Source organism: Proteus sp. G2674 (assembly GCF_009915195.1).
Classification (GTDB): Bacteria; Pseudomonadota; Gammaproteobacteria; order Enterobacterales; family Enterobacteriaceae; genus Proteus; species Proteus mirabilis.
Map to the genome: position 1 here is coordinate 1 of NZ_JAABLS010000018.1, position 57,671 is coordinate 57,671.

General features: G+C 39.1%; 45 protein-coding genes, 1 other RNA gene and 1 pseudogene (1 of these 47 running past the window's edge). 30 read left to right on the plus strand and 17 right to left on the minus strand.

Going from position 1 to position 57,671, the window contains the following annotated elements:
* Positions 1–113 precede the first annotated feature (113 nt).
* The 11 genes from murF to lpxC all read left to right on the plus strand — a co-directional run bounded on the left by murF (position 114) and on the right by lpxC (position 12,368).
* Complete coding sequence (gene murF, locus GWI58_RS08460) at positions 114–1,496, plus strand: UDP-N-acetylmuramoyl-tripeptide--D-alanyl-D-alanine ligase (RefSeq protein ID WP_094959671.1); 1,383 nt, start codon at positions 114–116, stop codon at positions 1,494–1,496.
* Positions 1,490–2,572, plus strand: a complete 1,083-nt coding sequence (gene mraY / locus GWI58_RS08465) for a phospho-N-acetylmuramoyl-pentapeptide-transferase (protein WP_004248563.1) — start codon at positions 1,490–1,492, stop codon at positions 2,570–2,572. Before murF ends, mraY begins: the two co-directional genes overlap by 7 nt.
* A gap of 1 nt (position 2,573) precedes the next feature.
* Complete coding sequence (murD, locus tag GWI58_RS08470) at positions 2,574–3,884, plus strand: UDP-N-acetylmuramoyl-L-alanine--D-glutamate ligase (RefSeq protein WP_020946024.1); 1,311 nt, start codon at positions 2,574–2,576, stop codon at positions 3,882–3,884.
* Positions 3,884–5,077: a cell division protein FtsW gene (gene ftsW, locus GWI58_RS08475; protein WP_004244117.1), complete on the plus strand. Its 1,194-nt coding sequence runs from the start codon at positions 3,884–3,886 to the stop codon at positions 5,075–5,077. Before murD ends, ftsW begins: the two co-directional genes overlap by 1 nt.
* Positions 5,074–6,156, plus strand: a complete 1,083-nt coding sequence (murG, locus tag GWI58_RS08480) for an undecaprenyldiphospho-muramoylpentapeptide beta-N-acetylglucosaminyltransferase (RefSeq protein ID WP_004244116.1) — start codon at positions 5,074–5,076, stop codon at positions 6,154–6,156. The genes ftsW and murG overlap by 4 nt, the downstream gene beginning before the upstream one ends.
* Positions 6,157–6,197: 41 nt before the next feature.
* Positions 6,198–7,661, plus strand: coding sequence for a UDP-N-acetylmuramate--L-alanine ligase (gene murC, locus GWI58_RS08485; protein WP_036905118.1), 1,464 nt, complete (start codon positions 6,198–6,200; stop codon positions 7,659–7,661).
* A gap of 5 nt (positions 7,662–7,666) precedes the next feature.
* A complete protein-coding gene (locus GWI58_RS08490; RefSeq protein ID WP_049208557.1) occupies positions 7,667–8,014 on the plus strand; it encodes a hypothetical protein in 348 nt (115 codons plus the stop codon).
* A gap of 11 nt (positions 8,015–8,025) precedes the next feature.
* A complete protein-coding gene (ftsQ, locus tag GWI58_RS08495; protein ID WP_012368234.1) occupies positions 8,026–8,814 on the plus strand; it encodes a cell division protein FtsQ in 789 nt (262 codons plus the stop codon).
* A gap of 45 nt (positions 8,815–8,859) precedes the next feature.
* Complete coding sequence (ftsA, locus tag GWI58_RS08500; protein ID WP_004244110.1) at positions 8,860–10,116, plus strand: cell division protein FtsA; 1,257 nt, start codon at positions 8,860–8,862, stop codon at positions 10,114–10,116.
* A gap of 69 nt (positions 10,117–10,185) precedes the next feature.
* Positions 10,186–11,352: a cell division protein FtsZ gene (gene ftsZ / locus GWI58_RS08505; RefSeq protein ID WP_004244108.1), complete on the plus strand. Its 1,167-nt coding sequence runs from the start codon at positions 10,186–10,188 to the stop codon at positions 11,350–11,352.
* 98 nt (positions 11,353–11,450) lie between these two features.
* The gene (lpxC, locus tag GWI58_RS08510) at positions 11,451–12,368 is read left to right on the plus strand and encodes a UDP-3-O-acyl-N-acetylglucosamine deacetylase (protein ID WP_012368233.1); all 918 of its coding nucleotides are present in this window, start codon (positions 11,451–11,453) and stop codon (positions 12,366–12,368) included.
* 30 nt (positions 12,369–12,398) lie between these two features.
* Here lpxC and GWI58_RS08515 read toward each other — a convergent pair whose 3' ends face one another.
* Positions 12,399–12,917: a DUF721 domain-containing protein gene (locus GWI58_RS08515; protein ID WP_004244106.1), complete on the minus strand. Its 519-nt coding sequence runs from the start codon at positions 12,915–12,917 to the stop codon at positions 12,399–12,401.
* Positions 12,918–12,960: 43 nt separating this feature from the next.
* Here GWI58_RS08515 and secM point away from each other — a divergent pair, with 43 nt between their 5' ends.
* On the plus strand, positions 12,961–13,488 hold the full coding sequence (gene secM / locus GWI58_RS08520; protein ID WP_094959672.1) for a secA translation cis-regulator SecM: 528 nt from the start codon (positions 12,961–12,963) through the stop codon (positions 13,486–13,488).
* Positions 13,489–13,595: 107 nt separating this feature from the next.
* Entirely contained in the window at positions 13,596–16,304 is a 2,709-nt protein-coding gene (gene secA, locus GWI58_RS08525) for a preprotein translocase subunit SecA (protein ID WP_161769082.1), read from the plus strand.
* Between the two features lie 142 nt (positions 16,305–16,446).
* Here the strand turns inward: secA and hpmA are convergent, their stop codons facing one another.
* Entirely contained in the window at positions 16,447–21,183 is a 4,737-nt protein-coding gene (gene hpmA, locus GWI58_RS08530) for a calcium-independent hemolysin HpmA (RefSeq protein ID WP_161769083.1), read from the minus strand.
* Positions 21,184–21,216: 33 nt separating this feature from the next.
* Positions 21,217–22,902: a hemolysin secretion/activation protein HpmB gene (hpmB, locus tag GWI58_RS08535; protein WP_161769084.1), complete on the minus strand. Its 1,686-nt coding sequence runs from the start codon at positions 22,900–22,902 to the stop codon at positions 21,217–21,219.
* A gap of 695 nt (positions 22,903–23,597) precedes the next feature.
* Between hpmB and mutT the strand changes: the two genes are divergently transcribed.
* Positions 23,598–23,993 (plus strand): 8-oxo-dGTP diphosphatase MutT, encoded by a 396-nt coding sequence (gene mutT / locus GWI58_RS08540; RefSeq protein WP_012368230.1) that lies wholly within the window; start codon positions 23,598–23,600, stop codon positions 23,991–23,993.
* A 52-nt stretch (positions 23,994–24,045) separates the two neighbouring features.
* Here the strand turns inward: mutT and yacG are convergent, their stop codons facing one another.
* The 7 genes and pseudogenes from yacG to ppdD all read right to left on the minus strand — a co-directional run bounded on the left by yacG (position 24,046) and on the right by ppdD (position 28,801).
* Positions 24,046–24,261 carry a DNA gyrase inhibitor YacG gene (yacG, locus tag GWI58_RS08545; RefSeq protein WP_004244091.1) on the minus strand — a complete coding sequence of 72 codons (216 nt, stop codon included), beginning with the start codon at positions 24,259–24,261 and terminating at the stop codon, positions 24,046–24,048.
* Between the two features lie 52 nt (positions 24,262–24,313).
* On the minus strand, positions 24,314–25,066 hold the full coding sequence (gene zapD, locus GWI58_RS08550) for a cell division protein ZapD (RefSeq protein WP_161769085.1): 753 nt from the start codon (positions 25,064–25,066) through the stop codon (positions 24,314–24,316).
* A gap of 2 nt (positions 25,067–25,068) precedes the next feature.
* Complete coding sequence (gene coaE, locus GWI58_RS08555) at positions 25,069–25,683, minus strand: dephospho-CoA kinase (RefSeq protein ID WP_110229419.1); 615 nt, start codon at positions 25,681–25,683, stop codon at positions 25,069–25,071.
* A 277-nt stretch (positions 25,684–25,960) separates the two neighbouring features.
* Entirely contained in the window at positions 25,961–26,620 is a 660-nt protein-coding gene (locus tag GWI58_RS17840; protein WP_237611677.1) for a type II secretion system F family protein, read from the minus strand.
* A gap of 39 nt (positions 26,621–26,659) precedes the next feature.
* Positions 26,660–27,159: pseudogene (locus GWI58_RS17850) on the minus strand (type II secretion system F family protein); the annotation flags it as partial.
* Positions 27,156–28,259: an ATPase, T2SS/T4P/T4SS family gene (locus GWI58_RS08565; RefSeq protein WP_094959678.1), complete on the minus strand. Its 1,104-nt coding sequence runs from the start codon at positions 28,257–28,259 to the stop codon at positions 27,156–27,158. The pseudogene GWI58_RS17850 and the gene GWI58_RS08565, both read right to left, overlap by 4 nt.
* A 98-nt stretch (positions 28,260–28,357) precedes the next feature.
* Positions 28,358–28,801, minus strand: coding sequence for a prepilin peptidase-dependent pilin (gene ppdD / locus GWI58_RS08570; protein ID WP_094959679.1), 444 nt, complete (start codon positions 28,799–28,801; stop codon positions 28,358–28,360).
* 210 nt (positions 28,802–29,011) lie between these two features.
* On the opposite strand from ppdD, the gene ampD reads away from it, so the two are divergent.
* From ampD to GWI58_RS08630, 12 genes are all read left to right on the plus strand, one after another.
* Positions 29,012–29,554 carry a 1,6-anhydro-N-acetylmuramyl-L-alanine amidase AmpD gene (gene ampD / locus GWI58_RS08575; RefSeq protein ID WP_004250361.1) on the plus strand — a complete coding sequence of 181 codons (543 nt, stop codon included), beginning with the start codon at positions 29,012–29,014 and terminating at the stop codon, positions 29,552–29,554.
* A gap of 326 nt (positions 29,555–29,880) precedes the next feature.
* Complete coding sequence (pdhR, locus tag GWI58_RS08580; RefSeq protein ID WP_012368227.1) at positions 29,881–30,651, plus strand: pyruvate dehydrogenase complex transcriptional repressor PdhR; 771 nt, start codon at positions 29,881–29,883, stop codon at positions 30,649–30,651.
* A 163-nt stretch (positions 30,652–30,814) separates the two neighbouring features.
* Entirely contained in the window at positions 30,815–33,481 is a 2,667-nt protein-coding gene (gene aceE / locus GWI58_RS08585; protein WP_004244080.1) for a pyruvate dehydrogenase (acetyl-transferring), homodimeric type, read from the plus strand.
* A gap of 12 nt (positions 33,482–33,493) precedes the next feature.
* Positions 33,494–35,365: a pyruvate dehydrogenase complex dihydrolipoyllysine-residue acetyltransferase gene (gene aceF / locus GWI58_RS08590; RefSeq protein WP_017827184.1), complete on the plus strand. Its 1,872-nt coding sequence runs from the start codon at positions 33,494–33,496 to the stop codon at positions 35,363–35,365.
* A gap of 201 nt (positions 35,366–35,566) precedes the next feature.
* Entirely contained in the window at positions 35,567–36,994 is a 1,428-nt protein-coding gene (lpdA, locus tag GWI58_RS08595) for a dihydrolipoyl dehydrogenase (protein ID WP_004244077.1), read from the plus strand.
* 474 nt (positions 36,995–37,468) lie between these two features.
* On the plus strand, positions 37,469–40,066 hold the full coding sequence (acnB, locus tag GWI58_RS08600) for a bifunctional aconitate hydratase 2/2-methylisocitrate dehydratase (protein ID WP_004244067.1): 2,598 nt from the start codon (positions 37,469–37,471) through the stop codon (positions 40,064–40,066).
* Positions 40,067–40,236: 170 nt separating this feature from the next.
* Positions 40,237–40,608 carry a YacL family protein gene (locus GWI58_RS08605; RefSeq protein ID WP_004244066.1) on the plus strand — a complete coding sequence of 124 codons (372 nt, stop codon included), beginning with the start codon at positions 40,237–40,239 and terminating at the stop codon, positions 40,606–40,608.
* Between the two features lie 91 nt (positions 40,609–40,699).
* Positions 40,700–41,560, plus strand: coding sequence for a small-conductance mechanosensitive channel MscS (gene mscS, locus GWI58_RS08610; RefSeq protein ID WP_004248539.1), 861 nt, complete (start codon positions 40,700–40,702; stop codon positions 41,558–41,560).
* Positions 41,561–41,728: 168 nt separating this feature from the next.
* Positions 41,729–42,352: an arginine exporter ArgO gene (gene argO, locus GWI58_RS08615; protein ID WP_161769086.1), complete on the plus strand. Its 624-nt coding sequence runs from the start codon at positions 41,729–41,731 to the stop codon at positions 42,350–42,352.
* 90 nt (positions 42,353–42,442) lie between these two features.
* Positions 42,443–43,177, plus strand: coding sequence for an oxidative stress defense protein (locus GWI58_RS08620; protein WP_004248538.1), 735 nt, complete (start codon positions 42,443–42,445; stop codon positions 43,175–43,177).
* 223 nt (positions 43,178–43,400) lie between these two features.
* Positions 43,401–44,120 (plus strand): DUF6088 family protein, encoded by a 720-nt coding sequence (locus GWI58_RS08625; RefSeq protein ID WP_124725105.1) that lies wholly within the window; start codon positions 43,401–43,403, stop codon positions 44,118–44,120.
* Positions 44,117–45,091 (plus strand): nucleotidyl transferase AbiEii/AbiGii toxin family protein, encoded by a 975-nt coding sequence (locus tag GWI58_RS08630; protein WP_094959682.1) that lies wholly within the window; start codon positions 44,117–44,119, stop codon positions 45,089–45,091. The genes GWI58_RS08625 and GWI58_RS08630 overlap by 4 nt, the downstream gene beginning before the upstream one ends.
* A 202-nt stretch (positions 45,092–45,293) precedes the next feature.
* Here GWI58_RS08630 and GWI58_RS08635 read toward each other — a convergent pair whose 3' ends face one another.
* The gene (locus GWI58_RS08635) at positions 45,294–46,193 is read right to left on the minus strand and encodes a LysR family transcriptional regulator ArgP (protein ID WP_004244059.1); all 900 of its coding nucleotides are present in this window, start codon (positions 46,191–46,193) and stop codon (positions 45,294–45,296) included.
* A 160-nt stretch (positions 46,194–46,353) separates the two neighbouring features.
* Here GWI58_RS08635 and rpiA point away from each other — a divergent pair, with 160 nt between their 5' ends.
* Together rpiA and serA are read left to right on the plus strand one after the other, a co-directional pair.
* Positions 46,354–47,010: a ribose-5-phosphate isomerase RpiA gene (rpiA, locus tag GWI58_RS08640; protein WP_004244058.1), complete on the plus strand. Its 657-nt coding sequence runs from the start codon at positions 46,354–46,356 to the stop codon at positions 47,008–47,010.
* Between the two features lie 357 nt (positions 47,011–47,367).
* Entirely contained in the window at positions 47,368–48,618 is a 1,251-nt protein-coding gene (gene serA / locus GWI58_RS08645; RefSeq protein ID WP_004248535.1) for a phosphoglycerate dehydrogenase, read from the plus strand.
* A gap of 77 nt (positions 48,619–48,695) precedes the next feature.
* Here serA and GWI58_RS08650 read toward each other — a convergent pair whose 3' ends face one another.
* From GWI58_RS08650 to zapA, 6 genes are all read right to left on the minus strand, one after another.
* On the minus strand, positions 48,696–50,819 hold the full coding sequence (locus GWI58_RS08650) for a type I secretion system permease/ATPase (protein ID WP_161769087.1): 2,124 nt from the start codon (positions 50,817–50,819) through the stop codon (positions 48,696–48,698).
* A 13-nt stretch (positions 50,820–50,832) separates the two neighbouring features.
* Positions 50,833–52,194, minus strand: coding sequence for an HlyD family type I secretion periplasmic adaptor subunit (locus GWI58_RS08655; RefSeq protein WP_237611679.1), 1,362 nt, complete (start codon positions 52,192–52,194; stop codon positions 50,833–50,835).
* Between the two features lie 5 nt (positions 52,195–52,199).
* On the minus strand, positions 52,200–54,272 hold the full coding sequence (locus tag GWI58_RS08660; RefSeq protein WP_094959685.1) for a peptidase domain-containing ABC transporter: 2,073 nt from the start codon (positions 54,270–54,272) through the stop codon (positions 52,200–52,202).
* Between the two features lie 89 nt (positions 54,273–54,361).
* Positions 54,362–54,979: a 5-formyltetrahydrofolate cyclo-ligase gene (locus GWI58_RS08665; protein WP_094959686.1), complete on the minus strand. Its 618-nt coding sequence runs from the start codon at positions 54,977–54,979 to the stop codon at positions 54,362–54,364.
* Between the two features lie 169 nt (positions 54,980–55,148).
* Positions 55,149–55,333, minus strand: a non-coding RNA gene (gene ssrS, locus GWI58_RS08670) — 6S RNA.
* A 110-nt stretch (positions 55,334–55,443) separates the two neighbouring features.
* Entirely contained in the window at positions 55,444–55,773 is a 330-nt protein-coding gene (gene zapA, locus GWI58_RS08675; RefSeq protein ID WP_004244048.1) for a cell division protein ZapA, read from the minus strand.
* A 176-nt stretch (positions 55,774–55,949) separates the two neighbouring features.
* Between zapA and GWI58_RS08680 the strand changes: the two genes are divergently transcribed.
* Complete coding sequence (locus GWI58_RS08680; RefSeq protein ID WP_004244047.1) at positions 55,950–56,534, plus strand: YecA/YgfB family protein; 585 nt, start codon at positions 55,950–55,952, stop codon at positions 56,532–56,534.
* Between the two features lie 53 nt (positions 56,535–56,587).
* A protein-coding gene (gene pepP, locus GWI58_RS08685) for a Xaa-Pro aminopeptidase (protein ID WP_004244046.1) crosses the window boundary here: on the plus strand, positions 56,588–57,671 show its 5' portion. The gene runs 227 nt beyond the window's last position; the window shows 1,084 of its 1,311 coding nt (coding positions 1–1,084); the start codon lies at positions 56,588–56,590; its stop codon lies off the right edge, out of view.

Sequence of the window (57,671 nt, forward strand, 5' to 3'; positions counted from 1 at the left end):
GCTGATATGATCTTAGTGGCAGGAAAAGGGCACGAAGATTATCAAATCGTTGGTACTCGCCGTCTTGATTACTCTGACCGATTAACTGTTGCACGGTTATTGGGGGTGATCGCATGATAGCGCTTTCTCTCGAAACTATTGCACAAGTCACTCAAGGCACGTTGAGTACTATTACTCAAAGCCAAGCCAATCAATTAATGATCAAATCAATTTCTACCGATAGCCGTAAAATTGATGATGCTTGTCTGTTTATTGCTTTAGCTGGTGAACGTTTTGATGCTCATGACTTTATTGCTGATGTCAAACAAAAGGGTGCCGTTGCGGTTTTAGTTAATCGGAAAATCGATGTTGAATGTCCACAAATCATCGTAAAAGATACCCGCTTAGCAATGGGGCATATTGCCGCTTATATCCGTTCGCTTAGCAATGCTAAAATTGTCGCATTAACGGGCTCTTCGGGTAAAACGTCCGTTAAAGAGATGACGGCTTCGATACTGCGTCACTGTGGTGAAACCTTATATACACATGGCAATTTAAATAATGATATTGGTGTTCCCCTGACACTCTTTCGTCTAACCCCTGAACATCGTTTTGCCGTGATTGAACTTGGTGCTAACCATATTGGTGAAATAGCCTATACCGTGGATATGGTTAAACCAGATAGTGCATTGGTCAATAATCTCTTTTCTGCACATATTGAAGGTTTTGGTTCCTTACAAGGGATTGCTCAAGCTAAAGGTGAAATATTCACTGGCTTAAAAGAGCAAGGCACAGCCATTATTAATCAGCAAAGTAATGATGTTGCGCTATGGCAACAGCATTTTAACTCACGTCAAACTCAGTGGTCTTTCTCTTTATCTGCAGACACTCAGGCCGATTTCTACCCAACGGATATTGTTGTTAATCAACTCACCACCGATTTTACATTGCATACGCCAGAAGGGGGTGTAGCAATCACCCTACCTTTACCTGGTCGCCATAATATTGCCAATGCGTTAGCCGCAAGTGCGTTAGCCTTGTCGGTAGGGGCGACATTAACGGATATTCAGCAAGGTTTAGCGGTACTGAAAGCCGTACCTGGCAGACTCTATCCTGTTGAATTAACAACAGGAAAAATAGTGTTAGATGATACCTATAATGCTAATGATGGGTCGATGATAGCAGGGCTGCAAGTTTTATCTCAATTACCAGGATATAAAATCTTTGTCGCTGGAGATATGGCTGAATTAGGCGAAGATTCAGAAAAATGTCACCGTGATGTGGGACGTTTTGCCCATCAAGTCGGTATCGATCGGGTATTAACCGTGGGTCATTACAGCCAGTTTATTAGTCAAGAAAATGAAGGCGGTGAGCATTTTTCATTTAAAGCTGATTTGCTTACCCAATTAATTCCATTATTACAGCAGCATGATGTTGTTTCAGTTTTAGTAAAAGGTTCACGAAGCTCAGCAATGGAGGATATCGTGAACGCATTAAAGGAGTGCTTTGAATGTTAGTTTGGCTAGCCGAATATTTGGTTAAATATCATACATTTTTTAATGTGTTTTCTTATCTGACATTCAGAGCGATTGTTGGTTTATTGACGGCATTAATTATTGCGTTATGGATGGGACCCCATTTAATTGCATGGTTACAAAAAATGCAAATCGGGCAAGTGGTGCGTAACGAAGGCCCTGAGTCACACTTTAGCAAACGTGGTACGCCGACCATGGGTGGGATCATGATCCTATTTTCTATCGCTGTATCAACCTTATTGTGGGCGCGATTAGATAATCCTTATGTATGGTGTGTACTCTTGGTGCTAATTGGTTATGGCATCATCGGTTTTATCGATGATTATCGCAAAGTAGTGCGTAAAGATACTCGAGGCTTAATAGCGCGTTGGAAATATTTCTGGCAATCGGTATTAGCTTTAGCGGTTGCATTTAGTATGTACGCGATTGGTAAAGATACCCCAGCAACGCAACTTGTCGTGCCTTTCTTTAAAGATGTCATGCCACAACTTGGCATGTTGTATATCTTACTGGCTTATTTTGTCATTGTTGGCACCAGTAACGCGGTAAATTTAACCGATGGTTTAGATGGCTTAGCCATTATGCCTACGGTGTTTGTAGCGGCTGGGTTTGCATTAGTTGCATGGGCTACAGGTAATGTCAATTTTGCCAGCTACCTAAAAATTCCTTATTTAATGCATGCAGGCGAATTGGTGATTGTTTGTACCGCCATTGTCGGTGCGGGATTAGGCTTCCTTTGGTTTAATACTTATCCTGCCCAAGTCTTTATGGGTGATGTTGGCTCTTTAGCATTAGGTGGCGCATTAGGTACTATCGCCGTGTTATTACGCCAAGAATTTTTATTAGTGATTATGGGGGGCGTGTTCGTTGTTGAAACGCTCTCGGTTATTTTACAAGTAGGTTCATTTAAACTGCGCGGCCAACGTATTTTCCGTATGGCGCCAATCCATCATCACTATGAATTAAAAGGTTGGCCAGAGCCTCGTGTGATTGTCCGCTTTTGGATCATCTCTCTTATGTTAGTCCTTATTGGTTTAGCGACATTAAAGGTACGTTAACATGGCAAATTATCAGGGGAAAAAAGTTGTTATCGTGGGACTAGGCATTACCGGTCTATCCTGCGTTGACTTTTTTATCCGCCAAGGTGTAACACCTAAAGTGATAGATACTCGCCAGCATCCCGCGGGTTTAGATAAGCTACCTGCTGATGTTGAGTATCATACGGGGAGTTTTCATCAAGTATGGCTTAATGACGCTGATTTAATTGTCTCAAGTCCGGGTATTGCGTTATCAACGCCTGAGTTAGTTGAAGCGCGAGATCATGGAGTGGAAATTGTCGGTGATATTGAGCTATTTTGCCGTGAGGCAAAAGCACCTATTGTTGCGATAACAGGCTCTAATGGCAAAAGTACCGTAACGACGTTGGTGGGGGAAATGGCTAAAGCTGACGGGATCCCTGTCGGTGTCGGTGGCAATATTGGTGTACCTGCTTTAACGTTATTAACACAGCCTTATGACTTATATGTCTTAGAGCTATCGAGCTTTCAATTAGAGACAACCTATAGCTTAACAGCGGCGGCTGCCACGGTATTAAATATTAGCGAAGATCATATGAATCGCTATCCGTTAGGATTAGAACAATACCGTGAAGCTAAATTACGTATTTATGATAATGCTAAAACCTGTGTCTATAACGCAGATGATGTTCTGACATTGCCTTTAGCTGGCAAAGATACACGTTGTGTGAGTTTTGGTATCGGACAAGGGGATTATCAGCTTGATAATACCAATCGTTACTTGAACGTAAATGGTGAAAATATTCTTGCCACTTCACAGATGTTCCTTTCTGGTCAACACAATTACACCAATGCATTAGCCGCATTAGCGTTAGCTGATGCAGTGGGAATTTCTCGTAAAGCATCACTAGCTGTTTTAAACACCTATCATGGCCTTGCTCATCGTTTCCAATTAGTTTACTCCCATAATGGGGTACGTTGGATCAATGATTCTAAAGCGACTAATGTAGGTAGCACAGAAGCAGCTTTAAGAGGGCTTGAAGTAGAAGGGACTTTGCACCTGTTGTTAGGTGGGGACGGTAAGTCTGCTGATTTTAGCGCGCTATTACCTTATCTCAGTGGCGATAATATTCGCTTATATTGCTTCGGACAAGATGGTCAAGCATTGGCAAATTTACGACCACAAGTCTCACAATTAACCGCGACTATGGAAGAGGCGATGCGATTACTTGCACCAACAGTGCAAACTGGCGATATGGTGCTACTTTCACCCGCTTGTGCAAGTCTAGATCAGTTTAAAAGTTTCGAACAACGTGGTGATGAGTTTGCCCGTTTAGCGCAGGAGCTTGGCTGATGAGTGTATACGCAATGCGAAGATTAAAACAGTGGCTGGTGGGAAGTTATCAAACAGATAACAGCGCGTTCGTGCCTTATGATCGCACTTTGCTCTGGTTTACATTCGGATTAGCGGTTGTCGGGTTTGTGATGGTAACCTCGGCGTCAATGCCTGTTGGACAACGTTTAGCAGAAGATCCTTTTCTATTTGCTAAACGTGACGGCATTTATATGATTGTTGCCCTTTGCCTTGCATTAGTGACAATGCGGGTGCCAATGGCGGTATGGCAACGCTACAGTAGCTTAATGCTGTTTGGTTCTATCTTGCTATTACTCGTGGTATTGGCAGTGGGCAGTTCAGTAAATGGCGCATCACGTTGGATTGCATTTGGGCCTTTACGTATTCAGCCGGCAGAACTTTCTAAATTGGCACTGTTTTGTTATCTCTCCAGTTATTTGGTGAGAAAAGTAGAAGAAGTGAGAAACAACTTTTGGGGATTCTGTAAACCTATGGGGGTGATGTTAATATTAGCCGTATTACTGCTATTACAACCCGACTTAGGTACGGTGGTCGTGCTGTTTGTGACCACATTAGCGTTGCTTTTTTTAGCCGGTGCAAAAATTTGGCAATTCCTCGCCATTATTGGTACAGGTATTGCCGCTGTTGTGATGTTAATTATTGTTGAGCCTTACCGTGTACGACGTATCACTTCGTTCTTAGAACCTTGGGAAGATCCTTTTGGTAGTGGTTATCAGTTAACACAATCCTTGATGGCTTTTGGACGCGGTGATCTACTGGGGCAAGGGTTAGGAAATTCAGTACAAAAGTTAGAGTATCTACCTGAAGCTCATACTGACTTTATTTTCTCTATTTTAGCAGAAGAACTTGGTTATATCGGTGTGGTTTTAGTGCTTTTAATGGTATTCTTCATCGCTTTTCGTGCGATGCAAATTGGACGCCGTGCTTTGTTACTCGATCAACGTTTTTCAGGTTTTTTAGCTTGTTCGATTGGGATCTGGTTTACCTTCCAGACGTTAGTCAACGTTGGTGCGGCAGCAGGTATGTTGCCAACAAAAGGGTTAACGTTACCTCTTATTAGTTACGGTGGTTCGAGTTTGATTATTATGTCAACGGCTATCGTGATGTTGTTACGAATTGATTATGAATCACGCCTAGCACAGGCTCAGGCGTTTGTAAGGAGTCCTAAATGAGCGAACGTAAACGCCGATTAATGGTGATGGCCGGCGGAACAGGAGGGCACGTCTTTCCTGGATTAGCAGTTGCTCATTATCTGCAATCCCAAGGCTGGGATATTCGTTGGTTAGGAACCGCGGATAGAATGGAAGCACAATTAGTGCCTAAGCATGGCATTGAAATCGAGTATATCCGTATTTCGGGTCTACGAGGTAAAGGGGTAAAAGCGTTAATTGCTGCACCTATTCGTATTATAAAAGCGATTTTTCAAGCCCGTCGGATTATGAAGCGCTATCAGCCTGATGCCGTATTAGGCATGGGAGGCTATGTTTCTGGACCAGGCGGTGTTGCAGCATGGAGCTGTGGTATTCCCGTTGTTTTACATGAACAAAATGGTATTGCAGGCTTAACTAACCGTTGGTTGTCAAAAATAGCCAAACGTGTGTTACAAGCATTCCCCGGTGCGTTTGCTAATGCGCCTGTTGTTGGTAATCCGGTTCGTGACGATGTCTTAGCACTTGAAGCCCCAGCAGAGAGATTAAAAGGCAGAGAAGGTGCTGTCCGAGTGCTGGTTATTGGTGGTAGCCAAGGTGCGCGTATCTTAAATCATACAATGCCAGTGGTGGCTGGATTATTAGGAGAGCGAGTTACAATTTGGCATCAGGCCGGCAAAGGGAGCGAAAGTGATACCAAATTACGCTATCAAAATGAACTTTCTAAAAATTCAGTTAAATCTGAGTATAAAGTTACTGAATTTATTGATGATATAGCGCAAGCTTATCAATGGGCTGATGTTGTTGTATGTCGTTCAGGTGCATTAACAGTTAGCGAGATTGCCGCTGCGGGGTTACCCGCTATTTTTGTTCCTTTTCAACATAAAGATAGACAGCAATATTGGAATGCATTGCCATTAGAAAATGCCGGTGCGGCGCGTATTATTGAACAGAATGATTTAACGCCAGAAGCGATAGCTGACACCCTAGAAAATTGGGATAGACATCAGCTAATGCTAATGGCAGAAAAAGCACAAAGTGTTGCGATTACGGATGCTACTGAGCGAGTCGCTAATGTAATTATCGAAGTGGCTAAAAAATAAACGTAACTTGTAACCATTAACTTAGAGTGAAGAAGTAAATAGTGAATACACAACAGCTGGCGAAATTAAGATCTTTTGTGCCTGAGATGAGAAAAGTTAGGCATATCCACTTTGTTGGCATTGGTGGTGCCGGCATGGGCGGGATCGCCGAAGTGTTGGCTAATGAAGGTTATGCAATCAGTGGTTCTGATTTAGCGCCTAATGTAGTCACACAACAACTCGTTGCATTAGGGGCGACAATCTATTTTAATCATCGCCCTGAAAATATTCGTGATGCTAGTGTTGTGGTGGTTTCTACCGCAATTAGTGCAGATAATCCAGAAATTATTGCAGCAAGAGAAGCGCGTATTCCTGTGATACGTCGTGCAGAAATGTTAGCGGAGTTAATGCGTTATCGTCACGGGGTTGCGATTGCAGGAACCCACGGTAAAACAACAACAACGGCGATGATTTCGAACATTTATGCACAAGCAGGATTAGATCCAACCTTTGTTAATGGCGGTTTAGTGAAATCAGCAGGTACCCATGCTCGTTTAGGTTGTAGCCGCTATTTAATTGCAGAAGCGGATGAGAGTGATGCTTCTTTCTTACATCTTCAACCTATGGTTGCGGTGGTAACGAATATTGAAGCTGACCATATGGACACTTATCACGGTAATTTTGATAATTTAAAAGAGACTTTTGTTACTTTTTTACACAATTTACCGTTTTATGGTCGCGCAGTGATGTGTATTGATGACGATGTTATTCGGTCAATTATTCCTAAAGTAGGGCGTTATATTACTACCTATGGTTTTAGTGAAGATGCTGATGTACGCATTACTCATTACGAACAAAAAGGTGCGCAAGGATTTTTCACTATTTCTCGTGAAGATATGCCTGATTTAGATGTGGTATTAAATGCGCCGGGACGCCATAACGCATTAAATGCAACCGCAGCCGTGGCTGTTGCCACAGAAGAAGGGATTGCGGATGAGCATATTTTAGCCGCACTACTTAATTTCCAAGGTACTGGGCGTCGTTTCGATTTCTTGGGAAATTTCAGTCTTGAGCATGTGAATGGTCAAGAAGGGGAAGTCATGCTGGTGGATGATTATGGACATCACCCAACAGAAGTTGATGCAACGATAAAAGCGGCACGAGCAGGTTGGCCTGATAAACGTTTAGTGATGTTATTTCAACCGCATCGTTATACACGTACTCGTGATTTATATGAAGATTTTGCAACGGTGCTTAATCAAGTTGATATTTTATTATTAACCGATGTTTATGCAGCAGGAGAGGCGCCTATTCCCGGTGCAGATAGTCGTTCATTGTGTCGTACTATTCGTCAACGTGGCAAACTAGATCCGATTTGGGTTTCTGATGTTGAGAACATCTCCTCAATATTAGCGGGTGTATTAACAGATAATGATCTTGTTTTAGTTCAAGGTGCTGGAAATATTGGTAAAATAGCGCGTCGCTTAGCAGAAACAAAATTACAACCATCTTTAAGCGAGGATTAAGACGGATGTTTGAGCAAGTGAACATCATTTATGGTGAAATAGTTAAGAAAATGACTGTAATGGTGGGAGATTTTAGTCAAAAAGAGATCTTATTTGCGAAAAATACGATCGGTAATTTGCTTGCTCAAAGAGATGTGGGAAAAATTTATCAGTTAAAAGTAGCGAAATTTAAAGAAAAACTCGCTATTTTGACTTTTAAGGTAAATAATTCTCAACAGATTGAACAATTTAGTGATTTAATTATCAAAGCTAAAGGTATTTATAGAGTATATATATCTAGTGGAAGTATTAATCGTAGGAATATCGTACAAAAGAATAGCCGATTCTCTTATTTGAATGTTGCGCAGGGGTGAATGAATTTACTATGTCACAAGCAGCGTTAAATAATAAAGAGATAAAAGAGAAACGTCATTCTGATAGACCGAGTAATGGTAGCTATTTATCAGGATTAATCTTCTTTTTATGTGTGATTGCCACCATTATTTGGGGCGGAATACAAGTTGTGAATTGGATGAAAGATGCTAATCGTCTGCCGATATCAAAGCTTGTACTTACTGGTGAGCGGCATTACACAACGAATGATGATGTGCGTCAGGCCATTTTATCTTTAGGCCAACCAGGCACTTTTATGACACAGGATGTCAATATCATTCAGCAACAAATTGAACGTATGCCATGGATCAGGCAAGTGACCGTACGTAAACAATGGCCAGACGAATTAAAAATCCATCTGGTGGAGTATGTGCCATTTACCCGTTGGAATGACACACATTTTCTTGATAGAGAAGGCCGAATTTTCAGTCTGCCAACGCGATTGGAAACACAAGGAAATTACCCACTATTATATGGGCCACAAGGAAGTGAGAAAATGGTATTAGCAGGTTATTTAGCAATGAGAGATCAGCTTCTTGCCAGTAATCTGAAATTAAAAGCAGCATCAATGTCAGCTCGTCAAGGATGGCAATTAGTCTTAGACAATGATGTCCGATTGGAGTTAGGGCGTAAGGATACCGAAAAACGGATTGCTCGCTTTATTGAGCTGTATCCTATCTTGCAACAACAGACTGACAAACGGGTTGATTATGTCGATTTACGTTATGACAGTGGTGGTGCAGTTGGATGGGCTCCTTTATTACTTGATGTGAATGAATAAACAAGACGTGGCAGATGACACGATGAAGGCGAAGGCAGAACAATAATGATCAAAGCGACGGACAGAAAATTAGTAGTTGGTCTTGAGATTGGTACGGCCAAAGTAGCCACCCTTGTCGGTGAGATCCTGCCTGATGGCGTAGTGAATATTATCGGGGTGGGAAGTTGCCCATCTCGGGGTATGGACAAAGGTGGCGTGAACGATCTCGAATCCGTCGTAAAATGTGTACAACGGGCTGTAGATCAGGCTGAATTGATGGCAGATTGCCAAATATCGTCAGTATATTTGGCGTTATCAGGCAAACATATTAGCTGCCAAAATGAAATTGGTATGGTGCCAATTTCAGAAGAAGAAGTAACACAAGATGATGTTGATAGCGTGGTGCATACTGCGAAATCCGTCAAAGTAAAAGATGAACACCGTGTTTTACACGTAATACCGCAAGAGTACGCCATTGATTACCAAGAAGGGATCAAAAACCCTGTTGGGTTATCCGGTGTACGTATGCAGGCTAAAGTACATCTGATTACCTGCCATAACGATATGGCGAAGAATATAGTAAAAGCAGTTGAGCGCTGTGGTTTAAAAGTGGATCAACTGATTTTTGCAGGACTGGCTTCAAGTTTTGCTGTGCTAACAGAAGATGAGCGCGAATTAGGTGTTTGTGTCGTTGATATGGGTGGCGGAACCATGGATATCGCCATATATACCGGTGGTGCATTAAGACATACTCGTGTCATTCCTTATGCAGGGAACGTTGTGACTAGCGATATTGCTTACGCTTTTGGTACACCACCAAATGACGCTGAAGCAATAAAAGTGCGTCATGGCTGTGCATTAGGCTCTTTAGTTGGCAAAGATGAAAATGTCGAAGTTCCAAGTGTCGGAGGTAGACCACCAAGAAGTCTACAACGGCAAACACTTGCTGAGGTGATTGAACCGCGTTATACCGAGCTTCTAAATCTTGTTAATGAAGAGATTTTGAGTGTTCAGGAACAATTACGTCAGCAAGGAATAAAGCACCATTTAGCGGCAGGTATTGTTTTAACAGGTGGTGCTGCACAGATAGATGGACTTGTTGAATGTGCTCAACGTGTTTTCCACACGCAAGTACGGATCGGTAAACCGTTAAATATTACCGGGCTAACAGATTATGCGCAGGATCCCTTCTATTCTACGGCAGTCGGGCTTTTGCATTACGGTAAAGAATCTCACTTTGGTGAGGAAACTGAAACCGAAAAACGCTCTGCAGTTAGTGGTTGGCTAAAAAAACTCACTGGCTGGTTAAAAAGAGAGTTTTAATCATCAGACAAATTTAAAAAGAGGTCGTTTGAGCAAGCGACCCTAAAAGGCACAAAACGGAGAGAAATTATGTTTGAACCTATGGAATTAACCAACGATGCGGTGATCAAAGTCATCGGCGTTGGTGGCGGCGGCGGTAATGCGGTTGAGCACATGGTTCGTGAACGTATTGAAGGCGTTGATTTCTTCGCGGTCAATACTGATGCTCAAGCATTACGTAAAACAGCAGTTGGACAAACTATCCAAATCGGTAATGCCATTACGAAAGGCTTAGGTGCAGGTGCAAACCCTGAGGTAGGTCGTAATGCTGCCGAAGAAGATCGTGAAGCGTTACGCGCTGCACTAGAAGGTGCGGATATGGTATTTATCGCTGCGGGTATGGGCGGTGGTACTGGTACCGGTGCTGCGCCAGTCGTTGCCGAAGTGGCGAAAGAGTTAGGTATTTTAACGGTTGCTGTTGTGACTAAGCCTTTTAATTTTGAAGGCAAAAAGCGTATGGCATTTGCTGAGCAGGGAATTACTGAGTTATCTAAGCATGTTGACTCATTAATCACTATTCCAAATGACAAGCTACTAAAAGTACTCGGCCGTGGTATTTCGTTACTTGACGCATTTGGTGCGGCAAATGATGTATTAAAAGGTGCTGTTCAAGGTATCGCAGAACTGATCACTCGCCCAGGTTTGATGAACGTCGACTTTGCTGACGTGAGAACGGTGATGTCAGAGATGGGTTATGCCATGATGGGATCTGGTGCAGCTAAAGGCGAAGATCGTGCTGAAGAAGCCGCTGAAATGGCGATTTCAAGTCCATTACTGGAAGATATCGACCTGTCTGGCGCACGTGGTGTGTTAGTTAATATTACAGCAGGCTTTGATTTACGTCTTGATGAGTTTGAAACCGTCGGTAACACCATTCGTGCATTTGCATCAGATAACGCCACAGTGGTGATTGGTACTTCTCTTGACCCTGAAATGAACGATGAACTGCGTGTTACTGTGGTTGCTACAGGTATCGGCATGGATAAACGTCCAGAAATTACGCTGGTAACTAATAAGCAAAATCAACAAAACGCTATGGAAAATCGTTATCAGCAAATGCAAAATAGCATGTCCTCTTTCTCTACAGTAGAAGAGAGCAAGCCTGCAGCTAAAGCGGTTAATGAACAATCTACTCAAGCTAACAAAGAGCCAGATTATTTAGATATCCCTGCTTTCTTAAGAAAACAGGCTGATTAATCGTCAAAAAGATTGGCATCTCCGCTTTTTGTGCTAAACTGTCCTGCCAATTATAAGTATAATAATTGGTAGGACGGATAATATTGCGAGATAAAATGATGATCAAACAACGGACATTAAAACGAATTGTACAAGCAACTGGTGTGGGACTCCACACGGGTAAAAAAGTTACGCTTACAATGCGTCCGGCGCCAGCTAATACTGGGGTCATCTACCGTCGTACTGACTTAAATCCACCGGTGGATTTTCCAGCAGACGCAAAATCAGTTCGTGACACTATGTTATGTACTTGCTTAGTGAATGAAGATGATGTGCGTATATCAACCGTTGAGCATTTAAATGCAGCACTGGCTGGTTTAGGCATTGATAATATCGTAATTGAAGTGGATGCACCTGAAATTCCTATTATGGATGGCAGTGCAGCACCTTTTGTTTTCTTATTGCTTGATGCAGGTATTGAAGAGCTTCGCACTGCGAAAAAATTCATCCGTATCAAGGAAACAGTACGTGTTGAAGATGGCGATAAATGGGCGGAAATGCGTCCTTATAATGGTTTTAAATTAGATTTTACTATCGATTTTAACCATCCTGCTATCGATGCAAGTACTCAGCGTTATAAATTAGATTTCTCTGCTGAATCCTTTATGAGTCAAATAAGTCGTGCTCGTACATTTGGATTTATGCGTGATATTGAATATTTACAATCGAAAGGATTGTGTTTAGGCGGTAGCTTTGATTGCGCTATCGTGGTTGATGACTATCGTGTCCTCAACGATGATGGTTTACGTTTTGAAGATGAATTTGTTCGTCATAAAATGTTAGATGCAATCGGTGATTTATTTATGTGTGGCTATAACATTATCGGTGAATTTACCGCGTTTAAATCAGGTCATGCACTAAATAATAAATTGCTCCAAGCTGTTTTAGCAAAAGAGTCTGCTTGGGAATTCGTCACCTTTGAAGACGAAGCGAAAATGCCAGTGGCATTTAAAGCACCATCGACAGTTTTTGCTTAATCGCTCAATTGTAAAGCACGTTAATTATCTCTAATTAGCGTCATCTTTGGCTGTACTTGTACTCTCTCCGGCAAGTGCAGCCAACCGTTCTAATCTTTCTCTTAATTTCTTCGGGCTTTTCTCTGCCAAATATTTCAATGATTGTGCACTCTCTACACTTAAATGGCGTTTTTTTACGGGTGTTGGATCTTTTAATGATGAAGTGACACTCTTTTTTCCCGCTTTTATGCTTAAAGAAGGATTTATTTTGATGTCTATTGAGGATAACGATGGTAAAATTTCCTTTCTTAATGCAGAAAGTAATGATGGAATTTCATAACGTAATCGGGTCATCCAACTTGCGTTTGTGACTTCAATAATTAAAATAGCATTGCGATAATTGGCGACACGGCATTTACCTTGTAACGGTGCTGGTAAAAGTGCCATGACGGTACGATTTAATTTGAGTAAAATTGTTGCACGCTGTTGTATAAGCTGTAATGTGCTTTTATTGGAACCTTCAAGCTCTTTTAGGATGTTTTCCAATGATTGTGGGTAGCTATCCCGCATAGATTTTGACTCCACAAATTATAAAATTAAATAACGAAGGTTAATGAGCATTATAAATTTTTGGCGACAATTTGGCAGACGATATTTTTGGTCGCATCTGCTATTAGGGATGGTAGCAGCAGGTATTGGTATGCCTTCGCTGGTGTCTGCCCATGCTGAAAATCCATCACAAACGGATACACCTTCCTCACAAAATCGTCAAAGCCAAGCATTAATCGCTTTTGATAATTTATTCTTACGCCAGAGTGTACAGAATCCTGCTTCATCCTTCACCTTTAATTACTGGCAACAGCATGCCGTTAAAAATGTGATTAAGCAGCTCTCTTTTGCTTTTACCATTCATTCACCTGAATTGATGGTAAAAGCAAAAGATGAGCCATCACCTGTTGCGAATGTTGCTGAGGTCATGCTTGATACGCTTTATGCGTTACTGACTCAAGTGCCATCTTCTACCCTAGTTAATTTACCGATTTCCCGTGGCGTGTTAACGGAAAATCGTATTTCCTATCATACCGGATTATGGCTTGCTCAGATCCGTGGTATCCGCGCTGGACCTTACCTAACAGCTTAATTGAGTTTGTTAATCTTTGTTAGATTATGCTTATCTCTATGATTTATCGTCGATAAACATAGAGGCTGTATTCGGCGTATTTACGCCATAAATGAGAATAAAGAGTTATGTTAGGTAAAATTGTAACCAAAATTTTTGGTAGTCGTAATGAACGCGCTATTCGTCGTATGCGTAAAGTGGTTGCTCAAATCAATCAACTAGAGCCAGAATTTGAAAAATTAACCGACGATGAATTGAAAGCCAAAACAGATGAATTTCGTGAGCGTTTAAAAAAAGGTGAAAAAGAAGAGGATATTTTACCTGAAGCTTTTGCCACTGTACGTGAAGCAAGTAAACGTGTTTTTGGTATGCGTCACTTTGACGTACAGCTTATTGGCGGTATGGTACTAAATGATCGCTGTATCGCAGAGATGCGTACAGGGGAAGGTAAAACCTTAACTGCAACACTGCCTGCTTATTTAAATGCGCTATCAGGTAAAGGGGTGCATGTTGTTACCGTCAATGACTATTTGGCGCAACGGGATGCGGAAAATAACCGCCCACTATTTGAATTCTTAGGGTTAAGTGTTGGTATCAACCTCCCTAATATGGCACCACCAGCAAAACGTGAAGCTTATAACGCAGATATCACTTACGGTACAAATAACGAATTTGGTTTCGACTATTTGCGTGACAATATGGCGTTTAGCCCTGAAGAGCGTGTCCAACGTAAATTACACTATGCATTAGTGGATGAGGTTGACTCCATTTTAATTGATGAAGCTCGTACTCCACTGATTATTTCAGGGCCTGCTGAGGATAGCTCTGAACTTTATATTAAAATGAATAAAGTTATTCCTCATTTAGTGCCTCAAGAAAAAGAAGATTCAGATACCTTCCAAGGGGAAGGGGATTACTCTGTCGACGAAAAAACGCGTCAAGTGAATATTACTGAGCGTGGCTTAGTTAAAATTGAAGGGTTATTAGCCGAAGCAGGTATGATGAAAGAGGGCGAGTCACTTTACTCACCTGCTAATATCATGCTTATGCACCATGTAACGGCAGCCTTACGTGCCCATGCGTTATTTACAAAAGATGTTGATTACATTGTTAAAGATGGCGAAGTTATCATTGTTGACGAACATACCGGTCGTACCATGCAAGGCCGTCGTTGGTCGGATGGTCTACACCAAGCGGTAGAAGCAAAAGAAGGTGTGAAGATCCAAAATGAGAACCAAACATTAGCGTCCATTACATTCCAGAACTATTTCCGTTTATATGAGAAATTAGCGGGGATGACCGGTACTGCAGATACCGAAGCTTTTGAATTTAACTCTATCTACCGTTTAGAAACTATCGTTATTCCAACTAATCGCCCAATGGTACGTAAAGATTTACCTGATTTAGTTTATATGAATGAAAAAGGTAAATTTGCCGCGATTATTGAAGATATTCGTGAACGTACTAAAAATGGACAGCCGGTACTGGTGGGGACCATCTCGATTGAAAAATCTGAAGAGATCTCCCAAGCACTTACAAAAGCGAATATTCATCATAATGTCCTGAATGCCAAATTCCATGCTATGGAAGCAGATATCATTGCTAATGCGGGGTTACCATCAGCGGTGACTATCGCAACTAATATGGCTGGTCGTGGTACCGATATCGTATTAGGGGGAAGTTGGCAGACTGAAGTTGCGAAGCTGGAAAATCCAACAGAAGAGCAAATTGAAGAGATCAAAGCACAATGGCAAAAACGCCATGATGCGGTATTAGCTTCTGGTGGTTTACATATTATTGGTACTGAACGCCATGAATCACGTCGTATCGATAACCAGTTACGTGGTCGTGCGGGGCGTCAAGGGGATGAGGGTTCTTCTCGTTTCTATCTGTCAATGGAAGACTCCTTAATGCGTATTTTTGCCTCTGATAAAGTATCAGGCATGATGCGTAAACTGGGAATGAACGAAACAGAAGCTATTGAGCATCCATGGGTAACTAAAGCGATTGCTAATGCACAACGTAAAGTAGAAAACCGTAACTTCGATATTCGTAAACAATTACTTGAGTATGATGATGTAGCCAATGATCAGCGTCGAGCTATTTATACTCAACGTAATGAGTTGTTAGATGTTGCTGATGTCAGTGAAACTATCGACAGTATTCGCCAAGATGTGTTTACTTCGATGATTGATAACTATATTCCACCTCAATCACTAGAAGAGATGTGGGATATTGAAGGTTTAACGGCTTGTCTGCAAAATGACTTTGATTTAAATTTACCTATCAAAGAGTGGTTAGATAAAGAGCCTGAACTACATGAAGAAACACTGCGCGAACGTATTTTAGAAAAATCAATCGAAGTCTATAAAGCAAAAGAAGAGATTGTCAGTGCTGAAATGATGCGTAACTTTGAAAAAGGTGTCATGTTACAAACACTGGATTCACTGTGGAAAGAGCACTTAGCGGCGATGGATTATCTGCGTCAAGGTATCCATTTACGTGGTTATGCACAAAAAGATCCAAAACAAGAGTACAAACGTGAATCTTTTGCTATGTTCGCTAATATGTTGGAATCACTGAAATATGAAGTGATCAGCACATTAAGTAAAGTACAAGCTCGTTTACCTGAAGAAGTTGAAGAGTTAGAGCGTCGTCGTCGTGAAGAGGCGGAGCGTTTAGCTAAACAGCAACAACTTAGCCATGAAGTGACAAAAGAATCACAAATGTCTGCCGTTGATGGCCAAGTGGCATCAGGCAAAAAAGTGGGTCGTAACGAACCTTGCCCTTGTGGTTCAGGTAAAAAATATAAGCATTGTCACGGTAAATTAGGTTAATTGTGATCACACAATAGAATTTAATTATCGAATATAGCTAGTACAAGTAAAGTAACCCCCAATAGCTGGATAACCAATTATTGGGGGTTTTTCTATAAAGCGTAGCCGTGTGACTAACAGACTATGCTGGTCTTATTTTGTATTATTTCTTTTCAGAAATAGATGCTTTTGTATTGACGGTTTCATTCGTTTTAACGGGGGATTTAAAAGAAATATCTCCACCTACCAGTTGTTTTGCTAAATCCACCACAGAGGATTTCAGATCAAGATCGGCGCCGGCTTCATAATGATGACCTTCAATATTTTCTAATTTAACGCTACTTCCCCCTAAATCAACTTGGCCTTGTTTACTCGCAATTTCTGCTCCGGTGAGTTTTGTCGAGCCATTCACATTTAATGATAGGTCGTTGTTGCTAGTTAAGGAGGTGGTTTTAGTGACAGCATCATTATCTACATGAGTGACTTTGATATCCGCATTAGCAGTATGACCCTCAGCACCTGTTACGATATTCTTAATACCATTACCAACTTTACCAAAACCTTGATCAATTTTGGCTTTAGTTTCATCACTGATACCTGTTTTATCTGCAATAGTTGAAGAGAGGGAATTGTATTTATCAGAGATAGCATCTGTTGATGATTTAATTCCTGAATCAATCGTATCTTTGATAGTTTTCTCTAATAATGACCCTCCGGCTTTAGCCGTTTTATTCACTTGGCTTGATTTAGGATCATTGGTGTGGTTATAGCCAACATTGACGCCAACAGTGACATGGCGATCACTCTCTTTTTGGCTAGCAATATTGAGTGAACCACCGACATTACCCGTAACGCTATCAGCAGTCACATTAGCACCAGATAGTGTCAGATCTTTATTACTATTAATCGTTAATGTACCTGTTTCTAAGGTTGCATTTTGGTGGCTCGTTTTTTGTTGATCTTCCACGTTAACCAGTAATTTACCCCCTATGTTATGAATAGAGGTAGCAGGTTTCTCCTCTGTAACTTCTTTTGGGGTGGTATTGGTTTTTTTGCCATTAAAGCCAATATCTGTTCCCCAATTGTTTTTATAATCAGTAGACTGTGCGGATGTGATCTCGATATCACCGGATTGTGATGTTAGCTGAGTATCTTTACTATTAACTTGTGCTCCTTGAAGATGGACGCTATTGCCATTAATTGTTAAGTTTCCTGAGTTATTAATCGTTCCTCCTTCTCGAGATACGCTTTTCTCATCTTGTTTACCAATAGCAAATTGGGCACTGCCTAAACCATTCACAGATGAAGCATCATCGGTCATTTTCTTACCAAAACCTGCTTGTACTCCTCCAGATAAATTATTGCCTTTTTCAGTACGTTCAGAGCTCGCTGATTGTAGGTCGACTTTATTAGTTGCATTTAATGCAATATCTTGTTCGCTACTTAAATGAGTACCTTGTAAAGTCAGGTTATGCCCAGCGTTTAATTCAATACCTTGAGAGCCAGTGATAGCGCCCACTTTTGCGGTAGTCTGCTCTTTGCTGTGATGAGTGGTCCCTGCATTGAAACCTCCGCCATAGTCTTTACTCTCTGGCGTGGTGCCCACTTTCAGATTTGCACTACCATTAACATTAGATTGACTTTCGCTATGAGTATCAGTCGCCTGTGCAAGAGTGAGATCACCCCCCGCATTGATAACTGTTTTGCCCTTTTGTGCATCAAATTGAGCACCTTCATAATGGGCATCTTCACCTACATTAATCGAAATATCGCCATTTGAGGTAAATTGGCTACCTTTAGCCTTTGTTTCCATTAAGGCGTTATCAGTTGTTTGGCCTTCACCTTTAATAGCAACGGTAATATCACTGCCCGTTTTGGTACTGACACCGATTTGTCCACCGCCTTTTGTTTCATGGAATGTCGTTTGATGTTTATCTTGCGCGACCTCACTTGTGTGGGTGTTTGCTGTGAGAGAAATACCCTCTTGGGTTGATTGATAGTGAGTACCTTGATCATGTAACTTATTATTACTATCAATGTTGATTTTTCCTGCATTGATAGAGGTTGAAACGGCTTGGCTATCGGTTTGTGATTTCTGACTACCTCCACCTTTAATACCAACTTCAACACCGACATTGGGGGTCTCTAAATTGCTAAGGTTAGCTAAATTAGCAATTGCATCTCTTGCTGTAACTTTTTTAGTTAAATCGGTATTGTTACCCGGTTTGGTTGTGTTAACACCATCTTCGATTGCTTTCTTAACTGGCTTCGTTACACCGCTATAATCAAGATTAACACCAACATCGATACCAACATTTAAGCTGTCAGTTTTAGATGTTTCACTATCATTGACGGCAAGATGCTGAATATTTTCACCAGACTCTTGATAACGCCCCTCAACATGGTGAGAAGCTCCTTCGTGAAGCAAATCTTTGTTCGCGGTAATAGTCAAATCACCTGCAACCTCTGTTTGGCTGCCTCTATTTTTTGTTACCTCTGTTTGTGTATGTTGTTTGTCATATTGAAAATCGGCTTTAGAACCGACTTTATCTACACCACCTGTGTAGCTAAAACCCCCTGAAATAGTGGTATCTGTGTTGTCCGTTTGTTTTTTATTTTCCGTACTAACAAAGGCAACATTATCACCCGTAATAGAGGCATTCCCTGCGGTAGTTTTTAAATCAGATCCCGCAAAAGTCACATCTTTATTCGCTTGCAGATCAACATTGACGCCACTAATGGTTGAGTTAGCTTGTTCTGTTTCAGTGCTAGTATTTTTATTGGTGGTATGAGTGATATGAAAGCCCGCACTATATTGCTTGTCTTCAACTTCTTTGGCGTGCCCAGTAATGGCTAATGATGTTTTTTCATCATCAATCTTAGTGACTTGTTGTGCTGATTTAACGTTGATATCACCTAAAGAATGAATACCTAATTTATCAGCGCTTTTGATCAAACTACCAATGACATTAACATCATTGCCACTGACAACGGTCAATTGTGCATCGGAAATGAGTTCACTACCTGTAGATGTTTGTTTATTAGTTTCATTTTTATGTGAACTTTTAGTGATATTAAACGCGGTTCCTGTGCGTTCATCGATTTTACTGATGGTTTCACTCAGCGCATTATCAATGACGACATCACCTTGTGTGGTTTTAACAAAAGCACCTTGGTTGCCTTTTACTTGGCTACCGGTAATGTTGACATTGTTATCTGCGGCAAGGAGCAATTGACCATCAGCGGTTAATTGTGTTGCATGACTAACTTGTTGTTGATTATTATTATTTTTATTCTTACCACCACCAATACCTCCCCACATAACATGATTATCGGTGACTGTTTTATCATTATTGGTTTTTTGGACGTTTAAATTAATATTATCTTTGGCATTGACCAGCACATTTTCATTCGCATGCAGTTTAGCACCTTGCGCCGTTATTGAGCCTTGAGCATCTAAACCAAGATCTTTACCTGCCGTTAATTCACTGGTTTTCAACGTCTCAGTTTGGTGGCTATTACTCCAACTACCACTTTCTAAGCGAGAAGTATGATTACGTTTATTGCCATTTTCACTACGACTTTCTTTCTCAACTAATCCATTGATATGGATATCTTTATTGGCATTAACAGCAAGGTTGTTCCCCGCATTAATTTTAGCCGCGTCTAAGGTAACATCTCCTTTAGTTGCGGTTAATGTTGCATTATTTTTAGCATCAATTTGGCTACCAATTTGCTGTATTTGTTCTTTCTCTTTAGTCACATCGTATTTCCACGAGTAGAACCAGCGATTATCAATATCGGTCTCTTTTTGCTGTAGCTGTTTACCATCGATAGTTAAATCAGCACCTTGTAAAGTGATATCATCCCCCATTAAATCAGAGGCTTTGATTTGATTATGGCTACTCGCCACTAATGTGATGTTTTTACCTTTTAATTCGGTTTTAGTGAGTGTTTGACTAGAGCCACTATTATTAACCGTGATCCCGCCACGATAGTTTTGGTAATTTTCACTGCCATCTTTATCGTAACTGTCATAACGGACTTGACTATCTGTTTGAATATTATCGGCTTTAACACTTAGGTCGTTATCTGCGGTAAATTTACCTGCTAATTTAACTCCACTACCTTCAGCCGTATTAATAATGCGGATACGACCCGATTGCATACTACCAAAGAAATAGCTATCTAATGCTGAAACGGGTTTTTGTGAAGAGAGAATATCAAAATGTTGTGAGAAGGTGTTTTGTCCAGTAAAGGCTGAAATTTCAGCAGCAGTGATTTTCCCTCTACTATCAATACGAGGAGCAATTAAGTCTAACAACCCTGTTGTATTTAAGCCATTTTTACCAAGCGATAGTAAATTGGTGTTGTTGAGGGTGCTATAGCCTTTTAGCTGACCATTTTCAAAGAGCGGATTACCAACAACTAATGAAGAGCGGCTGGTATTTATAAAACCACAACCATCACATGTGATACCATTTGGGTTAGAAAGCACATATTCAGCAGCGATACCAAAGACCTCTTGCTGACCTAATAAGAATGATGGGTTGCGGCTAACAACTTCATTCAAAATTAAAGAGGCAGCTTGACCATTTAAATTGCTGTTAGCGTTTAAATGACCCGCAAGTTGAGATTGTCCCGCTTCTAATGCGTTATTAAATACAGCCCCAGGCTTGCCAACATTGAAGTCTTGGTATTGGTTATGAGAAATCCCTTCGTTATTTGGCGTGACTATATTAATCACTTGCGTACCGCCATTAACAGCAGAGACATCCGGCCCTTGATGGCCTGCATCGGGCACGATGCCATTACCATAAGCATTAAGAGAGACAAAAATTATTGCTAAAGACGCAGCAAGTCGCCCAGAGGGTGAAAGTTTAAAGTTTTTTGATTTCATAGAGTTATCTCCATTTGTTGCTATGAATGTAGATCAAAATAAGTATGAAAATTTAACCAGTAGTTGAGTAGGATCTTTGGTTTTATTGGAATTTGTTTGGTGATACAGTAACTCGCCTTTTGCAACTTCAAGGTCGAGTTGTGCTTGTTGATATTGAATATTTAAGCCGGAGCTTAGGCCGTAACCACCTTGCCATCCTTTGTAGTTGCCATGTTGTTTTACTTGACCGATATCTACCCCTATACGAGGTGTGATAGAAAAGTGGTTAAGTCGATAGGGATAGGAGAGGGTATTGCGTAAATAGCCACCGTTATCACCAGAAAGTGTGCTTTGATCAAAACCACGAATAGCGTTTTTGTCTGTTAAACTTAGCCATTCAACGCCGGGGAGTGTGTCGTGGCTGTATTGGCCTAAAAAAGAACTATTGAATAAAAATGTAGAATGCCATAGAGAAAAGCGTTGATACCAATTAGCAAATAGCTTAACTTTTGTAAAGCGATAGTCGTTACCATTACCGTTAGCGATATAGGGTGTTTCCTCTGCGCCAAACCAGCCGACCGCTTTTTCAACACTCAAATTAGTGCTCAATACGCCATTTGGAATAATCTGCAAATGATTAATCCCTAATTCAATCGTGGTTAATTTAGGGCTACTGAGATCTAAACGAATTTGGCTAAAGTAGTTGCGTATACGTTTATGAGTGACTTGAATATTTAAGGTATCAATTTGTTTTTGGCTACGGCTAAAAGCATAATCGCCTCTAATACCTACTTGAGTGGTATCGCCATATAATCTGACAGTACGTGTTTGTAATTTTTGGTGAAATTGGTACTCCGAATAACTACCAAAAGAGCTAAAAGTAAAGCCACCATAAGGAATTGAATAGAGCAAAGTATAAGCGCGATTAAAACGGGTATTCGGGTTATCTGTTGTTATGTTGGCATTTAAGCTTACAAAATCAGATAAACCTAATGGGCTATCTAAACTAGCATTCGTTCGTATTAACCAGCGGCCTGAATTTTTCTGTCCATAATTGTCACTAGCGATATTGAGATGCCAAGGTGATTTTCGTTGATTAGACAACTTAATGACAGAGCCCCCCAATTCGGTACCGGGAAGAATATCCACTGTGACTTTATTTGATTGCAAGCGGTTAGCTTGATCTAAGCCTTGATCGAGTGTAGCGAGTTTTAATGGTTGCCCTTTGATTCGAGGAAATAGTAGTGTGATGTTAACACCTCGATCACCTCCTTCAATACGTTCAACAAACCCTTCAATAGCATACAGACCTAATTCGCCATGTTGGTTAGGACGTAAGAATTGGATACGTGCGGTAATATAACCATGTTGAAGATAACGCTGAGTGAGTTCTTTCACGAGGCGATTAATATCAGCACTCTTAATACATTGATCTGGTAATGGAGATAATGAATTGAGATCCTTCTCAGTAAGTAAAGTAATACCTTGAATATAAACGCCTTTTATAGGCAAACAGTGTTCTGACTCAGTAATTAAAGTTGGGGTAGGTGAAATATTTACCGCTTTTTCTTGCAGTTGCTGATAGCGATTTTGTTCTATTAATTGATTAATTTCACGTTGGCTATCTTGCAATGCACGCCTTGATTCACTGATTGAGCCTAAATTTCCTGTTTCATTTGCGCTTAATCCACTGGTAGAAAAACAGCTTAATAGTGTTAATAAAACAACTTTTTTTTTCATTTTACCTCGAGATAAAGGTATTAATTCAAATATAATAATAGGGCTTTAATATATATAGATAATAAATAATGTTTTATTATTATATTGAAATTAAAAATAATAAATACCAGTTACTCTTTAATTGAATATATTTTTAAAATTGATGGATTTAAGTAAAACTTTCCCTTTTTTTAGTATTAACTATCAATAAACGTAAAATAATCAGTATGATTTTTTTAGAGAGAATAAGCGTTATCTACAAATAAAATCATTTGTTTAATTTTTATTGTTATTGTATTTGTTGTGATTTTTGCTATGTAAATTACCAGTTAGAAAAAATCAATTAACCAAAAAATAGGTTTTTTAGAGAAAAAAGAAGAATACTGAGAGCGGTTTTGAAAATATTTAATTAAGTTAAAAGTGACTTTTCATTTGTTGGCAGTGATTTATTTATTTCATTATATAAAATATTCATTCTGTGAATAATTATTTCATTTTAATAAATAAAATATAAAAGCATTTATACTTTTACTATTTATTTATCTTAATAAATAGTGATGATTGAGTTTAAACGAAAAGAGTCCAACTTTTGCGGGTCGTTCATCAGGGGGGAGTAGATGCTGAATAGTGAAGAAAGAAAATCAACCTCATACTATTGGATCTACGGTATAATGGTGAAGTTTGTCAGTGAAACGTATGATCTAATAAGGCTGTTTATGATAGATAAAAAAAAACTACATATTGCTGCAGGTGTGATTTGTGATAAGCAAAATAATGTATTTATTACCCAACGCCCTTTGACATCTCATATGGGAGGATATTGGGAGTTTCCTGGTGGAAAACTAGAAGATAAAGAGACGCCAGAGCAGGCATTATACCGTGAGTTGCAAGAAGAAATAGGTATTAATGTGACGCAATGTCAGTTGCTTGAAACGGTAGAGCATGATTTTATTGATAGGCATATTACATTATCATTCTTTTTAGTCACAGAGTGGGAAAATAAACCTTACGGTAAAGAAGGGCAACTTTCCCGCTGGATACCTATTATGTCCTTAAATGCTGAAGATTTTCCACCAGCTAATCGCTCTATTGTTGCCTTATTGCAAAAATAATCAATACAGCCACTTCATGATTGTTGTGGCTGTATGAGTATGCTGTGGGCGTTTAATTAAACGGCTTAGGATCTTGCTCTGGCATTTCACTCCATTCATCGCTGTCATTGCTTTCGCTTTGACTTGGAATTCGCTTCTCTTCAGCCGCCCATTCGCCTAAATCGATTAACTGGCAACGCTTACAACAAAAAGGACGATAAGGGCTACTTTCATCCCATATTACCTCGGTTCGGCATGTTGGGCATTTCACTATTAATTTTTCGCTCATTATCTCTCCTGAATTTAATTGAGATGATTTCTATTGTTGATATTAAGCTATATTAACAACATGAAATCTCAAAAGGTAGTTCAGAAGGGATTGTGCCATGCTCACTATCAAGAGGCAAAAAGCGAATAGCATAACGGTTTTTGTGTCCTGAGACTTGAGGGTAAATTTGTTGGCTGGCAAGTAGCTTGATCCGTAATAATTCACCTTCTTCCGTACTGTCTTGATAAAAACCATTATGGCTTAATACCGGTTTAAATGTATCTGATTGACGAATAAGTGTTAATAGGGCATTTAATGCATTTTGTAGAGGATATAACCCTTCCTGCCAACAAGTTAACTTTTCAGTACGCACCGTTTGAGGAAGATTTAACCACAAATGCAAAGTAGGGACATCAAAGTTACAACATCCTCCCGGAATACTGAGGCGTTGTTTTACTAAGCTGATGATTTTATCTTGTTTTAAATGTTGTCCAATACGTGGTGCTTTACTTAATGCGCAAGCACTTTCTGATAACTCATTAATAATATGACTGACAATCTCTTTATCGACATTAGGAAAGGATAACCACTGTTGCAGTTTTTTTTGTCTTTTTTCTAACTCTTTAAGTAGTTCTGCGCGGATCTCCCCGCGATCTAAAACTTCAATAAATTCTGAAACGGCACGAAAAAAAGATAATGCAGAAGATAATGAATTAATAGATTGAAAACTATTTAATTGAATTAATGAGTTTTCAATTCTAAGCCATGAACGCATTTTCTCATTAAGCGGGTGTTCAAAAATAATTGTTGAGGTTTCTTCACTCATGGCTATTGTCCTGTATTGCTTTTTTGAGCTAATTCTAAGTAATGCTGATGAAGTTGTTTTATTTGTTCATCTTGATTTAAGCTATTATCGTGATTTTCAATAATATCATCAGCAACGGCTAATCGTTGTTCTCTTTTAGCTTGGGCTTGTAAAATTTTGAGTACATGATCTCGGCTTACACCATCACGTTGCATAGTTCTGGTAATTTGTTCTTCTTCAGTCACATCAACCACAAGAATACGATCGGCTAAATGTGTTAGTTTATTTTCAACTAATAAAGGAACAACCCAAATAAAATAAGGGGTGCGAATTTGTTGAATTTGTTTTTGCGTCTCTTGTTGTATCAGTGGATGGAGTAACTGGTTTACCCACGCTTTTTCTTGTTGATTTTGAAAAATAATATGACGTAATTGCGCTCTATTTAACTTGCCATCAGGCAATAAAATAGTGTCACCGAAGTGTTGCTGTAAGGCTTTTAATCCTGGCGAATCAGGCTCTACCACTAATCGGGCAATGACATCCGCATCCACAAGAGGGACGCCGAGTGAGGCAAAACCATTAGCGATGGTCGTTTTACCACTACCAATACCACCTGTAAGAGCAACTGTATAAGTCATTGCGTTCGTCTATTTTTAATTAATCAAAATTTACTGTTGATTGCGATATTCTAAAGCTTAAACTGATTTTTATCACAAGATAATAACCGCAATATTTGGGTTTTATTCAGTTATTATGATAAGCGATTTTCTGCTACCCTGACAGCCTAGCTTACAGTAAGTGGCTAAATCTTCGCTTAATCGGCTATTAATATATCAAAATGTAATGGTGATGCATTGTATCACTGATGTTTTGATTATTAGACGCATTGTTAATGACTTTAGGATATTGCTAGCATCAATGTATGGTATCACCTAGTTGTAACACCGGAAGATACATCGCAATAATAAGCGTGCCAGTAATCAATGCGATCAGTGTCATTAAAATAGGCTCAAGCCATGTTTTTACACTATCAAGACGTTCTTCTAATTGATGATAAAACCAGTGGGTAAGTTGCTGGCAAAAAAACTGTAGTTGTCCAGAATTTTCTGCTGAAGAGATAAATTGATAACAGATTGGCGGGAATAGAGGATTATGTCGCATAAATGAGCTAAGTGATTTGCCTTGAGTAATATGCGCTATCATATCAGTGAGTGCTCGTTGATACAGTGAATGCGTTAATTGCTCTGTAATAATTTTTAATCCCTGTAATAGTGGTAATCCAGCTTGTTGTGTAATCGTCATTATCTGAAAAATAATATGTAGCTGGTGATATCTTAATAAGATGCCCAAGTAAGGAAGATTAAGCCAACATCGTTGTTCAATGTCGCGAAATTTAGCACTATGGTGTTTAATAGTGTAATAGCTATAAAAAATTATTAATATAAACAGCAGGATAATTAAACTATTATGAGAAAACCATTGAGAACATCTAATTAAGGTTAATGTTAGTGTCGGTAGCTCAGTATTAAATGCACTGTATAAAGATTGATATTCAGGTAAAACATAGATCAACATAGATATTGTAATAACGATTAATGTTAATAATAAGAATAGAGGATACTGAAAAGCTTTTATTATTTTTTTTATTAAATCCCGCTGGTTTTTTAATTGTGTTGTTTGTAATAAGAGAACTTCATCAAGCTTACCACTCTCTTCACCAATATAAATAAAATGGGTTAAATAGCAGGAAAATAGAGAGGATAACGACTTAACTGTTTAGATAGCGCGCCTCCTTGATTTAGGTGAAAAATAATATCATTTAAAACACATTGCCAATGTAAATAACGACATTCTTCTTTAAGCAGTGTTAATGCGGGCAAAAGTGCTAAGCCTGAATGAAGTAATAACGCTAACTGTTCAAGAAGTTGAATGCGGTATTGTTTATCACTATTTTGAAAGATTATTACCCTATATAGGCGAATTTTTACTGGTAATTTTTGTTGTTGAATAAGTTGATCAATAACTTCATGTTTAGATTGAGCGACAATGTTGCCACTTAGCCATTCTCCTTGATAAGTTAATGCATTATAGCGATAGATAAAATGTAATTTCATTCAATATCTCCGACTACTTGATAAACTTCATCTAAAGACGTTATCCCCTTCTTTATCAGTTCAATACCTGAGTTAAATAGTGCGTAAGGTGAGGGGCGTGATTGCTTGGCAAGTTCAAAACAATCATAAATAGCTGTTCTGCCTTTGTAGCCGGAATAACAAAATTGACAACCTGTTGCTTGCCAATTGGGTAATATAATTTGTTGATTATTAATAATGAAATTTTTCTGTTCAGGTGATGGGTATTTACAGTCGCTACATAAGCAACGAACTAAACGTTGAGAAATAATTAATTTTACACAAGAGTCGATTAAATCTTTTGCGATGCCTAAATTAGCCAAACGGGCGAGTGTTGCTTGGGTAGAGTTAGTATGCAGTGTTGATAAAACTAGGTGGCCTGTTTGTGCTGCTTTTATTGCTATTTCTGCTGTTTGTTGATCACGTATTTCACCTATCATAATAACATCGGGATCTTGGCGTAATAGTGCCCGTAATATTGTTGCAAAAGTAATACCGGCTTTTTCTGTTATTTGTGTTTGATTAATGCCATGGAGAGGTAACTCAATAGGATCTTCAATACTATTAATATTACGATTATCTTTATTTAAATATTGCAAACAACTATAGAGTGTTAAAGTTTTACCACTCCCTGTGGGGCCGGTGACTAAAATCATTCCCTGAGGTTGAGTAAGATATTTTTTTAATAGTGTTAGGTGAATTGTTTGAAAACCTAACTGTGCTAATTGTGGCTGTTGCAGATTATTCATGAGCCGTAAAACTATTTTTTCTCCATATAAAGTAGGAAGTGTCGCAACACGTATTGAATAATTGTTTTTCTGATAAGACCAATTAAATTGACCATCTTGTGGTAGGCGTTTTTCGGCAATATTAATATTCGCGAGGATTTTTAAACGTGTCAGGATCTCGTCAGCTAATTGATTGTCAGGGGGAGAAAATAATACTAGATGATTATCAATTCTCGCGCGAATTCTCAGGCTATTTTGTTGTGGCTCTAAATGAAGATCAGAAACACGTTGAGCAAGGCTGTGACGTAACAATTGCTCAATAAACTCTGTTGCTGTATGGATAGTATTATTCATGAAAGCTCTTTTTTACGATAAATGATTTATGGATGGTAAGGGCTAGAAACAGAGCCTATTGGCTTTTCCACCTTGGTTGAGGTTGCCGTTAGATTGGTTTAATGAGATTTAAAAACCTTATGGCATAGCGTTTGTAACGCGGTGTTAGTTGATGTGCAGTTAATTTGCCAATGGGGAAGTGTCTCTTTACTGTTTGCTGCAGGAGTCATTACGATGGTTAGTCCTTCTAGTTGAGCCTTACCTTTTGCACTAATAACGCCATTGGCAACATGAATATCAGTAAGGTATCGACTACGAAATTGTTGAGGCATAAAACTGGCATCAGCATGGCATTGGTTATATTGATGTTCATAGTGACAAAGTTCCACTGCAGAACGATAAGGCGACAGGGTTTGTAATACATCAGTTAAGGCGGCCTTTTGGATATAACCATGATAAGCAGGGATCGCCACTGAGCTTAAAATTGAGATAATGGCAATCACAATCATCAATTCCATTAGCGTGAATCCATTCTCTGTTGAGTGATAATTTAATGTATTCATTTTTCTCTCCTTGATAAATAACCTGTTGAAGTATGAGAAAAAAGCGTTTTATTGGCGAATAGAGAAGCTAAGAATTGAGTAAAATATCGAAAAGAAAAAGGAGTGATACAAAATTAACCACTATTATTGAGAGCAAGTTCGCATTAATTGGCGGATATTATTAATAAAAATAGCTAATATGATTTTAAATGTAGAAAAAAGAGGGGTGTTGTGGAGATTAAGCAAGGCTGGCTAACGGGAGTAAAGCACGTTCCATCGCCAAATTATGACAATAGACCTGAAGGTGAAATCCCTTCATTGTTGATTATCCACAATATCAGTCTTCCTCCTGGGCAATTTGGTGGACCTTATATTGATCAACTGTTTACCAATACGCTTGCTGTTGATGATCATCCTTTTTTTAATGAGATTGCACATCTGCGTGTTTCTGCGCACTGTTTAATTCGCCGTGATGGTGAAATTGTGCAATATGTGCCTTTTACGGCACGAGCGTGGCATGCTGGGGTTTCCTTCTATAAAGGGCGAGAGAAATGCAATGATTTTTCGATTGGTATTGAGCTAGAAGGAACCGATGAGTGTGACTTTACGCCGCAGCAATATCAGCAATTATCGACACTCACTCAGCAACTTATTGAACACTATCCGGGCATTAAAGAAAATATTACCGGACATAGTGATGTCGCACCTGGTCGGAAAACAGATCCAGGACCTCATTTTAATTGGTCATATTACCGAGCACTATTAGCAAAATAACATAACAAAATGCATTAATAATTGATATTTTTGCATTGATAATCAATATATGAATGCTGTCACGCTTCAGTGTGACTGTTTATGTGTTTAATCAATGTTAAAAAATAGTGTTTTTAATCTTTTCTAATAATGCGATCTAGTTATCAAATTTGATGAATTTATCAAATAATTTGTTAAAATTTGCAGGTTTTTATGATTTCGCTCAACAACTGTATGGACAGTTAGTAAATACTTTGTTACTTTATTATCCATTACATTAAATTGGTATTACCAATTGACATTTCAATAACCAAGGTAATAGTTATCCAATAATGGCTTCTAGCAATATGGCTTACACAAAGATCCGCCAACCAAAGCTTTCTGATGTGATAGAACAACAACTTGAGCATCTTATTTTAGAAGGCACCCTACGTCCGGGGGAAAAACTCCTGCCTGAACGTGAGCTGGCAAAGCAATTTGATGTATCGCGTCCTTCATTGCGTGAAGCAATCCAAAAATTGGAAGCAAAAGGTTTTTTATTACGCCGCCAAGGTGGTGGAACCTTTGTGCAAGATAACCTTTGGCAAAGCTTTAGCGATCCTCTCGCTCAACTCCTCAGTGGGCATCCAGAATCTCAATTTGATCTGTTAGAAACACGCCATGCCCTTGAAGGTATTGCGGCTTATTATGCTGCATTACGCGGTACTGATGATGATCTTGAGCGTATTAAAGCCAGTCATGCTCGCATTATTGATGCTCATGATAAAGGGGATATCGCGGCGGAGTCGGATGCGGTATTGCAATACCAATTAATCGTTACGGAAGCTGCTCATAATGTCGTTTTGCTACACTTATTAAGGTGTATGGTGCCAATGCTTGAGCAGAATATCCGACAAAATTTTGAGTTTCTTTATACACGTAAAGAGATGTTAACTGCTGTAAGTGAGCATCGCACACAGATTTATCAGGCGATTATTAATAGAGAGCCAGAAGCCGCCCGTGAAGCTTCACACCGCCATCTGGCCTTTATTGAAGATGTTTTGTTGGATATGAGTCGTGAACATACTCGTCGTGAGCGTTCTTTGCGCCGGCTCCAACAACATCCTGATTTATTTTAGTAGCACAGATCCTGACCGCTGAGTCTGTACTACCTATCTCCCTGCAATATTCAGGGGTAGCGGTAATAACAGCAGGGCCTATCTTCCCGTCATATCCCCGTGGTATCACGGGAAGATAGGCTCCTATAACCATTAGAAACAGATAACAGATAAGGAATACACCATGTCAGATATGCTGAAAAATGACGTGGATCCGATCGAAACTCGCGATTGGTTACAAGCGATCGACTCGGTCATCCGTGAAGAAGGTGTTGAGCGTGCACAGTTCCTGATTGATCAGGTATTAAAACAAGCCCGTAATGGCGGTCTTGATATTGCTTTAGGTGGCTCTGTACACAGTGATTATATCAATACTATTCCTGTTGAAGATGAACCCGCTTACCCTGGCAATCTGGAATTGGAACGTCGTATCCGTTCTGCTATTCGCTGGAACGCAGTAATGATGGTTCTGCGCGCGTCCAAAAAAGATTTGGAACTCGGCGGGCACATGGCGTCATACCAGTCTTCTGCAACTTTATATGAAGTTTGCTTTAACCACTTCTTCCGTGCTCATAATGACAATGATGGCGGTGACTTAGTTTACTTCCAAGGTCATATCTCTCCGGGGATCTACGCACGTGCATTCTTAGAAGGGCGTCTGACTGAAGAGCAATTAAATAACTTCCGTCAAGAAATTGGTGGTAAAGGTTTATCCTCTTATCCACACCCTAAATTAATGCCTGAATTCTGGCAGTTCCCAACCGTTTCAATGGGCTTGGGGCCACTATCTGCGATTTATCAAGCAAAATTCTTGAAATACTTAGATCACCGTGGCTTAAAAGATACCACTAAGCAACGTGTTTATGCGTTCTTAGGTGATGGTGAAATGGACGAGCCAGAATCTAAAGGTGCTATCACTATCGCTGTACGCGAAAAATTAGATAACCTGTGCTTCGTGGTTAACTGTAACTTACAGCGTCTTGATGGCCCAGTTACAGGTAACGGCAAAATTGTTAACGAATTAGAAGGTATCTTCGCCGGTGCTGGCTGGAACGTGATCAAAGTGATGTGGGGCGACCGTTGGGATGCACTACTACGTAAAGACACTTCCGGTAAACTGATCCAGTTAATGAATGAAACACTGGATGGTGACTACCAGACTTTCAAATCTCGCGACGGTGCTTATGTTCGTGAGCATTTCTTCAATCGTTACCCAGAAACTGCCGCATTAGTTAAAGATATGACTGATGACGAAATTTGGGCGTTAAACCGTGGTGGTCACGATCCGAAGAAAGTTTTTGCGGCATTCCAAAAAGCCAAAGAAACCAAAGATAAACCAACCGTTATTTTAGCTCAGACCATCAAAGGTTATGGTATGGGTGAAACGGCAGAAGGTAAAAACATCGCTCACCAAGTGAAAAAAATGAACATGGACGGTGTGAAACATTTCCGTGATCGTTTCAATATCCCTGTTAGCGATGAGAAAGTAGCAGAACTGCCTTATATCACTTTTGATAAAGATTCAGAAGAGTACAAATATCTGCATGCTCGCCGTCAGGAACTAGAAGGTTACTTACCTGCTCGTCGTACTCGTTTTGATGAAAAATTAGAAATTCCTACACTGGAAGATTTCAGCCAGTTATTAGAAGAGCAATCTAAAGAGATTTCTACTACTATCGCATTCGTTCGTGCGTTGAACGTAATGTTGAAAAACAAATCTATTAAAGATCGTTTAGTCCCTATTATTGCTGATGAAGCACGTACTTTCGGTATGGAAGGTCTGTTCCGTCAAATCGGTATCTACAGTCCGAATGGCCAGCAATATACGCCTCAAGATCGTGAGCAAGTTGCTTACTATAAAGAAGACGTTAAAGGTCAGATCCTGCAAGAAGGTATTAACGAACTGGGTGCGGGTGCATCTTGGTTAGCGGCTGCAACATCTTACAGCACTAACAACTTGCCAATGATCCCATTCTATATCTACTACTCAATGTTTGGTTTCCAACGTATTGGTGACCTATGTTGGGCTGCGGGTGACCAACAAGCACGCGGTTTCTTAATTGGTGGTACTTCAGGTCGTACAACGCTAAACGGTGAAGGTTTACAACACGAAGATGGTCATAGCCATATTCAATCACTGACTATTCCTAACTGTATCTCTTACGATCCGGCCTTCGCGTATGAAGTTGCTGTCATTATGCAAGATGGTTTAGAGCGTATGTATGGTGATAAACAAGAAAACGTTTATTACTACATCACAACGTTAAACGAAAACTATCATATGCCAGCAATGCCAGCTGGAGCAGAAGAGGGTATCCGTAAAGGTATCTATAAACTGGAATCTCTGGAAGGCGCGAAAGGTAAAGTTCAGTTACTGGGTTCTGGCTCTATTTTACGTCACGTACGTGAAGCGGCACAAATTCTGTCAACTGAATATGGTATTGGTTCCGATGTGTACAGTGTAACATCATTCACTGAATTGGCTCGTGATGGTCAAGATTGTGAACGTTGGAACATGCTACATCCATCAGAAGAGCCTCGTGTACCATACATTGCTCAAATCATGAATGATGCACCCGCTGTTGCTTCAACAGACTATATGAAACTGTTTGCAGAACAAGTTCGCACTTATGTGCCAGCTGACGACTATCGTGTCTTAGGTACAGATGGTTTCGGTCGTTCAGATAGCCGTGAAAATCTGCGTCACCACTTTGAAGTTGATACTTCTTATGTGATTGTTGCTGCATTAGGCGAATTAGCTAAACGTGGTGAGATTGATGTGAAGGTTGTTGAAGAAGCAATCAAAAAATACAACATCAACCCTGAAAAAGTAAACCCACGTCTGGCGTAAGAGGTAAAGTGAATGTCTATTGAAATTAAAGTCCCTGATATCGGTGCAGATGAAGTTGAAGTCACCGAAGTGATGGTGAAAGTCGGTGATCGTATTGAGGAAGAACAATCCTTGATCACCGTAGAAGGCGATAAAGCGTCTATGGAAGTGCCATCACCACAAGCGGGTATTGTTAAAGAGATCAAAATTGCCGTGGGCGACAAAGTCGAAACTGGCTCTCTTATCATGATCTTTGATACTGAAGAGGGTGCTCAGGCACCCGCTCAAGAAGCCGCTCCTGCGCCTTCTGCTGCCGCACCTGCTGCGAGCGAACTGAAAGAAGTTCATGTACCAGATATCGGTGGTGATGAAGTTGAAGTCACCGAGGTGATGGTCAATGTAGGTGATACCATTTCAGAAGAGCAATCTCTGATCACGGTTGAAGGTGACAAGGCTTCAATGGAAGTCCCAGCACCTTTTGCTGGCGTAGTAAAAGAGATCAAAATTGCTGTCGGTGATAAAGTGAGCACAGGCTCTCTTATCATGGTATTTGAAGTAGCAGGTAGCGCGCCTGCACCTTCTGCATCAGCTCCGGCTCCTGCAGCATCAGCACCAGCAGCCTCTGCAATTAAAGATGTTAATGTACCAGATATCGGTGGTGATGAAGTTGAAGTCACCGAAGTGATGGTGAAAGTGGGTGATACCATTGCAGAAGAGCAATCTTTGATCACGGTTGAAGGTGATAAAGCTTCTATGGAAGTTCCAGCACCTTTTGCCGGTGTAGTAAAAGAGATCAAAATTGCTGTCGGTGATAAAGTGAAAACAGGCTCACTGATCATGACCTTTGAAGTTGCCGGTGCCGCACCAGCAGCACAAGCGCCAGCAGCGCCTGCAGCGTCTACATCAGCAGCACCAGCACCTTCTGCTCCAGCAAAAGCGCCTGCTTCTGCACCAGCAGCAAAAGAAGAATTTGTTGAAAACGAAGCTTATGTCCATGCAACACCTGTTATCCGCCGTTTAGCACGTGAATTCGGTGTGAATTTAGCGAAAGTTAAAGGAACCGGTCGTAAAGGACGTATCTTACGTGAAGACGTTCAGTCTTATGTGAAAGAGTTAATTAAACGTGCTGAATCTGCACCTGCTAATGCTGGTGGTGGATTACCAGGTATGTTGCCTTGGCCGAAAGTTGACTTCAGTAAATTTGGTGAAATTGAAGAAGTTGAACTAAGCCGTATCCAGAAAATCTCTGGCGCTAACTTAAGCCGTAACTGGGTAATGATCCCTCATGTTAATCTGTTTGATGAAGCAGATATCACTGAGGTTGAAGAATTCCGTAAGCAGCAAAATAAAGAAGCTGAGAAGAAAAAACTGGATGTTAAGATCACGCCATTAGTCTTCGTGATGAAAGCAGCCGCTAAAGCACTGGCTGATATGCCTCGCTTTAACAGCTCAATTTCAGAAGATGGACAAAAACTGATCCTGAAAAAATACATTAACATCGGTATCGCAGTAGATACACCTAATGGTTTAGTTGTACCTGTCTTTAAAGATGTAAACAAAAAAGGCATCTTAGAGCTCTCTTATGAATTAGCAGAAGTTTCTAAGAAAGCACGTGCAGGTAAACTGACTGCATCTGATATGCAAGGTGGATGCTTCACTATTTCTAGCCTTGGTGGTATCGGTACTACCGGTTTTGCACCAATCGTTAATGCGCCAGAAGTTGCGATTATGGGACTGTCTCGTTCTTCGATGAAACCAGTCTGGAACGGTAAAGAGTTCGTACCACGCTTAATGTTACCAATGTCATTATCTTTCGATCACCGTGTGATTGATGGTGCTGACGGTGCTCGATTCATCACTCTGATTAATCAGTACATGAGCGATTTACGTCGTTTGGTAATGTAATCATCTAAACCGGTGCTAAGCACCGGTTTCTCTGATTGCCGTGACAGATTTTGCAGTCATACATTCTAGGTTGTGAGATCTGTCATGTTAGAGCGCTTTTCAGCTTATTAACATTTCTGTAAACTGCATGCGGTATGTAAGTCTCGGTGTTAAATATGGATTATCGTCTGACTCGCCGGACAAATAAATAATGAGGTCACGATGAGTACTGAAATTAAAGCACAGGTAGTGGTTCTCGGTGCAGGCCCTGCGGGTTATTCCGCGGCGTTCCGTTGCGCTGACTTAGGTTTAGATACAGTTTTAGTTGAACGTCACTCTACATTAGGTGGTGTTTGTCTGAACGTGGGGTGTATCCCTTCTAAAGCGTTACTCCACGTTGCTAAAGTAATCGAAGAAGCGAAAGCATTATCTGAACACGGTGTCGTTTTTGATGCACCGAAAACAGATATCGACAAAATTCGCATCTGGAAAGACAAAGTTATTTCTCAGTTAACCGGTGGCTTAGCTGGCATGGCTAAAGGCCGTAAAGTAAATGTTGTTAACGGCGAAGCTCGATTCACAGGCTCACATACATTGTCTGTTGAAGGTAGTGAAGGTACAACAACAATCACTTTCGAAAATGCTATCGTTGCCGCAGGCTCTCGTCCAATCGAATTACCTTTTATTCCACATGAAGATCCACGTGTGTGGGATTCAACAGATGCACTACAACTGAAAACAGTACCAGAGCGTTTACTGGTCATGGGGGGTGGGATCATCGGTTTGGAAATGGGTACTGTTTATCATGCGTTGGGTTCACAAATTGACGTAGTTGAAATGTTCGACCAAGTTATCCCAGCGGCAGATAAAGACGTAGTTAAAGTCTTTACTAAACGTATCAGCAAAAAATTCAATCTGATGCTAGAAACCAAAGTGACCGCCGTTGAAGCAAAAGAAGATGGTATCTATGTCACAATGGAAGGCAAAAAAGCACCTGCTGAGCCTCAACGTTATGATGCTGTATTAGTTGCTATCGGTCGTGTACCAAATGGTAAATTATTAGACGCAGGTAAAGCCGGTATTGAAGTTGATGATCGTGGCTTTATCCATGTTGATAAACAAATGCGTACTAATGTACCTCACATCTTTGCGATTGGTGATATTGTTGGTCAACCAATGCTAGCACACAAAGGTGTTCATGAAGGTCACGTTGCTGCTGAAGTTATCTCTGGTAAGAAACATTACTTTGATCCTAAAGTTATTCCATCAATCGCTTATACTGAGCCAGAAGTTGCATGGGTTGGTATGACTGAAAAAGAAGCGAAAGAGAAAGGTGTTAGCTATGAAGTAGCAACTTTCCCTTGGGCAGCATCTGGTCGTGCAATTGCATCAGACTGTGCAGATGGTATGACTAAACTGATTTTTGACAAAGAAACCAACCGTGTTATCGGTGGGGCAATTGTCGGCTCTAACGGTGGTGAACTGTTAGGTGAAATTGGTTTAGCTATTGAAATGGGTTGTGATGCTGAAGATATCGCATTAACCATCCACGCTCACCCAACGCTATACGAATCAATCGGTATGGCTGCGGAAGTATTTGAAGGTAGCATCACTGACCTGCCAAATCCAAAAGCGAAAAAGAAAAAATAAGTTGATTTTATAATCAAGACAAAGTGTAAATGTTAAGAGCCAAGTTCATTAAGAGCTTGGCTCTTGTTTATATGCTATAAAGTATAAATTCCCATTTCATCAAACCAATTCTATTATTATCACATCACCTTGTTGTTTTTTTGTACTGCAATTTGACTTTAGTACTAATTCGAGTCGTAAAAAAACTATAAAAAATGTGGTTATTAACCTAAACCTTGGTTAAAAGACCCTGTTATATATTTTGTTTAAGTGTTTTAATCTGAATAAATAGATATTTGAATCTGATTAATGTTACTTTTATGTGAACGAATTAACATAGTATTGAAGATTTGCTATGCTGATAGCCCTTAGCTGGGCATAATTTCACAACCATAGATGTTTTATGCGAGCAAAAGATCCTCTGACCTGGCATCCAACTAGATAGGGTGCAGACAGCCGGGTTATACAAAATGACAAAGAAGCGAGGAGAAAGTCGTGCTAGAAGAATACCGTAAGCACGTAGCAGAGCGTGCAGCTGAAGGTGTCGTTCCAAAACCTCTCGATGCCACACAAACAGCCGCACTTGTTGAGCTATTAAAGTCCCCCCCAAAAGGCGAAGAAGAATTCCTTCTTGATTTAATTGTTAACCGTGTTCCACCCGGCGTTGATGAAGCCGCTTATGTTAAAGCCGGTTTTTTAACGGCTCTCGCAAAAGGTGAAACAACATCACCGCTTATCACGCCAGAAAAAGCCGTAGAATTATTAGGTACTATGCAAGGTGGCTATAATATCCATGCATTAATTGAAGCGCTAGATAACGACAAACTGGCTCCTATTGCGGCAAAAGCACTTTCTCATACCTTATTGATGTTTGATAGCTTTTATGACGTTGAAGAAAAAGCGAAAGCTGGCAACGTTTACGCTAAACAAATTATGCAATCTTGGGCTGATGGAGAATGGTTTACTGAACGTCCAGAACTTGCTGAAAAAATCACGGTAACCGTGTTTAAAGTGACGGGTGAAACCAATACAGATGATTTATCACCAGCACCAGATGCTTGGTCTCGTCCTGATATCCCATTACATGCTCTAGCTATGCTAAAAAATGCCCGCGAAGGCATTGAACCCGACCAACCGGGTAGCGTTGGCCCGATTAAACAAATCGAAGCACTGAATAAAAAAGGTTTCCCACTGGCTTATGTGGGGGATGTTGTCGGAACAGGCTCTTCACGTAAATCTGCAACCAACTCGGTACTTTGGTTTATGGGAGATGATATCCCTTATGTACCAAATAAACGCGGTGGTGGAGTTGTATTGGGTGGCAAAATTGCCCCTATCTTTTTCAACACGATGGAAGATGCCGGTGCATTACCTATTGAGGTTGATGTTTCTAAATTAAATATGGGTGATGTTATTGATATTTACCCATACAAAGGTGAAATCCGTAACCATGAAACCAATGAGTTATTGGAAACCTTTGCACTAAAAACAGAAGTACTGATTGATGAAGTGCGTGCGGGTGGCCGTATTCCTTTGATCATCGGTCGTGGATTGACCTCAAAAGCTCGTAGCGCCTTAGGTTTACCACCTAGCACTTTATTCCGTCATGCCAAAGCAGTGGAACAGAGCGATCGTGGTTTCTCACTTGCACAAAAAATGGTGGGACGCGCTTGTGGTCGTGATGGTATTCGCCCTGGTGAATATTGCGAACCTAAAATGACCTCCGTTGGCTCTCAAGATACTACGGGGCCAATGACACGTGATGAACTGAAAGATTTAGCATGCTTAGGTTTCTCCGCTGATTTGGTTATGCAATCATTCTGTCATACCGCCGCTTATCCAAAACCTGTTGATGTAACCACCCATCACACGTTACCTGATTTTATTATGAATCGTGGAGGGGTTTCACTGCGTCCGGGTGATGGCATTATTCACTCATGGTTAAACCGCATGTTATTGCCAGATACTGTTGGTACTGGTGGTGACTCACATACACGTTTCCCTATTGGTATTTCATTCCCAGCAGGTTCAGGCTTAGTCGCTTTTGCTGCGGCTACAGGGGTAATGCCATTAGACATGCCAGAATCGGTGTTAGTACGCTTTAAAGGTAAAATGCAACCGGGGGTAACGCTACGTGATCTGGTTCATGCCATCCCACTTTATGCGATTAAAGAAGGGTTATTGACCGTTGAGAAAAAAGGTAAAAAGAATATTTTCTCTGGTCGTATCTTAGAAATTGAAGGTTTACCTGAACTTAAAGTTGAGCAAGCCTTTGAGCTAGCTGATGCATCGGCTGAGCGTTCTGCTGCGGGTTGTACGATTAAATTAGATAAAGCACCGATTATCGAATATCTACAATCTAACATTGTCTTATTAAAATGGATGATAGCAGAAGGTTATGGTGATCGTCGTACACTTGAGCGTCGTATTACGGCAATGGAAAATTGGTTAGCTGATCCGCAATTACTTGAAGCAGATGCGGATGCTGAATATGCGGCTGTAATTGAAATCGACTTAAACGAAATCAAAGAGCCTATTCTTTGCGCGCCAAACGATCCTGATGATGCTCGTCTATTATCAGAAGTGGCAAACAGCAAAATTGATGAAGTCTTTATTGGCTCTTGCATGACCAATATTGGGCATTTCCGTGCGGCGGGTAAATTACTTGATCAACATAAAGGTCAATTACCGACACGCTTATGGGTTGCACCACCAACAAAAATGGATGCAGCACAACTGACTGAAGAAGGTTATTACAGCGTCTTTGGTAAGAGTGGCGCTCGTATCGAAGTGCCGGGATGTTCATTATGTATGGGTAACCAAGCGCGAGTGGCGGATGGGGCAACGGTTGTTTCAACATCAACACGTAACTTCCCGAATCGTTTAGGTACGGGGGCGAATGTCTACCTTGCATCCGCAGAGCTTGCGGCAGTGGCTTCACTGTTAGGACGTCTACCAGAGCCACAAGAGTATCTTGATTTCATCAATAAAGTCGATGAAACGGCGGAAGATACTTACCGTTATCTCAATTTTGACCAACTAGAGCAATATACAGATAAAGCAACACAAGTGATTTTCCAAACCACGGTATAACTGAGTTTGATTTTTCACTAAAAATTGATTACAACTGCGTTCCAACATATAACGTTGTTCAGCAGTCTGAAACAGGAGGCAATGCCTCCTGTTTTTTTGTTATTTTTGCCATAATAACAATAGATATTTTATATAGAAAAAGGCGACAGCTAATTTAAGGGGCATACACCATGGACTATGAATTTCAGCGTGATCTTACTGGCGGTATATTGGCCCGTTTTTCAATGGATCATGAGGCGATTGGTTATTGGTTAAATGATGAGATCCAAGGTGATATCAGCTTAATCGATCAAATTTTGACTGAGATGGACGAAGTTAAAGGCAGTGAGAAACAGTGGCAATTGATTGGTAAAGAATACAGCTTATCTATTGATGATGAGGAAATTATGGTAAGGGCGAATACTCTCCATTTTGAAACCGATGATTTAGAAGAAGGGATGAGCTACTACGATAATGAAAGTATCGCATTTTGTGGATTAGATGATTTTGCTACTATGCTACAAAAATATCGGTTATTTATTCTGGAAAATAGAAGAAGTTAACAAATCCCATATATTTATTAAATAAATCTGCCACAATATACTATTGGTTGCTATTCTTTTTATTAGGATTATAAGTTTAAAAGGTGGTCTAATGAATGAATTACCTGCGAGTTTAGATGAAGCGACAGGTTGGTTTGTTGCTAATCAAGAACTCTTTATTCAATATGCTGTGAATATCGTTGCTGCATTCTTGATCCTATTTATTGGTCTTTTTGTCGCTAAAATGGTCAGTAAAGGGGTTGCACGGATCTTAACGTTACGCCATATCGACGCAACTGTTGTGACATTCTTGTCTGTCTTGGTGCGTTATACTGTTATTGCATTCACTTTGATTGCAGTATTAGGTCGATTAGGGGTTCAAACAGCTTCTGTTATCGCAGTACTTGGTGCGGCAGGTTTAGCGGTTGGTTTAGCATTACAAGGCTCACTCTCTAACTTTGCAGCGGGTGTTTTAATTGTTATCTTCCGTCCAATTCGTGCTGGTGAATACGTGATGATTGGTGCTGTCGAAGGTACGGTGCGAGATGTACAAATATTCTCGACCACATTACGTTCAGCGGATGACCGGATCATTGTTATTCCAAATAGCAAAATTATCAGTAGTGAGGTTATTAACCTTAGCCGTGAGCCAAATCGTCGTACACAAATTATTGTCGGCGTTGCTTATGATGCTGATATTGATAAAGTCAAAAAAGTGCTCGGTGATGTTGTTGCGCAAGATAAACGTATTCAACATAACCAAGGCGTGACAATACGTTTACATGAAATGGCGCCTTCTTCATTAAACTTTGTGGTACGTGTTTGGACCACCAATGATGATGCATGGCCAGTTTATTGGGATCTTATGGAAAACTTTAAACGCGCGCTAGATGCAAATAATATTGGTATTCCATTCCCACAAATGGATGTCTATATGCATCAAGCACAAAATACCGTGATGAAAGCAGAATAAGCACTATTGTTATAAAACACATCTCAAGAGCCACCGATTAAGCGTGGCTCTTTTATTTTTACCGCTATTAGTTTTTCTTATTATCAATAAGAATGATTCATTTCCTCTAATAACAAAATCCTTTTATTATTTTTCTTAACTTAATGAATAATTATTAGGATATTTTGCATGTTAACAACATTTTTTCAGGGGTTTTTATTAAGTGCAACAATGATATTGCCCATTGGTGCGCAAAATGCCTTTGTTTTGCAACAAGGTAGTAAAAAACAATACCATTTAATGAGTGCATTTTTATGCGCTTTAAGTGATGTGATATTAATTAGCGGGGGAGTCTTTGGTGGAAGTGCATTACTGAGCCAATCAGAATATCTTTTATTACTGATCACTTGGGGCGGTGTGGCTTTTTTATTGTGGTATGGCTGGAATGCGTTTAAAACCGCTTTTACAAAAGAGATTGAATTATCACAACATAAAAATCAAGTGAAAAGTCGTTGGCGGGTGATTGTAACTTTAGTTGCCGTCACTTGGCTAAATCCGCATGTTTATCTTGATACCTTTGTAGTGCTTGGCAGTATCGGAGGGCAATTATCAGCAGAATTACGTCCTTGGTTTACTTTTGGCGCGGTATTCGCATCGATAAGTTGGTTTTTTGCTTTATCACTACTAGCGGCTTGGTTTTCACCTATTTTAAGCCAAGTGACCGCTCAACGTATCATCAACTTGTTTGTGGGGTGTGTGATGTGGTTTATTGCTCTGCAATTGGCCGCTCAGGGATGGAAAAACCTCTTTTAATCTGAAAGAACTTTACAACAGATATGCTAATGTTGTTATAACCGTAATTTAGTGACAATACCCATACATGATTTTTGTCAGGAGGTTTTTGTGAAAGTAAAAGCAATGGTATTAGCATCCATGTTAGCCCTTGGAGCACCCTCAATCGCTTTAGCCGGGGCGGTACCTGAAGGACCCCATATAACTACATCAGGTAATGCAACAATTAAAGCGACTCCTGATATGGCGACACTTAATATTCAGGTTAGTGAAAAAGCAAAAGATGCAGCTCAAGCTAAAAAACAAGTGGATGAGCGTGTTGCAAAATATTTTGCCTTTTTAAAAGAAAACGGTGTGACGAAAGAAGATATTGATGCTGCCAACATTCGTACACAGCCTAATTATGAGTATGATAAAAAAGCAGAACGTTCGGTGATTAATGGCTATACAGCAACACGAACCGTAGATGTAAAAATCAAAAAACTTGATCAGCTTAATACCTTACTGGATGGGGCATTAGCAGCAGGGCTAAATGAAATTAATAACGTTGAGTTTGGCGTTAATGATCCAGAACAGTACAAAGCTAAAGCACGAGAAGTGGCAATTAAAAATGCCATACAACAGGCAAGTTCAGTGGCAAAAGGGTTTGGTGCTGATTTAGGGGCTGTTTATAGCGTAAGTTATCGCGCACCAGAAGCAACACCTTATCCAATAGCACGCATGAAAATGGATGCTATGGCATTAAGTGCCCCGTCACCGGAAGCAGTCAAAGAGACCTATCAACAACAAAGCATTGAGTTTAAAGATTACGTTGACGTGGTATTTGAATTAAAAACAGCTAAATAATCTTTACCATCAAAGGATAAGATGTATTGGCTCAGCAGTGAGCTGATACATCTATATCAGCGTTGTAGTCTACTAGTAACAGGTTTATTGAAAAAAGAAATATTCTAATTCACTGTAATCATTTGTCAGTGTTATATTCTTATCTAAAAATGTCATGTTTTTCTGCAGAAAAACTTTACCATTTGCTAAGTAGATGTAGAATACTTAACGGGAGGCCAAAAATATGAAGATTAAACCTTTAGTTGAGAAGGAAATAAACCGGTTTGAATTTGGTAAAATTTTCACCTATAGAGATTTAACACCATATCTTTCAAATCCTGAAACAACAGTAAAAGCTGTCAGTCGCCTAGTGAAGAATGGTGACATTAAAAGGTTTGCTAAAGGGCAATTTTACCGTCCGAAAAAAGGGATATTTGGTGAAATGCAATTGAGTGATGCCGAGAAGTTAAAAACATTCATGTATCAGAATGGAAAGCGAAAAGGTTATATTACGGGAATGGGGCTTTATAATCGACTGGGGCTGACTACCCAGATCCCGAAAACAATTACCATTGCTAGTGACAAATCACCACAGCGTAAGGATTTTGGTACCGTCGAGGTAAAATTAGTGAAAGCTAAAGTGCCTGTTTCCGAATCTAACAGGGAGTATCTTGAGATCCTTGATGTTCTTTCCAATATTAAGAAAATACCAGATAGTAACCCATCTGGAGTAATGAAAGTCATAGCAAAAAAACTAAAAAATATCAAAAAAGATGGCCTTTATGAGCTTATTAATTTGGCTAGTTTTTATTCGCCTGTAACGAGGGCTTTGTTAGGATTATTGATAGAGAATATTAATATAAATCTCGCTTTGGAGCTTAAAAAACAGCTAAACCCTACTACTCATTATCGGATAGGGTTGGATAGTTATTGGGATAATGCAGAAGAATGGAATATTGAATGAATCTTCACAGCAATCCAGATGTATTTCTGGAATTGATTAACCGGACAGCAGAGTATTTTAAGATCCCTGAAGTTTATGTTGAGAAGGATTATTGGGTTACACACGTTCTTTTCCAATTAAGTCTGTCTGAATTCAGGAACGATTTTATTTTCAAAGGTGGCACGGCGCTATCCAAGGTCTTTGGTCTAATCAAAAGATTTTCAGAAGATGTTGATCTTGCTATGTTTAATAACCGAGGACTGAGCAGTAATCAGATTAAAAAGTGCATGAAAGCAGCAGAGGAAACAATTTCTGCTGGATTGACATATATTCAAAAACCTGATGAATCTAAAGGAAGCCAATTCCGAAAAGTCTATTATAAATTCCCGCGAATTGTTAGCGGAGAATTTGGTCACGCTTCTGATGTTATTTTGCTGGAAACAAATAGTTTTACTTCACCAGAACCTTTTTCATTTATGCCTACTGAATCATTGATTGCTGAATTCATCAAGAAAGCACAGATTGAGGGTGGAAATGAAATCATAACACGCTATGGACTAGAAAAATTTGAAGTCAACGTTCTTGACATCAAACGAACAGTAGCAGAAAAAATATTAGGATTAGTTAGAGCGTCGAGCGAAGCAGATCCAAAACAGGCTCTAGCTGATAAAATCCGTCATATTTATGATCTTTGCATGATCAAGCGTAATAAGCATTATAGCCAATTTTTTGATTCTGATAGTCTTTGGAAAATGATGGACATTGTTATTCAGGCTGACAGAGATCAGTTCAGAGAAGCAGGACAATGGCTTGACCAACCTCTACATAAGAGTGTGCTTTTCTCCAAGTCTAGTGAAATATGGGAAAGTATCAGGGGGATTTTTCACGGCGAATTTTCTGAATTGGTTTATGACAGTGATCTTCCCTCTGATGATGAAGTTTTCAGCTTACTTTCCTCAGTGGCCAGTCTTTTGCAAAAATGGTCTGATTAATAAAGCTGTGGTGATATATTTTTTGTATGAGTTATACCGTTAAGATGCAGTTTAGAGCCAACTGCCAGTCACTGTCTGAGTGAATATAGATAACAGACTAAAGTAAGGAAAATCAATTCACCATTTTCCTTACTTATCGTTAAATCCCTTTCTAAGAATAGCGATAATATTGATCAAGAAACAACATCATCAACGTTACTTTTTATTCTTCATCTTGCTTAAGCACTTTACGACCATAATCAAGTAACGCATCCGTTACCTTTCTCATCGTTCTGCTTTCTGGGGCAAAACGGTGCCAATACAACATGCGGCGTTGGCATAATCCTGGCGTTAAATCAATCAATTCACCACTTTTTAGCTCATCGGCAATTTGTAGATGAGGGATCATACAACATGTTGAGCCTTGTTTAGCTAACTGAACAAAAGCTTCGGAAGAATTAACAATATGGCAAGGCACACTACCGGGAGATAAGCCGAAGTTTTGCTGTAAGAAGGCCTGATGCATATCATCAAGATGGTCAAATGCGACAGCGGGGGCTTTTAACAGAGATGATTTAGTGACCCCATTAGCAAAATAGCGTTGGGCAAAATCAGGGGATGCCACAAAAAGATAGTCTAATGCGCCTAATTGGTCGACTAGACAGCTAGGCAATGCTTGAGGCTGAATACTGATAGCGCCAACCACTTCACCACGTCTTAATCGCTCTTGGGTACGAGTTTCATCTTCTACTTGAATATTAAGCCGGATAGGAAGTTGTGTTAATACCGGGTGCAAAGCAGGCAATAACCAAGTAGCTAAACTATCCGCGTTGACAGCTAAAGAGAGTAAAAGGGGCGTCGAACCACTATTTTCATCACCTAACCACTGCTCTTCTAACATTTCGACCTGATGCAGTAATGCGAGTAGCTTTTGCCCCTGCTCTGTGGGTTGGGGGGGAACCGTACGTACTAATAAAGGTTGTCCAAATAGATTCTCAAGTTGTTTTATTCTTTGTGAAACGGCAGATTGCGTAATACATAGTTTTTGTGCGGCTCGTTCAAAACCACGCTCTCGAATAACGGCATCAAGGGCTTGCAGGGCCCGATAATCAGGACGTTTCATTGACAGATTCTCTTTGATTTTATGTTCTACTGTGTACTATGCCATATTTTTAGTTTTTATGAGTTAAAATGTTGTGTCTCAAATTTTGATACACCTTGTGCGGATTTTATGGGCACTATGCTATTCTTATTCGATAAATGTGAAAAATAAGGTTTTGTAAATGACTCAAGATGAATTAAAAAAAGCAGTAGGTTGGGCCGCCCTTGAATATGTAAAACCGGGTACTATCGTGGGCGTTGGAACAGGCTCTACGGCTTCTCATTTTATTGATGCTCTTGCAACAATGAAAGGTCAAATTGAAGGGGCAGTTTCTAGCTCAGAGGCTTCAACGGCAAAACTAAAAAGCTACGGCATTCCCGTTTTTGACTGTAATGAAGTTGATTCGCTCGATATCTACGTAGACGGTGCTGATGAAATTAACCATCAAATGCAGATGATCAAAGGTGGTGGTGCGGCATTAACCCGTGAAAAAATTATTGCAGCGGTGGCAAAAACCTTTGTGTGTATTGTCGATGAATCAAAGCAAGTGGATGTTTTGGGTAAATTCCCTCTGCCTGTTGAAGTTATCCCAATGGCTCGCTCTTATGTTGCTCGCGAGCTGGTTAAATTAGGTGGGTTACCTGAATATCGTGAAAACGTCGTGACGGATAATGGTAACGTGATCTTAGACGTTTATAATCTCACTATTCTGAATCCTATCGAGCTAGAAAATAAAATTAATAGTATTGCAGGGGTGGTCACTGTCGGGCTTTTCGCTAATCGCGGAGCAGACATTGTATTAATGGGGACTTCTGAAGGTGTTAAAACCATTAAATAGTACGATTAAACTGCATCTCTAGTCAGAGATAATAACAGTATTTTCTAAAGAGAGTGGGAGAACTATATTGTTTTCCCACTCTCTTTTATCTTTCCCCTTAGATAATCAGAATGATGACTTTTTGCAAATTATTTTGAAAACCATAAATTCAGTGATATATATCACACGATAGAGATATCTCTCTTTAAAATGCTGCCATTTTTATTGTCAAAATCATTTTGCTCGGTAGAAAATCACTTTATCTATCGCTTATTCTGTCAACAGTGCAATCGGTTGTATTGCCTCAAAATCTATTTTTGTTATGTTGGTGAAACAGGATTTCGTTTTTATTCATGTAACACAAATAGGGCAGGGTAAATGGTCAAGGTATCTTTGGAAAAAGAAAAGATAAAGTTCCTACTATTGGAAGGTGTACACCAAAGTGCGGTAGAGAATTTAAGAGCAGCAGGTTATACCAACATCGAATATCATAAAGGTGCATTATCGGGAGAAGAATTAAAACAAGCTATCCGTGATGCACGCTTTGTGGGGATCCGTTCCCGCACTCACTTAACAGAAGAAATTTTTGCAGCCGCTGAAAAATTAGTTGCTGTAGGCTGCTTCTGCATTGGTACTAACCAAGTTGACTTAGATGCGGCTGCCCGTCGTGGGATCCCTGTTTTTAATGCACCTTTTTCAAACACTCGTTCCGTGGCTGAAATGGTGTTAGGGGAATTACTGTTATTACTGCGTCGTATTCCAGAAGCTAATGCTAAAGCGCATCGTGGTATTTGGGATAAACAAGCTAAAGGCTGTTTTGAAGCGCGAGGTAAAAAACTGGGGATTATTGGCTATGGTCATATAGGCACCCAGTTAGGGATATTGGCGGAAAGTGTTGGTTTAGATGTCTATTTTTATGATATTGAAAACAAACTTCCTTTGGGAAATGCAACCCAAGTTCGCCACTTATCCGAACTGCTGAATATGTGTGACATTGTTAGCTTACACGTGCCAGAAACGCCATCAACAAAAAATATGATTGGTCACGAAGAGCTATTACGAATGAAACCAGGCGCTATTCTTATTAATGCCTCTCGTGGAACTGTGGTTGATATTCCGGCATTAGCACAAGCGCTAGAGAGTAAACATTTATCAGGTGCAGCGGTGGACGTTTTCCCTACGGAGCCGGGGGCAAATAACGATCCGAACGATCCTTTTGTATCAGAGTTAATTAAATTTGATAATGTGATCTTAACGCCACATATTGGTGGTTCAACCCAAGAAGCCCAAGAAAATATTGGTTATGAAGTTGCTGGTAAGTTAGCTAAATATTCTGATAATGGTTCTACATTATCTGCGGTTAATTTCCCGGAAGTATCATTGCCTAGTCATGGTGATGATGTAAACCGTTTACTGCATATTCATGAAAACCGTCCGGGTATTATGAATAGTATCAATAACGTATTTACAGAAGAAAATATTAACGTTGCTGCACAATATCTACGTACAGCTGGTAATGTGGGTTATGTAGTGATTGACGTTACTACACAAACGAAAGCACAAGCTGAGTTAGTATTGCAGAAACTAAAAGGACTACCGGGTACCATTCGTGCTCGTATGTTGTACTAATATCGCATATTTTTATATTAAGTATAAAGGCTCAATAATTAGAGCCTTTATTTTTATGGTTCATTACTTATCACGGTTTATTGCTGTGTCTGTTGTTGCCACAATTGCTGATAAAGTGTTTTCTTATTTAATAAATCCCTATGTGTACCTTCTTCTAATATGCGACCTTTATCAATAACATAAATATAATCTGAAATAGAAATAGCATTAAGTCGGTGAGCAATACAAATTACCGTTCTATTTTTACAAATAGCCGGAAGATTGGCTAAAATTTCCGCTTCTGAGGCATAATCTAACGCCGATGTTGCCTCATCTAAAATAAGAATTCGTGGATCAGGTAAAAGTGCTCTTGCTAGCGCAATACGCTGACGCTGCCCTCCTGACAAATTACTACCTCTTTCACTTACTTGTGTATTAAATCCTTCAGGGAGTTGAGTAATAAAATGAAAAGCGCCGGCTAATTTACTCGCTTCAATAATATCTTCTTCACTACTATCGGGTTTTGATAACCGAATATTTTCCATAATAGTGCCACTAAATAAAAAATTATCTTGTAAAACAACACTAATTGATTGGCGTAAAGTAAGGGGATTGGCAATGGCGAGATCCATACCATCAATATAAATCTGGCCTTGTTGAGGAGTATAAAAACGTTGAATTAAACGTGTGATAGTACTTTTTCCTGAACCAGAGGGTCCTGTAATACCAATAAACTTGCCCGCGGGGATCGAAAAAGAGAGTTGCTCAATCACATCTGGAGTATTGGCTGTATAACGAAAGCGTACATGAGAAAATACTATACTTCCTGCAATGTTAGGTACAGTAGCAAGTCCTTGATGCTGATGCTCTGTGGGAGTATTAACAATCTCGCCAATACGACGTATGGAGATGCCTGTTTGTTGAACATCTTGCCAAAGTTGGGCTAAACGTAAAATAGGTTGTGTAATATGGGCGGCAAACATATTAAAAGCCACTAATTCGCCCACACTTAATTGCGCTTTCATAATCAGATTAACACCATGCCACAAGATAATTGCCATAGTAATTTTATGAATAGCCCCAATTAATTGCTGAGCAAGTAACGCTTTTTTGGCCGCTGAAAAACGCTTAAGGATATAATTAGTGAGTTTATATTGCCATTTTTCAATAAATTGATGTTCTGTTGCTGTTATTTTAATAGTTTCTATACCATTAATAGCTTCTGTTAATAAGCTCGTATTATCAGCATTTGCTTGATACTCTTGTTCAACCCAATAACGGATCATGGGGCCAAGTATCAGCCAAAATAAAAAGTAAACGACTAATGCTGCTATGGTTATCCAAGTTAATAATACGGAATAAGCAAACATTACTGAAAGAAATACGATAATAAAAATAAAATCCAATACCATCATCAACGCAGAGCCAGTAATAAACTGGCGAATATGAGCAAGCTCTTGAATACGAGCAATAATTTGTCCAGATTGACGTTGATTAAAAAACTGACTGGGTAGCCGAATAAGGTGTTGATAAATTTTCCCTGAGAATTCGGCACCTAGGGTACAAGAAACAAAAGCATAAAGTTTATCTCGTAATAAAAGATAGATAGGCTCTATAATGGCAATTAGCACGAGGAGTACCCCTAAAACTTGCAAATTAGAGAGGCTTCTCCCCGTTAATACTTTATCAATGATTTTTTCAAAAATAATTGGATTAACTAAAGCAAATAATTGAATAAAACAAGATAAAATAAAAATTAAATATAATGATTTTTTTTGTTTTAATAGCGATGGAATGCACCACATTAAGCTAAACTTGCTCTGTTTAGGGGTAAATATCTTATTAATAATTAGCAGTGTGGTATAAGTGATTTTTTTATCAATATGATAATGACTCTCTGTGTTAGTGCTTGGGTCAATAATAATTAATTTATCACTTATTCTATTTTTTAGAATATACCAATAACCATTAATTTCGATAAGTGTATCAATAATTATTTTATCTTTATACTCACTTTTACTATTAAAAAATGAAAATTCACATTTTAAATTAAGTTGTTGAGCGGCTTCTATGATATTTAATTCAGAGAGGTTTTCGTCATTACCTAAAAAATGAATAAGCTGCTCTTTTTTTAATGTTCCTTTATTCTTTTTTGAAAAATAAATAAGCCCATCAATAATTGAAGGATGAAGAGATGGCGTATTTTTAGTTATATAGTTCATAGATATCTCGCTATTATTTTTCTCTTAATGCTTCATGTTGATAAACTTCTATTGGACTGAGTAAATAATCAATCACTCGACGTTTTTCAATTTTTATATCGGCAACTAAAGACATACCTGTAGCCAGTTTATATTGTGCTTCATCTTCACCCATCACTTGCTTATCAAGTTCAATTAGGACGGGATAAACTAAGCCTAATTGTTCATGTTGTATGGAATCTTTTGCTATATTGACAATGGTGCCTTCAATGGTGCCATAACGGGTATAAGGAAAAGCATCAATTTTAATCACCGCTTTTTGACCCGGATAGATAAAACCAATATCTTTATTGAGAATATTCACCTCAGCAACATTATGCTGAGTATTGGGCACTATCACCATCACCGCTTGTGAAGGTTGCAATACGGCTCCTAGGGTATGAACAGCGAGTTGTTGTACTGTACCTGTAACAGGAGAACGAACAATTTTTAATTGTTGACGTTTCTGAGCATGAAAAAGATTTTGTTGATAAATAAAAACTTCGCTTTCATATTGTTTAAATTTATCATGCCACTCTAGGTGTTTTTGTTTTTCTAATCTATCGCGATTTTTTATATATTGTTGCTCTTGACTGGATAAAATAACCAGTTCTGATGATTTTCTTTTAATGATTTGATTGATTTCTAATAACTCCTTTTTATTTTCTAAAAACTCCATGGTATTAATGATTTTTTTATCATAGAGTTTTTTCTTTATATTAAAACGTTTTTCAATATTGTTTTTTAATTCATTTAATGAATTGATTTCTTGGTGAGTAAGAAGCTTATTTTTATTGTTGGTTTCTATTTCAGAATTAATATGATTAATACTAGCATCAAATTCATCCTTTTCTTTTTGATAACTTAATAGAACCGCTTCTTTTTTTTCTTTATCTAGTAAATTAAAATCATCAATTGTATCAGGTCGGGTATTTTGACCTAATGCTTGATAACGAATTTTTAGTAATAATAGATTTTCTATCTTATTTTTTAGATTATTAATCTCTTCATCAACACCTAAAATATCAAGTGTTAATAACGCTTCTCCTTTGGTAACTTGTTGGCCATTTTTTACATGAATGGCGCTTAAGCGACTATGTTCATAAATTTGAATTTGTTGCGAATAACCTGAAACCACTAATTTCCCTATTGCTGGAGAAAGCACATCTAATTTACCTATATATGCCCAGAGTAAAAATATAATCACACTTAATGAAATTATTATTGCAATAATACGACTATAAGGTGTCGGCGGTTTCTCAAGTACGGCGATATGATTAGGGTAAAAATCATAGTTTTTAGGCTCTTTTTTAGTTTTAAAGTAGTGAGCAATCATTTGTTTTATTTTTGATTTCATCATTGTTATCCTTGTTGATGTTGCCAAAGTTTCTTATAAGCGCCATCTTTTCTAATTAATTCATTATGTTTGCCTTCTTCAATTATCTGGCCTTTTTCTAATACAATAATGCGGTCACAGTTTTTTATTGTGGAAAGGCGATGAGCAATCATAATGACGGTCTTATCTTGGGTAATAAGGGGAAGATTTTTTTCGATGATGGCTTGAGACTCACCATCCAATGCGCTGGTAGCTTCATCAAAAATTAAAATTTTAGGGGATGAGAGTAAGGCTCTGGCAATCGCAATACGTTGGCATTGTCCCCCAGATAAAGATTTGCCATTTTCAGCAATGAGTGTGTCATACCCTAAAGGAAGTTTTAAAATAAACTCATGAGCACCTGCTAATTTAGCGACATGAATAACCTCATCTAACGAGGCTGATGGTTGCGTTAAACGGATATTGTCGAGCACGGTTAAATGAAATAAAAAATTCTCTTGTAAGACAAACCCTATTTGTTGACGTAATACTGCGGGGGGAATTTCACAAACCGGAATGCCATCAAGCTTAACCTGACCTAATTGTGGGATATAAAGCCCTGCGATGATGCGTGCTAATGTACTTTTCCCTGATCCAGACGTCCCGACGATACCAATAGTTTCATATTTATTTATTCTAAATGAAATTTGTTTTACAACAGGGGGGGCATCATGTTGATAACTAAAACTGACATTCTCAAAACTCACTTCACCTTGTAAGGTCATTTTCTTATTGGCTTTTTCTTGCTCTATTGGGAGATTAAGAATGTCTTGTAAATTATAAATAGCCGTTTTGGCTCGGATATACTTTCCCCAAACTTCTATTGCAGAACTTAAAGGTTGTAGACAGTGGTTTAATAGCATATTAAAAGCAATGAGTTGACCTATTGTCATTGCAAGTGAAATGACTTCAAAAGCACCTAGACATAAAAGTATCGCTGTCGTTATTTTTTGTAAAAATGAAACAATGTATTGCGATAAGTTATCAATATTTTGTAATTTTAAATTTTCATTAGTCAGTTGATGGATTTGCGTATGCCACTGTTGTGTAAAACGTGGTTCTAATGAAAGGCTTTTTATTGTTTCTATACCTCCTAGGGTTTCTGTTAAAAAAGCACTATTTGTTGCTGAATATTGATAAAGCTGTTGTACGGTTTTTTCTATTTTAGGGGCAATTAATTTAGCTAAGATAAAATAGAGTGGGATGGTGGCAAGAAAGATTAATGTTAACTTTAATGACAAATAAGCCATAACAAATAGGAAAATAAAGATAAATGAGAAATCAACTAATAACATTAATAAGGTTTTTGTTATAAACTCTCTAATAATATCAAGCTCTTTTACTCGTGTGACAATAATACCTGTTTGGCGAGATTTAAAATAACTGATAGGAAGTTTGAATAAATGATTAGTTAACTTCAAACTTAGCAACATATCAATTTTATTTGCTGTATGATGATAAATATACTCTCTTATCCCCTTTAATACAGATTCTGAAACGGCGACAAAAATAAGACCTATTATTAACACATCAAGCGTGGATAGGGCTTGATGGATAATTACCTTATCCATAATTATTTGCGTAATAATCGGGGAGGCAAGTGCTAGCAGTTGAAGAATTAACGAGTAAAATAATACACTTTGAAATAATATACGATATTTCATAAAGGTTGGGACAAACCAAGTGATATCAAAAAAATGCTTTTCTGCAAAGTCCAGATAGTAATAGTGATTTATACTGTTATTTATTAATCTCTCTTTATTCCATGTCTCCATATTGTCAGTTTGTAGATTATAAATTAGAAATTCATTATTGTTATATTTTAAAAGAATAAATATATTTTTAGAACGATCTAAAAAAATTATTGGGGTGTGTAATTGTTTTTTAAAAATATAATGAATATTTTTTTTCTTTAGTTTAAAAGCATGTTTTTTTTCTAATGATGCGATAGTATCATCGTATTTATTAATGTTTGGTTTTGTATTATTTAATTGTTTTCCTGAAAGATTAAGAATGATATTAATGCTTTTTATAAATTTCGTACTTTCTCTATTTTTCATATTAAATACAATGTGGTTAAAAATAGAGATTTAATCTTATAAAATAAGATAATAATATAAAAAAACAAAGATAGCGTTAAAAGCTCGTCTTAATTTCTCTGTATCAGTCGTTCATCAAAACACCATACTTTATCAGGTGTAATAATTTCAGGTAACGGTATATCCCAATCTGCGCTCGGTAACGAATGAACTTGTTGGCATGTATGAGCAAGTCCCATAGGATAAAATGACTGCTGTTGCCAATTTTCTAATGTTCTATCATAAAAACCTCCGCCCATACCGAGTCGCTGACCGTTTTCATCGAAGGCAACCAGTGGCGTAAAGATAATATCAATATCAGATATTGGAATAATATTATTCACATTGAGTGGCGGTTCAAAAATATTAAAACGATTTTTCACTAACTGCGTGGTGGGAGCGTAACGTAAAAAAAGTAAATGATGGCGATGAAAAGGGTGTAATACAGGCAGACAAACCTGTTTATTTAAATCCCATAAATGAGTGATTAGAGGAGCGGTATCAATCTCGCCGTCAAAAGAGAGAAATAAGGCAACTGTTTTAGCTTGCTTGACTTTGGGATGATGGAGTACCCGTTCAGAGAGTTTATGTGCAGCATCTTGTTGCTGTGCCACAGTCAGTTGACGGCGTTTTTGGCGGATAGCTTTACGTATTTGCTCTCTTTGCTGGAAAACAGGGGGTTGTGTCATGATTAATCCATCAGCAAGGAATTAGTGTGAATAAAAATATATCACTTCTATGAATTTATTACACTTTAGAGGTAAAAAAGAGAAAAGCCAAGAAAGATAGAGACAAAAGAAATAAAAAAGCTCTAAACATTAAATACTTAATCAGTACTCAGTGTTTAGAACTTGAATTGGGGTCTCCAAGATGCCGTTGTAGGCTGTAACCCTTGAACCCGTGGTTCAAGGTGAACATAGTGCTATCACCATTAGGCTGCCTGAACGAATCAGGTATGCTCACAAGTAATAGATCACCACATTCTATTTTTTTTGAAATATCGGCTCAGGGGACTTACCCACTGACGAACATCTCAGAGAAATTAGGTGGGTGCTGTTAAGCACCTTATCTATGAACTATTGTATTATTTTAATTGTAGAAAGCAACCTATTATCTGTTAATTTCGTGGTGTGCGCATGCTTTCTGAACAAATCTACTTTGATGTTGAAAAAGTGCGATCATGGTGCTTGCCTTGATCGTGTAAAGCTTGTTCAATAGATTGTTGTAGCATTTTTATTTTCTCTTCCATATTGTAGGCATAGTCTCTCGTTTTTAACTTTTCTTCTGCCAACTCATGACTCATATTTAATGCCACGATAAAAATTAAGTGCTCAGTATTGGAAACACCACTGCGTTCTTTGAGATCTTGTAATCGTTGTTCAAGTTCAGCAGCAGAAGCCAGTAAAGCATCTTTTTGTTCTGGTGGGCAATTGACACGTAATGAGCGCCCAAAAATTTGAAGATCAACGGGTTGTGCGGACATGATTCCTTCCTGACATAAAATCTGTGCTACGTGTTTAGTAGTGTATACGGTTATAAGGCAGTATTAAACGCTATTACTGCAAAAATTCCAATGTTTAACATAGCTTAACTGGTACAGTGCGTTCTATTGATGGTAGCATATCTTGAACTATTCCCCTAAATGCGACGTTTATTCTTATGTCAATACAAAACACATTACCAGATTACTCAGCAATTGATTCATTATTACAACAACATGCCGTGCCTTTAACTGCCGCAGAGATGCATGGCCTAATTACTGGGTTTATTTGTGGAGCAGTACATGACAATAGTTGGAAAACTTTGTTACATGAACTGACTAATGAGGGCTTAGCGTTCCCTAAATCGTTATCAGAACCCCTTGAATCACTTTATCACGTCACTCATGAGCAACTTGATGACAGCGTATTTAATTTTTCTATGCTGTTACCTGACGATGCAGAATCTGTTTTTCCTCGAGCTGATGCCCTTGCAGGGTGGGTTAATCATTTTCTATTAGGATTAGGTGTTGCACAACCTAAGTTATCTGAGCATAAAGAGTTGACGGAAGTTATCACTGATTTGCGTAATATTGGTGCATTAGGCTATGAAGAAGATGAAAATCAACAAGAGCTTGAAGATGCACTCGAAGAAGTTACAGAATATGTCAAAGTCTCTGTTCAGCTGTGCTATATCACTTTTGTCGCCTCAAAAGAGACAACAACAGAAAATGATAAACAAGATGAACAACGGACATTACATTAATAATTGCCTTATTAATTAGATAACCAAAAGATCAATAAAGGATAGGAGTGGGTATGAATAAGCAAGAATTTTTATCCCGTCGTCAGGCATTATTAGCTCAGATGAAACCAGCAAGTGCAGCTATCTTTTTTGCTGCGCCAGAAGCACAACGCAATGCTGATAGTGAATATCCCTATCGCCAACATAGTGACTTCTTGTATCTCACCGGATTTAGTGAGCCAGAAGCTATCCTTGTGTTGATTAAAAGTGATGAAACACATAATCATAGCGTACTGTTTAATCGGGTTAGAGATTTAACCGCGGAAATCTGGTTTGGTCGTCGTCTTGGGCAAGAAGCTGCCCCTGAAAAATTAGGTGTTGATAAAGCGCTACCTTACGAAGATGTAGGTGAGCAACTTTATCAATTACTCAATGGATTGGATATTGTTTATCATGCCCAAGGTGAATATGCGTTTGCCGATGAAATCGTCTTTAATGCTCTGGATACCTTAAGAAAAGGCTCTCGCCGTAATTTAAAAGCGCCACAAACGCTTATTGATTGGCGCCCAATAGTGCACGAACTGCGGTTATTTAAATCTGATGCTGAAATTGAATTACTGCGCAAAGCCGGAAAAATTTCTGCGTTAGCCCATACTCGCGCAATGCAAAAATGTCAGCCAGGTATGTATGAGTATCAATTACAAGGGGAAATTGAACATGAGTTTATCTCTCATGGTGCGCGTTTCCCTTCCTATAACAGTATTGTCGGTAGTGGTGAGAACGGTTGTATCTTACATTATACTGAAAATGAAACTAAAATGCGTGATGGGGATTTAGTCCTTATTGATGCAGGCTGTGAATATGAAGGTTATGCGGGTGATATTACGCGAACTTTCCCTGTTAATGGTAAATTTAGCCGTCAACAACGTGAAATTTACGAAATTGTTTTAAAATCACTCAATGTATCCCTCGAATTGTATAAACCGGGTACAAGCATCAAAGAAGTCACTAAACATGTCGTGTATATCATGGTGGAGGGCTTAGTTAAGCTCGGCATTATGCACGGTGATATCGAACACCTCATTGAGACAAAAGCCTATCAGCGCTTCTTTATGCATAGCTTAAGTCACTGGTTAGGTCTTGATGTTCATGATGTTG

Coding starts and splice junctions, on each gene's coding strand:
- ftsQ (WP_012368234.1), top strand. CDS start 8,026: ATGTCACAAGCAGCGTTAAATAATAAAGAGATAAAAGAGAAACGTCAT.
- GWI58_RS08650 (WP_161769087.1), bottom strand. CDS start 50,819: ATGAACTATATAACTAAAAATACGCCATCTCTTCATCCTTCAATTATT.
- ppdD (WP_094959679.1), bottom strand. CDS start 28,801: ATGAATACATTAAATTATCACTCAACAGAGAATGGATTCACGCTAATG.
- zapA (WP_004244048.1), bottom strand. CDS start 55,773: ATGTCCGCACAACCCGTTGATCTTCAAATTTTTGGGCGCTCATTACGT.
- GWI58_RS17840 (WP_237611677.1), bottom strand. CDS start 26,620: ATGTTGATCTATGTTTTACCTGAATATCAATCTTTATACAGTGCATTT.
- yacG (WP_004244091.1), bottom strand. CDS start 24,261: ATGAGCGAAAAATTAATAGTGAAATGCCCAACATGCCGAACCGAGGTA.
- aceE (WP_004244080.1), top strand. CDS start 30,815: ATGTCAGATATGCTGAAAAATGACGTGGATCCGATCGAAACTCGCGAT.
- murG (WP_004244116.1), top strand. CDS start 5,074: ATGAGCGAACGTAAACGCCGATTAATGGTGATGGCCGGCGGAACAGGA.
- argO (WP_161769086.1), top strand. CDS start 41,729: ATGTTAACAACATTTTTTCAGGGGTTTTTATTAAGTGCAACAATGATA.
- mutT (WP_012368230.1), top strand. CDS start 23,598: ATGATAGATAAAAAAAAACTACATATTGCTGCAGGTGTGATTTGTGAT.
- rpiA (WP_004244058.1), top strand. CDS start 46,354: ATGACTCAAGATGAATTAAAAAAAGCAGTAGGTTGGGCCGCCCTTGAA.
- secA (WP_161769082.1), top strand. CDS start 13,596: ATGTTAGGTAAAATTGTAACCAAAATTTTTGGTAGTCGTAATGAACGC.
- GWI58_RS08655 (WP_237611679.1), bottom strand. CDS start 52,194: ATGAAATCAAAAATAAAACAAATGATTGCTCACTACTTTAAAACTAAA.
- GWI58_RS08665 (WP_094959686.1), bottom strand. CDS start 54,979: ATGACACAACCCCCTGTTTTCCAGCAAAGAGAGCAAATACGTAAAGCT.
- mscS (WP_004248539.1), top strand. CDS start 40,700: ATGAATGAATTACCTGCGAGTTTAGATGAAGCGACAGGTTGGTTTGTT.
- zapD (WP_161769085.1), bottom strand. CDS start 25,066: ATGAGTGAAGAAACCTCAACAATTATTTTTGAACACCCGCTTAATGAG.
- GWI58_RS08565 (WP_094959678.1), bottom strand. CDS start 28,259: ATGAATAATACTATCCATACAGCAACAGAGTTTATTGAGCAATTGTTA.
- hpmB (WP_161769084.1), bottom strand. CDS start 22,902: ATGAAAAAAAAAGTTGTTTTATTAACACTATTAAGCTGTTTTTCTACC.
- GWI58_RS08625 (WP_124725105.1), top strand. CDS start 43,401: ATGAAGATTAAACCTTTAGTTGAGAAGGAAATAAACCGGTTTGAATTT.
- lpdA (WP_004244077.1), top strand. CDS start 35,567: ATGAGTACTGAAATTAAAGCACAGGTAGTGGTTCTCGGTGCAGGCCCT.
- GWI58_RS08490 (WP_049208557.1), top strand. CDS start 7,667: ATGTTTGAGCAAGTGAACATCATTTATGGTGAAATAGTTAAGAAAATG.
- mraY (WP_004248563.1), top strand. CDS start 1,490: ATGTTAGTTTGGCTAGCCGAATATTTGGTTAAATATCATACATTTTTT.
- lpxC (WP_012368233.1), top strand. CDS start 11,451: ATGATCAAACAACGGACATTAAAACGAATTGTACAAGCAACTGGTGTG.
- GWI58_RS08630 (WP_094959682.1), top strand. CDS start 44,117: ATGAATCTTCACAGCAATCCAGATGTATTTCTGGAATTGATTAACCGG.
- ftsA (WP_004244110.1), top strand. CDS start 8,860: ATGATCAAAGCGACGGACAGAAAATTAGTAGTTGGTCTTGAGATTGGT.
- ftsZ (WP_004244108.1), top strand. CDS start 10,186: ATGTTTGAACCTATGGAATTAACCAACGATGCGGTGATCAAAGTCATC.
- pdhR (WP_012368227.1), top strand. CDS start 29,881: ATGGCTTACACAAAGATCCGCCAACCAAAGCTTTCTGATGTGATAGAA.
- secM (WP_094959672.1), top strand. CDS start 12,961: ATGAGCATTATAAATTTTTGGCGACAATTTGGCAGACGATATTTTTGG.
- coaE (WP_110229419.1), bottom strand. CDS start 25,683: ATGACTTATACAGTTGCTCTTACAGGTGGTATTGGTAGTGGTAAAACG.
- serA (WP_004248535.1), top strand. CDS start 47,368: ATGGTCAAGGTATCTTTGGAAAAAGAAAAGATAAAGTTCCTACTATTG.
- aceF (WP_017827184.1), top strand. CDS start 33,494: ATGTCTATTGAAATTAAAGTCCCTGATATCGGTGCAGATGAAGTTGAA.
- GWI58_RS08660 (WP_094959685.1), bottom strand. CDS start 54,272: ATGAAAAATAGAGAAAGTACGAAATTTATAAAAAGCATTAATATCATT.
- GWI58_RS08515 (WP_004244106.1), bottom strand. CDS start 12,917: ATGCGGGATAGCTACCCACAATCATTGGAAAACATCCTAAAAGAGCTT.
- GWI58_RS08680 (WP_004244047.1), top strand. CDS start 55,950: ATGTCAATACAAAACACATTACCAGATTACTCAGCAATTGATTCATTA.
- murF (WP_094959671.1), top strand. CDS start 114: ATGATAGCGCTTTCTCTCGAAACTATTGCACAAGTCACTCAAGGCACG.
- GWI58_RS08605 (WP_004244066.1), top strand. CDS start 40,237: ATGGACTATGAATTTCAGCGTGATCTTACTGGCGGTATATTGGCCCGT.
- GWI58_RS08635 (WP_004244059.1), bottom strand. CDS start 46,193: ATGAAACGTCCTGATTATCGGGCCCTGCAAGCCCTTGATGCCGTTATT.
- hpmA (WP_161769083.1), bottom strand. CDS start 21,183: ATGAAATCAAAAAACTTTAAACTTTCACCCTCTGGGCGACTTGCTGCG.
- murD (WP_020946024.1), top strand. CDS start 2,574: ATGGCAAATTATCAGGGGAAAAAAGTTGTTATCGTGGGACTAGGCATT.
- ftsW (WP_004244117.1), top strand. CDS start 3,884: ATGAGTGTATACGCAATGCGAAGATTAAAACAGTGGCTGGTGGGAAGT.